Genomic DNA, 53950 nt, shown 5'->3' on the forward strand with positions numbered 1-53950 from the left:
GACGATGGATCTGGCGACAAACACGTTGCTTCACTTACAGAAAAATCGCAAATTCAAGAAGAGTCGTAATGCCTTCATTCATTCCGATCAAGGTACGCATTACACTCATCCGGATTTTCAGAAGAAAGTGAAACGGATGGGGCTTGGACAATCCATGTCAAGACGAGGAAATTGTTGGGATAACGCACCGCAGGAGTCGTTTTTTGGTCATTTTAAGGATGAAACTTCCTTAAAGAGCTATGCCACGTTAGACGAAGTCAAACGTGAAGTTAAAGCCTATATGACCTACTATAATCACTATAGATACCAGTGGAACCTAAAAAGGATGACCCCTGTACAATACAGAGATCATCTTCTTGAAGCCATATAGTTTTTTTTAGAAATGTCCTTTACATAGGGTACAGTTTACTTAGAGGGTTTGCCTTTTTTGTATATGGTCCACAAGTTTATAATTAAGCGAAAAGTGATTGGCTTGAGCAACCCGATTACAATATGACCTTCCCAATCGCTGGTATACCGGATTTTTCAATTGGATTAACACCCATTATTAAGACAGCTGGTCTTGTTTTGTAGGATGCCTATCAAACATATGCTAAACTGGTCATAGTAAACTAAAGAAGCGAGTACTTCTTCATTAACAACACTCATCGATCGTGTGAAATTAACACATAGATTTTAAACGATAAAAAGGAAGAGATTTTATGGGAAGAAAACAATCTTTCACTGAGACAGAGCTACTGGACACAACAAAAAAATTAATACTTGAGCATGGCTACGACGGTTTTCATCTCAAGCTGCTCTCACAGCATCTGTCCGGAGCCCGGAGCACGATATATCAATATTACTCTAATAAAGAAGAGATTGTTGCTGCTTGTATGAAGCGCTCCATATCAACCGTATTAGAGAATTCATTAGCCATTGATGAGACAGATCCAATGGATGCTCTCGAACAATTGCTCCTCATTTACGCAGAAGAATCTACGCTCCATCAACTTTTGGGAGATGCCAGTAAAATTAATACGACTAATTCTTCCGCAGCAGCGAGAGATATTGAATTTATTGAGAAAGCACATATGACTCTTAAAATTCAATTATCACGCTTGTTTGAACGTGCTCAGCAGGGCCAAGCCCTGCGACAAGATATTCCTCTACCTGTACTTATTGGTGTTTTCTTCAACTTAATTAATACGCCTAATATGCTAAATATCCCTACGCCTGATTGGGGTAAGTTGTTGTTTCAAATGTGGGTTGGGGGGGCCAAGAGCTAGATTTATTCTTGGATTAAATTTGACACATGTGTCATTTATATCGTTTAATTATATAAACCACGTGGTTACACCTCTAATTTGACACATGTGTCAATAAAAAAACGAAAGAAGGAGTTGAACAGATCATGTTTTTAGCTATGAAGGAATTAATGCATAGTAAAATGAAATTTTTAATGATTATTATTATTTTCGTACTAATGGCTTGGTTAGTCTTTATTTTATCCGGTCTGGGGAATGGTTTATCTACGCTAGCTGCTTCAACATTCAAGACCATGAAGGCTGATTATGTCATCTTTGAAGAAGGGTCACAGTCTTCCATGAGCAAGTCTCTGCTGTCAGATCAATTGGTTGCTGAGGCAGAAAAGCTGCCAAATGTGGATGCTGCTGCACCCATGGGAAGTACGATGGCAACGGCACTGAAAGAGAATAACACCAAGAATGAAGATAAGGTAGATATAGCGATTATAGGAATTGACCCAGGAAGCTTTTTGGAACCAGCTATTGTAGAAGGTGAAAGCCTGTCTTCCGAGAACCCTACGGGTGTCGTGGTGAATTCAACCATGAAAGATGAGGGCTATCAACTTGGGGACACGTTTCAACTGGATGGAACGACGGAATCATTGACAATTATCGGATATGTGGAGAATCAGACCTATAACCACGTCGCATCCGTATTTACTCCAATGGATGAATGGCGGAAGATTACCTTCGCGGCTCCAGGTTCGGATAAAGGAGTTACAGGACCCGTGAATGCGATCATGTTACAAGGCAAGGATATCGAGCCAAATGTAATTAATAACATGCTATCAGGTACGGATACGGTTACCCGAGCGGCAGCCGTTCAAGGTATGCCAGGGTACAAAGAAGAGAACGGTACAATTCTAATGATGCTTGCATTTTTGCTTGCGATCTCCGCATTTGTGCTTGGGGTATTCTTTTATGTCATCACGATGCAAAAGACCAATCAGTTCGGCATTATGAAAGCGATCGGTGCCAGTAACCGATTCTTGGGGAAAACCATTATCTCGCAAGTGTTTGTACTTTCACTGACTAGCATTGTTATTGGAATCTTGCTGACCTATGGAACAGCAGCGATCATGCCAAAAGGTATGCCATTCAAGCTGGAAACCAGTCTTGTTGTCACGTATTCTGTTATCCTGCTCATTATCGCTATGTTAAGTTCGATGGTTTCTGTTCGTAAAATTACAAAGATTGATCCGCTCAAGGCGCTCGGGAGGGTTGAATAATGGTTAAGGGATTGCACATGAATGAAGTCACCATGTATTATGCCGAAGGAAACAATCAAATCACTGCACTCGATCATGTATCCATATCAGTAGAGCCGGGAGAGTTTGTTGCTGTAGTTGGACCTTCCGGTTCTGGTAAAAGTACGTTCTTATCTATTGCTGGAGCAATGCTTAAAGCCTCTGAAGGCGAGGTTCAACTAAATGGGAATAACATCTCTGCACTTACTGAGAAAGAACTGTCTAATATTAGGTTGCAGGAAATTGGGTTCATTATGCAATCTTCGAATTTGGTTCCCTATTTAAATGTTCTTGATCAATTGCTCGTGGTAAAAAGAATGTCTGGCAAGGTTGGAAAGCAGGATAAGGAATTTGCCTCTAAGCTGTTAGAGGAACTGGGTCTGGGTTTGAAGTTGAACAGTTTCCCAGAAGAGCTATCAGGTGGGGAGAAGCAACGGACAGCAATAGCTCGTGCTTTAATGAATAATCCCAACATCATTTTGGCGGATGAACCGACAGCAAGTTTAGATACCAAACGAGCACATGAAGTGGTCAGTCTAATTGCACACGAGGTGAAATCACGCCAAAAAGCAGCCATTATGGTTACCCATGATGAGCGCATGCTTGAATATTGCGATAAAGTATATCGGATGAGTGATGGAGGATTATCCCTGGCAGAATCATGAATATACTGACACATCAACATACCCGTCATGTCCTTATCTATTCATGTTATGTAAGGCTTCTGTCCAGAAAATAACCACTTAAGTAGCGCTTTAGACCTGTCCATCACTACCCTCGTACATCTCATCTAGGTGCTCAAGTCACTCGGGTCTCGCCCGCAAGCATCATCTTACGTTCGCTCTGTGGAGGTCTGTTCTGGCGATAGGCACTTGGTGACATACCGCTCTGTTTGTTGAAGATGCGATTGAACTGGGAGAAGCTTGCGAAACCGCACTGTGCAGCAATATCCGTAATTTTCTCCCTCGAATTCAGCAGCAATTGCTGGGCATTCCGAATACGAGTCATCTGCACATACTCCGTGAAGGTGAAGCCGGTGACTTTGTTGAATTGGCGAGACAAGTGATGGGCACTTACATAGAATTGCTTAGAAACCTCATCCAGAGATAAATCCTGTTGATAATGGCTATGAATATACGATGCAACGGCATACATACGCCGGGACATCGATGATCCTGTCTCTTCACGAACGTACCCGTTCTCTGCCGAGTAACGATGAATTGCACACAGAAACTCAACAAATCTATGATGAATCACAACCTTTTGAAGTGCAGAAGGCTGCTGCGATATAGCAAAAATATCATTGATCGGCGCGAGGACTTCCTTGCGTCTTTCTTCTGTAAATCGGAATATCGGGACCGGTTTATTAAAAATCGAAAACAGCTCTGTGTAACCGCTATCAAGACCAGGTGTATTACGTGGCATGGCAAAGGTGATCATCAATCGTTTCGGCGGAACACCCTTCGGATATTGCGTTTTATGCAGCAATGAAGGCCGCAACAGAACGATATCCAGAGGCTGGATCTCATATAAACTGCCTTCAATGATGTGCGCAGCTGTTCGATCCAGAAGAATACAGATTTCATAGAAATCATGGAAATGCTGAAATTCCATATTCAGTTCATGGGAGCGCTCGTCATAATCCAGATGATAAAAAAGTGAATCTCCAGGCTGGTTCACATGGATCGCATATCCTTGCTCGTATGCCAAAACCGATGGTGTCATGGACATGCCCCCTATCCTGATTCTAATGATTTTATTTTAGCATGAAATGCAATAAAAAGACGTTATTTTCAGCATACAATACATAGTTTCGCCCATTTCTCTTTTGTTATGATAGAGTTAATATGTTAGCGCTTGCAGTATCATCACTCCAACAACGACTACAGCCTGTACTTACTACAAACCAAGGTGGGAAACCAACATGAAAATGAATTCCTTGTATACTCGAATCCATACCATTGTGAAACACTTGGAACGTGCACGACTAACCTCAAAGACATATATCCCTGAGCTTTATCATAAAGAAAGTGGTTACCACTCCTGGGAACTGGTGCATGAGGACCCTTCCTCCTGGGATGTATTCCGTAAGGGTGATGGCTGGGGTGGCAAAGATGTACACAGCTGCTTCAAAACCCGCATTCACATCCCGGATCAGATGGAAGGAAAAAAGGTCGTGTGTGCCATCGTCACCGGTGCTGACGACATCTGGAATTATGACAATCCGCAATTCTTAGCATTCCTCAATGGGGAATTGATCTGCGGTCTGGATGTTAATCATACGGAAATCGACTTGACCTCATCCGCAGTGAAGGGCGAAGAGTTTGAGTTGGCATTATATGCGTATTGCAGTACGTCTGCCGCGGATGTTTTTCTAAATGTATATATCGCCGAGCATCATCAGCAAGTCTCCGATTTGTATTATGATCTCAAGGCTGCGCTGGATGCTGCGGATCTGCTGCGTGAGGATGATCTGGAGCGGCTGAAGTTGGTCGAACATCTGAATAAAGCCGTGAATCTGCTGGATTTGCGCCAGGAAAACAGCTCAGAATTCCATGCGTCGGTACTGGAAGCACGCCGATATCTGCAAGATCATGTCTATGGTGATATCCGCCCTGCCGGTGATCACATCCCTACCGTGCACTGTATCGGACACACGCATATCGATGTGGCATGGCTGTGGACGTTGGATCAGACTCGCGAGAAGGTCATTCGCAGCTTCGCGAGTGTATTGTATCTAATGGACAAGTTTCCAGAATATACGTTCATGTCTTCTCAGCCCCAGCTGTATGCGTACCTGAAAGCAGACTATCCGTCCCTATATGAGAAAATCAAGGAAAAGGTGGCCGAAGGCCGCTGGGAAGCGGAAGGTTCGATGTGGCTGGAAGCCGATTGTAACCTGATTTCGGGTGAATCCATGATCCGTCAGATTATCTACGGCAAACGTTTCTTCAAGGAAGAATTCGGCGTGGAGAACCGTGTGCTCTGGTTGCCGGATGTATTTGGTTATAGTGCAGCGATGCCGCAGATTATGCGCAAGAGCGGCATTGATTATTTTATGACAACCAAAATTGCCTGGAATGATACAAACCAGATTCCAAACGACACGATGTACTGGAGAGGAATCGACGGATCAGAGGTCCTGACCCATTTCATCACAGCAACAGATTATGACAAACATCCCGATTTCAGGCAACGTCGCTTCGAAACGACCTATAATGGACGATTTAATGCTTCGCAAGTAAAAGGCACGTGGCAGCGATACCAGAACAAAAACATCAATGCAGATGTCCTGCAATGTTTTGGATTCGGAGATGGCGGCGGCGGACCAACCGAAGAGATGCTGGAGCATGGCAGACGACTTGATGTCGGATTGCCGGGTGTACCCGCGGTGAAACGTACCTTTGTACGCGAGTTTTTCGAGAAGCTGGAGCAAAATCTGGCGGATGTTCCTTCCGTTCCCCGCTGGTCGGGTGAGCTGTATCTGGAGTATCACCGGGGCACCTACACGTCCATGGCGCGCAACAAACGGTACAACCGTCATAGCGAATTTGCGCTGGCCGATACCGAATTGTATGCCATGATTCATCGTCATGCGAATGCACAGGCGGCCTATCCAACCGATGCACTGGAGCATGCATGGAAGCTGACGATGCTGAACCAGTTCCATGATATTCTCCCGGGCAGCTCCATTGAGCAGGTATATGTGGATTCCAAAGAGCAATATGAAGAAGTGCTACGTGTCACGGATGAGCTGAAAGACAGTGCACTGAACGGCATCGCAAGCCGAATTACATCTGATGGGGAAGCCATTGCGGTATTTAACACCACCGGATTTGTACGGACGGATGTGGTTGAGCTGCCTGCTTTTGCAAGAAAAGTAACCGTCTACGATGGAGATCACCCTGTACCAAGCCAGCGGACTCCCGAAGGCGGACTTGTGTTCCTTGCAGAGAACGTGCCTGCATCCGGGTATAAATCTTTCCGAATCACACTAGATCTAACAGACGAGCTTGTCGCGGGAGTTTCGGTTGCACAGTGGGAAGCAGATCGGCGCCATATCCACACACCTTGGTACGATATTCACATGAATGAAAGTGCCGAGTTCACATCCGTATGGGACAAGCTGGAAGGCCGTGAGCTGCTCCAGTCTGGCAAGCGTGGTAACGTGCTGCAAGTGTTCGAGGATCGACCTGCGGAATACGAGGCATGGAACATTGACGATTATTATGAACAGCATATGTGGGAAATTAATGACCTGCAGTCGCTGGAGTGGGTTGAAAGCGGGCCCGTACGTTCCGTGCTTCAAGTGAAGCGACAGTTCCTGGACTCGGTCATTAAGCAGACGATCATCTTCTACGCGCATACACGCCGGATTGATTTCCGTACGTTTGTGGACTGGAAGCAGGAGCATTTGCTGCTGAAAGCCGCCTTCCCGCTCGATATCTGGAGTGAGAAAGCAGTCTACGAAATCCAGTACGGCAACGTTGAGCGTGCTACCCACCGTAATACGAGCTGGGATCAAGCCCGGTTTGAAGTATGCGGGCAGAAGTGGGCAGATCTGGCGGAGAACGGGTACGGTGCTGCTCTGCTGAACGACTGCAAATATGGATATGACATTCATAACTCGGTGATGCGACTGTCGCTGATCAAGAGCGCAACGTACCCGAATGAAAATGCCGACAAAGAGCAGCACGTATTCACCTACGCGCTCTATCCGCATCAGGGCGACTTCCGTGAGGGACGTGTCATCCAAGCCGCTTATGATCTCAATCGTCCGCTGGTTGCCCGTGAAGTAAGTCCTCAAACCGGTACCTTGCCGGGAACATGGTCACTTGCATCGGTCGATCAGGATAATGTCGTGCTGGAGGTTATCAAAAAAGCCGAGAACAACGATGATATGATCATCCGAGTCTACGAAGCACATGGCCGCCGCAGCCGTGCTTCCCTGCAATTGCCTGAGGGAGCAGGTGCTACGGCGTACGCATGTGATTTGCTCGAGAACAACGAAGCGGAATGCGCCGTGGAAAATGGTCGAATTACTTTTGATATCAAACCGTATGAGATTCTAACTTTCCGTATCCCTGCGGGACAGTAAACAGAATTACGCAACAAGAAAAACTGCAATATTGCTTACTATGCTTCAACAATGAAGGGCTGCCTCCTGTCATATCTGACATGAGAGCAGCCCTTTATTTGTCATTCTTTAAAATTCTTCGTACTCGCTTGGATCCTGATCCCACAAACGTCCATCCGGACGATTAAATGCAGAGATGAGCTGCATCTCTTCTGTGCTCAACTCAAAATCGAATATATCGATATTTTCCTGCTGATGCTGCAAGGAGCCGGCTTTCGGAATGGGAATGGAACCCAGCTGAACATGCCAGCGCAGAATGATCTGGGTTGGCGTTTTGCCATGCGTTTCCGCGATCCGAAGAATATTCTCATCCTTCAGAATATCCTGTACGGCATCATTGCCACGTCCAATCGGACTCCAGGATTCGTTCACGATGCCATGCTTCGTATCCTGTTCCCGCTGATCGGCTTGGTCGAAGAATGGATGCAGCTCAATCTGATTCAGACTCGGCGCTATCCCCGTTTCCTTAATCAGCCGTTCATTGTGCTCAGGCAGGAAGTTGCTGACTCCAATGGATCGGATATATCCACGTTTTTTGGCTTCGATCAGCGCTTGCCATGCCTCGACATACATGTCCTTCTTCGGATTGGGCCAGTGAATCAGATACAGGTCGTAATAATCCAGATCCGCTCTGTACAGGGATTCCTGGATCGCCACAAGTGCTTTATCATGAGCGTGATAACGCCCCGGCAACTTCGAGGAAATGAGTAGATCTTCTCTGGCGATGGAGCTTTGTTTGATTGCTCTGCCCACCGTTGCCTCATTCTCATAGTTATACGCCGTATCAATTAATCGATAACCCGCATCCATTGCGGACGCGATCGATTTAACGCCTTCTTCACCTTTTAAACTATAGGTACCAAATCCAATTGCAGGCACTTTCAGGCCATCGTTCAATGTATATTCCGGAATGTGATGATTCATCTGAAGACTCTCCTTTGCAAAAGGTATACGAACAATATGGTAAAAATAATGCCCCTCTCCGTTTATCTACCCCTCCATACGCGCTTGAATCAATTGGAAATCAACACTCCGTTTTAGTCGGGTGACAGCTTTCTCGTCTTGCTCTCAGGAAAGGCAGTCTCCTTTTCATTCAAACGAAGAGATGGGCGTGGCCGATAACGGTTGATTGCCTATAAAGTTCTTAATGGCCATAGCAGCCTGCTTATACCCGCCAGCATCGCGTAACGTTTTCCCAATAACCCCTGCCTGTTCCCTGTAGGAGGCATTGCCGAGCACTTCTAATACTGCGTTTCTAAGCACATCGGGTGTAAGGTTATTTTTGTCCACGATGACACCTGCTCCCAACTCCTCTACCCGACCTGCTACACGCGGCTGATCCGATGTTAACGGGAGCATGATTAATGGTACATTGTAATACAAAGCTTCGCTGGTACTGTTCATGCCTGCATGTGTCAGAAAAGCATCTACACACTGCAACACTTCCAGTTGAGGGACATAGGGTCTTATGATGAAATTGTCAGGAATGAGATCAGCAATAGGCTCTATATCGGTATCCTTCCCAGAAGATAATATAAACTGCACAGGCAAATTACGAAAGGCCGTAAAGCAAAGCTTATAAAACTCGAGATCTTTATTTAAAATGGTTCCCATCGAAATATAAACGACCTGCTTATAAAGAGCATGCAGAGATTCATTTGCAAAAGCTGGCGCATCCTTACGAGGAATAATGGACGGGCCAGTGAACACAAAGCTGTCGTCCAGCTTGTCCCCCAGGGGTTGAAAATAACGACTTGTATACACAATCTTCAGTTGTCCTGAATGCCCTGAAAGTTCCGCCAGGGAAGGTACAGCCACATCGAACTGGGAAGCTATTTGCTGGGACATTTCCACGATGCTGTTATATAGCTCCTTGACCTCCTCCGTATCATCCTTCAGTTGATTGTCTGATCCAAGAGGCTCCACAAAAACAAAGGTGCTGGTTGAACATACCGTTGGTATACCTAGCTTCTCACCCAGAATTTGTCCTCCCCAGCCTATGATGGAATCAAAAATGATATAATCGTAGGTTTCATGTTCGATCAGATTCAGAACATCTGGTATAAAGCGTTGAATCACTTTATTCAATATCATATATAAAAATTGGTAAGGATGCTTGAGTTCAAATGGCTTCATACCAGGGTTGTTGAGCAGGGTTGCCTCGTTGAAGGAGTAGGCCTTAAATTGTGCGCCTAACGCTTCAATCTTCGTCCGGTATTTTTCGGTACAACAGTAGACCACTTCATCACCGTTCTCTATCAGTTCCTTGATTAATCCAAGCGACGGATTGATATGGCCTTCTGCAGGGATCATCACAACTAATACACGTGCCACGGCACTCACCTCCATTAAATTTTCCAATGAACTCAAGTGGGAGACATGGTAACCCATTCTTCCAGACCATTGGCTTGAATAAATAAAACTCTACTACCTCATTGAGGCGGTAGAGTTCCTATTCATGAGACGGAAGCATTAAAGTCTACGATACCTAACGTTGTTTTACTCTCACGAGCTGGTCACGGCACCCAGACATCCCTTTTATAAAAGGTTACGCTGTAAGCATCGGTATCGCTGTATCGTCCATCTTTGCTTACCACTTTAAAATATACATTATTGTAGTCGACAAGAACGGTATCCGCTCCTGACGTATTCGTAGAAGAAGCAACCAAATTTCCAGCGCTGTCATAGGCGTACAAATCGTAATCATAGCCGGAAGGAGAACCAAGCACGACCGATTTGCCATGCCCTCTGAATGTAAAGTAGTCTACATCTGTCGGGGAAGATAGATAAGACCAAGCACTTCCACCCCAGTATGCCGGACCGTAGGGAGTGGCCACCGTTTGCGTTGGGATTTTATACGCGCTGCTCAAAGTGTCATTCGACTCGTAATTATCCGCCAAGGCCGTACCCACAATCGATCCTGATAAAAGCGTCATCATAATAACAGAATACAATGTTTTCTTCATTTCATTCTCCCTCCATTTCTTTTGAAAAGTTAGCACGCCAAAGAGACTCCATGCTTTTCCCTCGTTCATAGACACGCCTGATCAGAAAAAGCTCCAAATCACTCCTTTCAAAATATGGAATTAATTATAATATAATGAAAAAAATATGTATTGTCCACTTATATTTACAGCATCTCTGTTTTTCTAACTGCATTTGAACACGATTCCAGAACTGTGACGTGTTCTCACCCATGGCCGAATTGGAGGTGCATCCAAACGTAAAAAAGACCACCAATATGGTGGCCGTCACATCTATTTTGATAAATCTTCTTAATACTCTCGCGCATATTGCTTATCCTCTTTCAGCTGCACAATGTCATGTCCGGTTGGATTCTGGAAGGCCCGTAGTCCAAATGTTGACGCCACCGCGAAGATATGGTCAAAGATATCCGCCTGAACGTTCTCATATACACCCCAGTTGATATCATTGCTGAATGCATAGATTTCCAGAGGCAGCCCGCGATCTTCCGGTGCTAATTGTCGCACAATCATCGTCATATCTTTATTGATTTTTGGATGATTCCTCAAATATTGATGGATATATTCCCGGAATACACCGACGTTTGTCAGTTGTCTGCCATTCACGTTGCTTTCGGTATTCACCTGGTGCTCCATGTTGTAAGCCTGAATTTCTTTCAATTTCGCCGTGACATAATCAGTCAGGTAGTGGATTTTCTCAAATTCAGCCACCATCTCTTCCGTACAAAAACGGATACTGCTGATATCAATATAGATACTCCGCTTAATCCTTCTGCCACCGGACACCTGCATCCCTCTCCAGTTACGGAACGAATCCGAAATGAGGGCGTAGCTTGGAATCATCGTAATCGTTTTATCAAAATTCATAACCTTTACCGTATTCAAAGTAATGTCGATGACGTCACCGTCCGCATTATACTTTGGCATCTCGATCCAGTCACCAACACGCACCATATCGTTCGACGATAGCTGTACACCAGCCACGAGGCCCAAGATCGAGTCTTTGAATACCAGCATTAATACTGCCGATAACGCCCCCAGTCCACTGAGGATAATGAGCGGGTTCTGTCCGATCAGGCTGGAGATGACGATAATGCCCCCGATAATGAACAGGACAATCTTGGCTACCTGAATGTAACTCTTGATTGGGCGAATCTTCGACACCTCATAGGTACGATAGATATCATCGAACACATTCAGCAGAGCATTCAGAACCGTAATCATGATGACAATCATGTAGGTCATTGCTGATTTTTCAATTATGGCCTGATAGGGCGAGAAAATATAAGCAGAATAATAGATTATAATGGCTGGTACAAGATGCGACAGTTTCTGAAATAAATTTTTTTGAACCACAATATGGCCCCACTTGAAACGGTTGTTACTTACGATACGATGAACCGTCTTCAGTACCACTCGCTTAGCAATCACATTTGCCAATATCGAGATCACTGCTATAAAAATAATCATAATGATGTTTGAAAGATAACCAATGGAGGGTCCACTCATGCCGAGTTCTTCTAGTTGATTTCTGATAAAGTCCATTGTTTCCTCCTGACATAATCTAGTTTAGCCTATTATTATAAAGTAGTTTGAGAGGGCAAGCAAAGTTTGATCTCCCGCTCCGTTCTTCCTATGCATTATATATATTAAAAAAGGACCCTGTCATTCAAAGAATGATGGGCCCACTTGATTATGTCGTCTTTGCATCATGCTCACTAGAAATGTCTAACAGCTCACTCACCGTCACCATACGGTACCCTTCCGTGACCAGTTCCTCCACCAGCACACGAACCGCCTCCACCGTCTGGGAACGATCCCCGTACCCGTCATGAAATATGAGCACGCTACCAGGTTTCACCGCAGACCGGGTGTGCTCCAGAATGTGCTCAACACCGGGATTGTCCCAATCCCTCGCATCACCGTTCACCGCACCAATCGTGCGATATCCACGCTCCGCTGCCAGAGACAATATATCATCGTTTACGCCAAAATACGGCGGTCGGAAGCTGCGGGCAGGTTGCCCCGTAACTTCTTGAACAAGATTTTCTGCGCGTTGTAGCTCCTCCCCGGCTTCCTCCAGCGTCAACTTGGTCAGATCCGGATGCGTGTACGTATGGTTAGCGATCTCATGCCCTTCCCGGTGCACCTCCGCCGCAATCTCCGGGTGGTTCTCCATCTCTTGGCCAATCATGAAAAACGTCGCCCGCCCACCCGCACGGCGGAATATCTCAAGCACTTGAGGTGTATACACCGGATGTGGCCCATCATCAAACGTGAACGCCACAACTTTTTCCCGAACAGACTCCTGCACTACCATCGCGGTATTGACCATAAATAATGACCCCTCTCTGCAACTGCCTGGCTACTTACCCCCTTATTATTCCATGTCCACAGGCTCCGGTCTAGTCCAGAGATCACTCCTTGCGAAGTCCCGAATCAAGCCGATATCCACCAGAAAGAGAGTACAGTGAGTGAGCAGCAAGCCCCTTCTTACGCTCCCCAGTCCAGCCTCCAGCTAACCTTTGATCGCACCTGCGATCATACTCTTCTGCACCTGTTTGTTCAGCAACAGATAGATGACCACCGTTGGCACCGTCGTAATCATCAGTCCAGCACCAATGATACCCCATTGCGTAATGTACGTTCCCACCATCGACATCATGCCCACCGTCAACGTCTGGTAAGCCGTGTTATTGATAAACGTAACTGCAAACATCAGCTCATTCCAGCAGGACAGAAATGTGAAGATCGCTACAGTTGATATGGCCGGACGCACAAGTGGCAGGATAATGGAGAAAAACGTCCGGTATACGCCGCAGCCGTCGATAACCGCCGACTCTTCCATCTCTCTTGGGATACCTTTGAAAAAGCTACCCAGAATGAATACCGCCATCGGAATGCCAAATGCCACATAAGGAATGATCAGAGACCAGTAGCTGTTGAGCAGGCTCAGATTCTTCAAAATAATAAACAATGGCAGCAACGCCGCATGAATCGGCACCATCATGCCCAGCAAAATAATCGTCATCGTCAACCCGCTAAGCTTCCAATTCATTCTCGTGATTGCGTATCCCGTCATGGAGGACAGGATCAGTACCAAGACAATGGAGGCCGCAGTAACCAGCACACTATTCATAAAATAGGTCAGCACATGGCCGTCGGACATTGCTTTGGTGTAGTTGCTCCACAGAAATGCTTTGGGCAACCCGGCTACATCACCGCTGAAAATCTCACTGTTATCCTTCAGGGAAAACAGTGCCAGCCAGATGAGCGGGTAGATCTGCACAATCGCGACGAGGATCAGAAACGCTTGCAGGAACACTTTCCCGATCGGTCCGGAGATGGACCTCGGCTTGGGCTTTTTTTTCAACATGACTTCTACGGTACTCATGCCTTTTGCCTCCCTCTACTCCGTTTTGAACAATGAATTAATGAGGATCGTACAGACCAGACACTCCACAATGATAAAGACCGAGATTGCACTGCCATATCCGTACCGGAACGTATCAAAAATGGTAGCGTACATCAGCGTGCTCGGCACTTCAGTGGTGTAGAACGGCCCGCCTCCAGTCAGCACATAGATCAAGTCAAACACCTTGAATGCGCCGATGACCGAAAAAACAAGGCTTACCTTCAGTATTGGCTTCATCAGCGGGATCATGATGGACCACGCCGTGCGAATACGGGAAGCACCATCCATTCGGGCAGCTTCGAGTACGTCCTGAGACACGGACTTCGCTCCTGCATACATCAGCAGCATGTGATACCCTACGTACTGCCACAAGGTCGGAATAAACGATGCCGCCAGCGCGGTGTCCTTCTGCCCCAGCCAGTCCTGTGCCAGGCTGGATAAGCCGATACTTTGCAGCAGCACATTCAGCAGGCCGTAATCGGCATTGTAGATTTTTGACCACAACTGGGCAATAACCACCGTTGAGATCAACACCGGGATAAAATACACGGTCCGGTAGAAACCTTCCCCCTTGACATTGGACGCCAGAATTAGTGCGAGCACCAGCGAGATCGGCAGTTGAATGAACACCGAAGCACCCGCGAATAACAGGGAGTTCTTGATCGAATTCAGCACACGGGTATCCTTAAACATCTCTACATAGTTGTCCAGACCAATAAATGTACCCCTGCCTACGCCGTTCCAGTCCAGCAGACTGTAATAACTGGAGACAAAGATTGGAATGAGCACAATGCCACAGAACAGAATCAGGGTGGGCAGTACAAAGACAGCTATCGTGCCTTTATTGGAAAATACAGAGTTCATTGTTGTTCTCCTCTCAAAGGCGTGACCGGATATTCCGGACCACGCCTTGTTTGGGTTCATCTTCATTGTTAACAGGCTTCAGCTTGGCAAGCTCACGAGCGTACACATGTAAGGATTACGGTTGCGCACATATTAACCTGCGCGACCTACAGGCTCAGCTCTGTTGGTTTGAGCTGTGCCATCTGTTTGCAGAACTCCTCCGGTGTTACATCGCCGGCAAGCAGCTGGGCAATCAGGTTTTTGTGCGCTTCGGCAGACTCCGCTGGCAGAATGTTATCCCACCACGCAATGAATGAGGTCGCCGTTTTCATAATATCTGCCGCAGACAGATCAAGGGAGGACAGGCTGGACGTGTCGAGTGCATCTGTTTTCCAGCTTGGCAGACCCGCTCCAGCCAGGAAACCTTGTGTACCAAGTTGCTCGCTCAAATACATGAGGAATTCCACGGCTTCCTTCGAATGTTTGGTATTCTGGTTGATGTAGAAACCATCGACGGCTCCGCCGAAGATTTCGGTACTTGTGCCTTTGCCATCTTCAAATACCGGGAATGGAATCACTTTCACTTTGCCTTTGACTGCGGAGGACGGGTCCTCAATTCCTGCATTTACCCAGTTGGCCTGGAACATCATTGCCCCGTTGCCTGCATTAAATGCCCCAAGCATCTCGTCATAGCTCATGCTGAACATACTGCTGTTGAACGCCCCTGCTTGCGCAAGCTGCTGCATTTTGGTCGCGGCGGCTACAAAGTCGGGCGAATCCCATTTCGACGGATCTTTAAAGGCTTCCATCACCGCAGCATTGCCTGCCTGACGCATCGCAATAACGTCGTACCAGTACATGCCCGGCCAGCGGTCCTTTTCCCCAATCACAGCCGGGGTGATCCCCGCCGCTTTCAGCTTGGAGACTGCATCCAGCAGTTCGTTATAGGTGGTCGGAATCTTGGCACCCGCCTGCTCGAACAGTTCCGTATTCACGTAAAGGTTGGCGATATGTGTGTACACGGGCAATGTGTAGATTTTGCCGTCCATATTGATCGCCTCAGCCATACCCGGACCCATTCGTTCTTTGATATCGTCCGTCAGGTAACTTGAGATTTCCAGTACATTGCCGGATTTAATATATGGCTGCATAAAGCTGCCACCACCCATGCCGTAGAACAGGTCTGGCGCTTCACCAGCTGCAATCGATGTTTTGACTTTGGTTTTGTACTGTTCTCCTGTCGTGCCCGTACGTTCAACCTGGATGTCCGGATGCTCGCTGTTCCATTTCTCAACAATCTCGGGCAGCAGTTTGGCCGAAGGATCGGTATTGCCGACCGATTGATCCCATAGCGTCAGCTTAATCTTGCCATCGCTCTCCCCCTGTGTACCACCGGACGAACCGGATGAACATGCCGCCAGACTGCTTACAATTCCCAGAGTCAGAATTAGACTTGCTGATTTTTTTAATAGCGCTTTCATCTCTATGGACCTCCCTATGTGTTTTAGTTGGTTCTAGCCCATATTTTAGGCGAACCGTGCGTTGTTCTCCATTTAGAAAACAGGCATCGATTTGTAATATTCGAGCATATGTGAAATCGGAAGTGAGGGTGCGCTCACACCTTCTCTACACTCCCGAGTTTACATCTCGTTTTTCAGGTTTTTACATTCCGATATTCGTTCATGGACCGACCGATATGTTTTTTAAACAAGACGCTGAAATAATGTGGGTCCGGGATGCCTACCTGTTGCCCGATCTCATACCCCTTTAAATCGGTCTGCTTCAGCAACGTTTCGGCCTTTCTCATACGAAGCTGCGTCATATATTCCACAAACGTCTGCCCGGTCTCTTTTTTCATCAGCCGCCCCAGATGGCCCGAACTTACGTAAAAAGCAGCCGCGGTGCTGGAAAGCCCCACTTCCGCATTGCCCATGTTCTCTTCAAGATAAGCCATCACCCGGTCGATCAGATTGCCTTCTTTGGCCTGTCGCTTAGCTTGTATGGCATCCGATACCGTGCGGACATGCTGCTCCAGCATGCTTTTTAGTTCAGGCAGATGACCTGCTGTAAAAATGGCCGCAACGGCCTCTTTGTTCAATGCGTGTTCTCCCTCAAGTTGCTGCTCTATGGCAGCACGCTGGCACTCCGTAACCACATCCATGGCAGCCATCCGAAACTGTGAAACGTCCGAGAACGGCACAGACAGCATACGCTCCAGCAACAATACGGCTTCTTCCCCCGCACCAACACTGACGTAAAATTGCAGTTGTTGGAGCAGCTGAGCATCCGAGTGGTACCGCCTTTTTCCGCCTTCGATGACCAGATCCTCGAAGCAAATAACCTGATTTTTCCCCACAAACGCCTGATAATCGAGTGCACGACAAGCTTCCCGGTATCCCACACAGGCCCTTCCCCATCCTGATTGCCATTGCCCAATCCCTACGGTCACATCAACTTCACACCCTTCGAGCTTAAGTGTATGTTGAAGTTCTTCCTGAAGCTGCTGTACCTGAACGGCAAATTCCGTATCCGCACCAAGCGAGAGTACAACTATCCGGTTATGTGGGTCCATGACGATAATGGTTTGCGAATCCTGCGGATAAAATGCCTGCACCTGCTTCATGCCTACCATTCGCAGCAGAATATGTATTTCCTCGGCAGTATGTGGATGACCTTCTGTCTGATGCTGGCTTAATTGGGACTGACCGTGTTGTTGTTGAGGCCCTCGTTGTGCTTGGTGTGTTTGGTGATATGATTCGGACAGATGTGGATATACCTCTGGTGCAGCTATCTTAGCTTGCGGTACAGCAACCTCCACCTCCATTACTGCGATGCGTGATCCTGGTTCACCAGACGAGATAGGAATACCGAAGAAACGCGCCTTCTCTTGTAGTTCATCCTCAGGTATCACGTTACTTAACCATTGATTTACAAACCTCTCCCTGAGATAAGGCAAGCTCTGCTTCATCTCCTCCCGCAGCTTCATCAGCTCGTACTCACGCCCCATCTCCTGCTCGATTGCCACTCGTAGCTTCGTCGTAACCTGTAATAATTCAGAAGCACGGATGGGTTTCAAAATAAAATCGGATATGCCCAGCTTCACACTCTGACGAGCATATTCAAATTCATCATGTCCCGTCACTACCACGATTTTTATGTTTGGGTAACGCTCCATGAGGATGCCGCTCAGTTCAATGCCGTCCATCTTGGGCATGTATATGTCCGTGAACACAATGTCTGGACGCAACAGCTCAACCTGATTCAAAGCCTCTTCAGCATCGGAGGCCTCACCAATGATGCTCATGCCTTGCTGCTCCCAATCGATACGCATGCGCAGCAGATTTCGGATGAGGTACTCATCATCCACAATCAATACCTTTAATGGTTCCACAGTGAATTCCATGATTCATCGGCTCCCTTCGGGATCGTTATGATAATGGTGGTTCCTTTTCCAACCTCGCTCTGCAGCTTCAGTCCATCTTCTCTGTCATAAAAAATCCGAAGCCGCTCCATCGTCCCCCATAAGCCAAAGCTTGGATTGTATTTAGCGTTATAGGTAGGATTAGAAGTATCAGAAGAGTTAGAAGAGTTAGATGGGTTAGATGGGTTAGATGGGTTAGATGAGTTCGAGCGATTAGACCTGTTCATTTCTGTGCGTTGAACCTGTTGTACTTCTTCCTCGGACATGCCGACTCCGTCGTCAGTGATCGTTAGAAGTACTCCCTCTTTGGATCGACGAGCTTGAATACGTATCGTGCCTGGGCTGCCTTTGGGACGAATACCATGATAAAGAGAATTTTCCACCAGCGGCTGGAGTACAAGCTTGGGAATCATCACTCGTTCACAGTCTGAATCGATATCGTACTGCACCTCAAATACACCGGGATATCGCACCTGCTGGATCGTCAGATAATTGCGTACAATCTCAACCTCCTCGTGCAGCGTAATCAGTTCGCGCCCTTTGCTGACACTCAGCCGATAGTAACTTCCAAGCGCTTCTAACAGCTCACATACCTTATCGTTCATGCCGGACATCGCCAGGGAGGTAATGGAATCAAGTGTGTTATATAGAAAATGCGGCTTGATCTGCGCCTGAAGTGTATTCAGTTCTGCTCGGCGGATCGTCTGCTGCTCCTGAATGATGCGTTTCAGCATCTGGTCAATCTGCTCAATCATCTGGTTGTATCCTCCATATAGCTGTGCGAACTCGTAACTGTTCAGCTCAACCGTCACTTTGCGGAAGTTGCCACTTGGCGCTTTTTGCATGGAACGAAGCAGCTTATGAATCGGCTTAATGACGCTGCGCGAGATGATGAATGAACTGACGAAAAAGACCGTTCCGTTCACTGCCAGTAGAATCAACGCAAGCAGCACCATGGATTTATTACGGGTATCCGTATCCCGGTATGGGCTCATGCTGATGAATTTCCACTGATCATCACCAGCCGAACGATAGGTCACAGCATATTCCTGACCACCCGATTGCAAGGTGATGAAGCCGGAAGATTGCTCTTGAAATGTTTGTTTTAACTTGGCCTGATTGGCCTCTAATATCTCGTGCATCCCTTCCTGTCCAGAAGCGGCAGACATGGATGAGTCGGATACAGTAGGCACGGCCTTCTTTCCATCGGTTACGTTCGTTGCGATCACCCGCTGATGCTCATCCAGGATGGCCACCTGAAATGAATCCGGTGCAGACAGGTTGGCATAGGCTTGAGCAATGGATTTTCCCTTGATGTTCATGACCAGAAATCCAAGTGGAGACGTATCATCCAAATCTCGAATGAGGCGAATAAACGAGACCACCTCTTGCCGATCATTCTCCCCCGTTGCCGAGACTCCGCTGTCGTTGTTGCCACCATTCAGCCTGAGCAGATATCTTCCGTTATGTTTCAGTGCCTGTTCGTACCAAGGCGCTTCCTTCACATTCGCTTCCATAAACGTGGGCCATTCCTGTGTACCAACCGAGAATCGGTGCCCCGAATTATCGTAAATATATACTGAATCGATAATTGGAACCGCTTGCATAAGATTAGTCAAATACGCGCTGACCTTGGACTGTGTTTGTAAATTGGAGTACACATTGCCCTGCCGCAGCAGGTTCTGCAAGTTGGGATCGGAGAAAATCATTTTCGAATAATTGTTCACGTTCTCGATCATCAGATTAACGTTGGTCTCAATAGATGTAATTGTCTGCAATGATGCTTCATTGATCTTTCGCTGCGTATCATTTTCCGAGATACGACTCAGTACCAACGCACTGAACGCCACCGTTAGCAGAATAATGATAAAGTAGGCAAATGGGATTTTAAAAGCGAGTGTCTTGGGCTTGCGTTGAATATACTCTTTGAAACGGGGAGTCCAATTCTTCTTCATTGCACTGGTGTTTGCTTTTGTATTTGCGTTTACTTCTGCATCGGTCTCAACATCTGATTGAGCTGTTGCTTTCACTTCTATTTTTCATCTCCTTCTGTTGTTGCTCCTGCATCTGTTGTTGTATCTTTTGCTCTGTGTTTCACTGTGACCCTCCCTTGGTTCCGATGTGTGATGGGTTTATCCGATGTGATCGGATGACCTATTGTGATATCCACCACTCTCTCGGATTTTATACAATTGTATATTATAGAACTGTGCATGGAGGAGGCTCAACTCTTTTTATCGCATACGGATGGCTTGACTGAGTGAAGTAGAATGAGGCTTTGGAAAGACGATTGCTGTGAACGCTGTGGGTGAGGCCCCGTAATTGGAGCCGCAAGGAGTACTGCCTTATAAAATGTTGGAGGTACAGATAATAAGTTGTGGTTTGTGCCAGATGGAGAGTGATGTGGGAGAGGCGGAGGATCTGAATACACAAAAGACGATGATAAACGTCTACCTTGATATGGCATACTTTTGAGCAAGATTACGATATCTACGGGCATCATTCTTACTACTGGCAGTGTGTTGATCGAGTGGATAAGGTTGGGAAGTCCAATTATCGTTTTCTCATATGATGAATTTAAGTGGGGCAAATGTTGGGGGCAAACTGCCCTCGGGCAGGACAAGTACAGAGTTCGTTATGATATGAATCAGCGAATCGTGATCAAAGCGAGAATACGGTAACGCCTTTTTTGGAGGCATACTTCAGCGTGTAGCTTCCTTCTGTGCCATATGGCATTGTAGCGATTTGGATGCGGGTGTAATCCAACCGACTCTCTCTCAGCACTTTTTTAACTAGCGCTATGCTCCGATCCTCGTCCGTGACCACACAGAAAATGTTCATTACATATCCCTTCGGATCAGCCACACGGCTGCCCAGGTCACATCCATCCACCTCTCCCAACTCCGCCTGGGTCAGAACGGTTTCCAGATATTCCATCACCTTTTCCTTCAACCAATGATCTCGTTTGCTACCCTGCGCGCTCTTCAGCGGATATTGCACCACAAGCCAGTATTTTTCACTCATTTAGGCTTCACCAACCAATCTTTATAGAATAGGCATTACGTTATGTGTGAGCACTTGAACGATAAGAATGCATGTGTCAGCCTTTATTTCTCCAGTTCCAAATGGGTTAGATAATTGACCTTACTGCTTTTTGGAATTGTACTGCCCTTCCATTTGCAGGATGAGGAACATGGTGATGTTTAATGAAATGGGAGCTTAACGTGTCTGCTGACTTCCTGCCAATAGCCACGATCTGAGCATCAGGATTCAGTTGCATAAGCTGTCTGGCAAACGGCAAACCATCCTCCAACTCTGCCAAAGTCGGCGTTCGATTCGTCATCCTGTTTTCAGAAGATTGATAAGGATGAAAGGGATAGATGTTCCAAAATATAAAGTCCGTTGGTTTCCACCTTGAACTGGATAACACTTCGCCCCATATGATGGATGCTGTCGGTTCTGCGAATCCATACAGTGCCTGACTCCGGTTAGGTTTGGCGATATTGGGCAGGCTAGTTCGGACACCCGGCTCACCTGCAAAAATCATCTGGTGATTCACCAGCGAGTGATTCCCGGTAACCATTCGCTCGGACGTCAAGGGTACGCCGGAGAACCTCGCCCCTTGATATCCCACAGCTTCAGCAATAAAAATGTACCGAGCCTTGGACATTCGTGGCCCCAAATACCTGACCAAATGTTCAGAACGAATCTTCACCGCTTCGGGGCCGATATCATAGCCTTTCACATAATCTTTCCAAGGATTAATCACATTTACTGGCGAGACGTATGCTTGTACCCCTGCAACAAACTCGCGGATCTGTTGCTGCGTTTCGCTCATGCTTTTTTGCCTCCTTTGGGAGATTACAGAGTATATCGGGCTTACATCAGCTTATTTTACAAATATTATAGCATAAACAGAAAAACCACCAACCAGACCGCTGGTTGATGGCTTTTGACTCTAATGGAGGCGAGGGGAGTCGAACCCCTGTCTGAAGATAACGGCACATAAACTTCTACGGGTGTAGTCACAGTTTTGATGTCACCCGAGTATCAGTAACCCACAAGAACAAGATTAGACCATGCAGGTATGGATTCAGCGCAGTAGATCAAATCACCCTGTATGATTTCAGCAACAATTAAAGGCTCGTATGTATTATCAATGAGGATAACCCGATCTGCGATGGCTAGAGCCGGTTTAAGGTTCTTCAATGACTCACCATATCGATAACGAATGTCTTCTTCTGCAATCCAATGTCCACCTTGTTCAACACGAGAGGCTACACGATCTATATGCATTTGAACATCCTCAAGACCGATATAGTATACGACAATTTCGTATCTATTTTGTTTTGCTATTTCCATATGTTTTAAAACAAATGATCCGGACAATGTCGTTTCAATAGCGAAGTTCATACCACTTTTAATGAGAGATCGGATTTTTTTCACAGCTTCCCTGCCAGCAGACAGGTCAGCACTGCGCGGATTCTCTGGCTTCAACTCTCTTGCAATTTGATCCGGATCAACCAGTTCACCAAGCCACTCTCTCATTTGCATACTGAGTGTACTTTTCCCTGCTCCATTGGTTCCAGCAAACACAGTCATAACTGGTCTGATTTCACTCATGATACTCAAACTCCTGGCGTTTCCCAGTAGCATCAAATATAATTTCAAATTTATTTCCTTCAGCATCCTCACGAACGCGTTTGTTGTTCTTTATATAATAAATAGAGGCACCTGATTCTTTAGCTTGTTTCCGTGCATGTTGAATTGCCTTTTTCAAAATTTCTTGGAGCTGTTCTCGATTTTCAAACATCTTGAGTCCCCCAATCTAAATTTCTGTTTATTATATCATAAACTAAAAAACCACCAACCAGAACACTGGTTGATGGCTTTTGACTCTAATGGAGGCGAGGGGAGTCGAACCCCTGTCCGAAGATAACGGCACATAAGCTTCTACGGGTGTAGTCACAGTTTTGATGTCACCCGAGTATCGCCCCGTAACCGGCTATTACGTTGGGTCAGCCTGATTGTCTTCTTCAGCACACCCCAGGCGGAGATGTGACAGCGTATCCCACTACTTGTTAGCCCCTATCCCTGTCACATGGGCGATGCAGGGTAGAAGCACGCACACAGTTTCTTAGGCTGCGAAAGCGTAGTTTGTTTGTTGTTTGCCGTTTAATAGGCTTTAGCGTTGATAAAGCGGACGCGTCCCCACTACCCGCTACCCATGCTCGAACTATCCCCGTCGAATCCATAAACGCCCCCTCAATGAAGAAGGGCTCCAGGATTAATCCGTGAATACGGAGCAAAGGTGCTGCACATCTTTTTCCTCCAAGGTAAAAAGATGCTTCTTTCAAACTCGGCATTCCTGTCTGCTACATGAGTAATCATAACACAGGACACATCACCGAAATAGTACAGATTGCTGGAAGACATTCCAGCATGCTGAGCACGTGTACAAAGTTATCCAATACAACAGGCTCAATCGTCTACATATTATACCGCGTCACCAATCGGAAGTAAAGTTTACCCAGATTGGATCACGAACAACGGCACCTTAGTATCTTACCCACGTTTCAGGCAAACTACGCAAAGGCTAAAAATTTAGATTCATCAACGTGCCAAGCTCCATGCTCCTACCGAATTCCCTTCAACACATATCAAAGGAAATCACCACATAATACACTTCAGCAACTCACATCACATTACCTTTCTCATTACAAATAAAAAAGCCTCAATCTTGCCCATTGCAGGACAAACCTTGAGACTCCTTAACTCATACATCAATCTTCCTAACTTCATCACAAAAAATATCTTCTACACTGAAAAGTAAAGCCTTTAGCCCAGCGCTCCGCTTAACGCGCAACCTTCTGCTTCTCGCGCAGTACCCGTTGGATATCACGTTGAGCATCCCGCTTCGCGGCAGTTTCACGTTTGTCGTATTGCTTCTTACCTTTACCCAGTCCAAGCAAAAGCTTTGCATAACCGTTGCGGATATAGATTTTCAGCGGCACAATGCTGTACCCATCCTGTTTCGACAGTCCGAGCAGCTTGTGAATCTGCACTTTATGCATCAGCAACTTGCGCGTACGCGTTGGATCGAGCGGATTATTTCGGTTCCCTTGTTCAAAAGGACTAATATGCATATTGTGAATATGAATCTCACCGTTTCGAATCGTGGCAAATGCATCACCAATATTCGCACGGCCGTTACGAAGAGATTTGATCTCCGTTCCGGTAAGCACCATGCCCGCTTCATACGTATCTTCAATGAAGTAGTCATGGGAAGCCTTTTTATTCTGTGCGAGCACTTTACTCTGTCCATCATTCTTGCCCATGTCCTCACTCCTTCTCCGTAAAATAAGCCGGTACCATGCTCTATAGCAGCGCACCTAATGTTGCACCAAGGTACCACGTGCCAGACCTTAATTGTAGCAAGTACGGCTGTTAAAATCAAGAAAGAGGCGACCTCTGCCGCCCCTCCTCATTACACCACTTTCAGACTGTGCGAAACAACACACCGGCTGAAGTGACTATTTTCTCCAACGCTTAACCTGGAGGAACGAATTGTAATCCATTTCTCCAAGTTACGTTAGCTTTATTTTTTCTTTTTCCGTACAAAAGCTGCCGTACCGTTACCAGCTGCACCTTTGCTCTTCTTCCGCTTGCGTCGTGGTGCTCCACCTTCCTGAGCGCCACCAGGAGTTGCATTTTCTCCAATAAATACGCCGCTCGGCGAAGTGTTTTTGCGTCCACTTCCGCCTTTGCCACCTTTACCGCCGCCCTTGCCGGACTTAAAGCTTCCTTCGCCACGACCGCTGCCGCTGTTCAGGCCACTTCCTTGTCCACCGGTTGAACTACTATCCGATCCACCCGATGTAGAGCTATATCCGCCTTTACCTGAGCCAAAACCAAAGCTCAACGCGCCTTTGCCCCGGCCAGTTGATCCACCAGCATCACCCGCACGACGCTCACCTTTAGGTTTGCCGCCGCCTTTACCTGCGTAGCCACCGGATGAGCCTGCGCCCGCGCCTGCACTCGCTGCTCCACCGCGACCGCCACGTCCACCTTTGCTGCTTTCTTCCGTTGATCTGCCACCACGGCTGGCGCCAGCAGCGGATGATCCGCCTTTGCCGCCACGCGAACCGCTGAAACCACCCGGTCCACCCTTGGCACCGCCGCGTCCGCCGCCGCTACTAGGACGTCCACCTTTACCGCCACGTCCACCACCGAAGCCGCCAGGACGTTCAGCGCGAGGTTTCATATCCACCATTTCAAAATCAATCGTGTACTCTTCCATGCTTACACGTGCCACACGGATCTTCACTTCATCACCGATGCGGAAGACTTTCGAGGTACGTTCACCAATCAGAGCCATATGTTGATCGTCAAAATGGTAATAGTCGTCCGTGAGCGCGCTCAGGCGAATCAGACCTTCAACCGTGTTCTCCAGTTCAATGAACATACCAAAGCTGGTTACACTGCTGATCATACCTTCGAACTCTTCGCCTACTTTATCGAGCATGTACTCGGCTTTTTTCATTTTCTCCGTATCCCGCTCAGCTTCTACCGCCACACGTTCACGTTCCGAAGACTGCTGCGCAATATCGGACATACGTGCTGCCAAATATTCCTGACGGTTCTCCGGCAAAGCACCATTATTTTCAATGACTTCGCGAATCACCCGGTGAATGACAAGATCGGGATAACGACGAATTGGAGAAGTGAAGTGACTATAGAATTCTGCCGCGAGGCCAAAGTGACCTGACATTTCAGAATCATACTTCGCCTGTTTCATGGAACGGAGCATCATCGTACTAATCACGGTTTGTTCTTTCGTTTCTTTGATATCCTCAAGCAACGATTGAAGCGCCCGTGGATGAATCGCATTGCCACGTCCTTTGACCTGGTGTCCAAAATTCGCCGCAAAGGCGAGGAAATTTTGCAGTTTTTCCTGATCCGGATCTTCGTGCACACGATAAATGAACGGAACCTTCAACCAGTGGAAATGCTCTGCCACTGTTTCGTTCGCTGCCAACATGAATTCCTCAATGATTTGCTCGGCAATCGAACGCTCCCGTTTCACGATATCTATCGGTTTACATTCTGCGTCCACAATGATTTTGGATTCTTCAAAATCAAAGTCAACCGCACCACGGCGCATACGCATAGCACGCAGCTTCAAAGCGATCTCTTTCATCAGATGGAAATCATCTACCAGATCCTTATAACGCTCGAGCAATTCCGGCTCTTCACCTTCAAGGATTTTACGGACATTAGAATACGTCATCCGCTCTTTGGTTTTGATTACACTTGTGAAAATGTCATGTTTTACAACCTTCATCTGGTCGTTAAACTCCATCTCACAAGACAGTGTCAGACGATCTACCTGTGGGTTCAAACTACAGATCCCGTTGGACAAACGCTGTGGCAACATCGGAATAACCCGATCCACCAGATACACACTGCATCCACGGTTGTAAGCTTCCTGATCAAGCTTGGAATTCTCCTGCACATAATAGCCAACGTCAGCAATATGAACACCCAGACGATAGTTACCGTTAGGCAGCTTCTCTACGTTAACAGCATCATCCAGATCCTTGGCATCTTCGCCATCAATCGTGACAATGTTAAGTCCGCGCAGATCACGGCGACCCTGTTGTACAATCTCTTCATCCGTGATGGAGTCGGGTGCTTTCTCCGCCTCTTCTACCACCTCATCAGGGAAAGCTTCAGGCAACTGATGCTTGCGAATGACGGACAAAATATCAATACCCGGCTCATCCTTATGACCGAGAATCTCGATCACTTCACCCTCGGCTGCCGCACGACCCTCCGGATAGCTGACGATCTTTGCTACGACCTTCTGTCCATCAACCGCCCCAGCAAAGTTGGTACGCGGGATGAAAATATCGCGATTAATCCGTTTGTCATCCGGAATGACAAATCCGTACACTTCATGGCTTTGGAACACACCAACGACTTGTGTTACAGCACGAGTAACAATGCGAACGATCTCACCTTCAAGGCGACCGCCAGAAGGTCCTTGAGACGTGACTTTAACCAATACCGTATCACCATTCATCGCACTCTTCATATCATTGGCATGAATGTACACATCCGGGTGCTCCCGATCCTCAGGAATGAGGAAAGCGAACCCTTTGGCGTGAGCCTGTAAACGTCCACGTACCAAGTCCATGCGCTCTGGCATACCATAGCGATTGTTACGGGTCAGCAAAACTTTACCGGATTCCTCCAGCGTATTAAGCATAATCAAAAAGGCTTTGAAATCAGCTGCATCTTCGATCGCGAAGTGCTGTTCCAACTCCTGATAAGTCATGGGTTTATAAGCGGTCTCCCGCATGAAGTCGAGCAATTGTTGTTCTGTTATCATTAATATATTCACCTCGGGAAACATAAAAGTGTAATCAAGTCTCATCTCTTTATGTATCGGAATTCTTACCATTTTCATGATACATATTGCCGTTGTCGTGTAGAGTGTAGTAGTGCAACCATACTATCTCATACCCTAGTATACACGAATTCAATCCGGACCATCCGTACCTCGCAAAAAAACCACAGTGGCCTGACGCTCCGTTATAATCACGCTTTCACATATCTCTACAGACATTTTATGCGGCACATATACAGTACGCATCTGGAAAAGGACTAGACCCGAAAAATTTTCTGTACACATGACATTCATTATAAGGAGTGAATTCGCGTAACGAATAAGCGAGGGACATACCATGCATGATAGGGGTGTTTCACGCTAAGGAAGGAATTCTGAACAGAAGTTGAGAAGAAGACCGAAATCATGGAGTCTATTAGTCATTGGAAAAGTTTGGACGCGTAAGAATTTATTAAAAAACCCCCGTTTCTCCACGAAACGAAGGTTTATCAATTAAGCCATTAGCTTAAAAGCTATTCATTGCCGTGCTGATCCAAGTCTTACTTGGAAACCACCGTAACAATAATAGACAAAATCATAAATCCTGCACCCAGTACCACCGTTGCACGTTGCAGGAAGAGATCCAATCCGCGCGCTTTCGTTTTACCGAAAAGATGTTCCGCACCACCGGAGATGGCACCCGCCAAACCAGCGCTTTTCCCGTGCTGCAGCAATACTACAGTGATTAGACCGATCGAGAAAACAACGAGCAGCAATTTCAAAGCAATATCCATTCTTTCCACCTCCTACCCATGTGGGCATACATCTCACCATAAAAACAGTTACTTTAATTGTAACATAGCTATGGTTGTACTACAAGTAGTACAGTTTATACAATGCCCTAAATTTCACCATCTGCTCGCTCCTTACGTTATGCCATTACATCGTTGCAATAAAAAAGACAAGCCGGTTACCCGGCTTGCCTGTAAAAGCTGGATATCCAGCTTATTTTTTAAGGTTGTAGAATCCTTTAAGACCATTGTATTGAGCCAGTTCACCCAGTTGATCCTCAATGCGGAGCAATTGGTTGTACTTCGCGATACGGTCTGTACGGGAAGGAGCACCCGTTTTGATTTGACCAGCGTTAGTTGCAACAGCGATATCAGCGATTGTGCTGTCTTCGGACTCACCGGAACGGTGGGAGATTACAGCTGTGTATCCTGCGCGTTTAGCCATTTCGATTGCATCAAATGTTTCAGTCAATGTACCGATTTGGTTAACTTTGATCAAGATGGAGTTACCGATACCTTCGTCGATACCTCTGCCCAGACGCTCAGTGTTTGTTACGAACAGGTCATCACCAACGAGTTGTACTTTGTCGCCCAATTTCTCAGTGAGCAATTTCCAACCATCCCAGTCATCTTCGGACATACCGTCTTCGATTGTGATGATTGGGTATTTCTCAACCCATGAAGCCAGAAGGTCAACATACTCAGCGGAAGTGTAAGATTTACCTTCGCCAGCAAGTGTGTACTTACCATCTTTGTAGAACTCAGTGGAAGCAACGTCCATACCCAGGAATACGTCAACGCCTGGTTTGTAACCAGCTTTTTCAATTGCTTCGATGATTGTAGTGATTGCTTCTTCGTTTGAACCAAGGTTTGGTGCGAAACCACCTTCGTCACCTACAGCTGTGTTCAAGCCTTTTGAGCTCAATACAGATTTCAGGTTGTGGAAGATCTCTGCGCCTACGCGAAGAGCTTCTTTGAAGCTTGGTGCTCCAACTGGAAGAACCATGAACTCTTGAACGTCGATGTTGTTGTCAGCATGCTCACCACCGTTGATGATGTTCATCATTGGAACTGGCAATGCTTTAGCGTTGAATCCGCCCAGGTAAACGTACAATGGCAGGTCCAGAGCGTCAGCAGCTGCGCGAGCTACTGCCATGGATACAGCCAGGATTGCGTTAGCACCCAGTTTACCTTTGTTTGGCGTACCATCCAAAGTAATCATCAATTTGTCGATACCCAGTTGATCCAATGCATCCATACCGATAACTTCTGGAGCGATTGTTTCGTTTACGTTTTTAACAGCTTGCAGAACGCCTTTACCGAGGTAACGGGATTTGTCGCCATCGCGAAGCTCAACGGCTTCGTGGGCACCAGTGGATGCACCGGATGGAACGATTGCGCGTCCGATTGCGCCGGACTCCAGGTATACTTCAACTTCTACTGTAGGGTTACCGCGGGAGTCGAGGACTTCGCGAGCGTACACGTCAGAAATAATAGTCATTTGTTATAATCTCCTTTAAATTTAAATTTATTATAAATTAGGACCACTTGTGTTTTCCCTTTTCCACTACGTTAGCAGAATTGTCCTCTGATCGCTGTTATCCCCTGATTCCTTTGAACTTATTTTCATAAGTTGGAATCATGTGATAAAGGCGAACGCTAACGCTTCTTCAGCCAATTTCTGCTTCCTTCGTTCAGGGGTAAACTCCAAACTTCCCAATTTCATATATGTTGTTGCGTAACTTATTTACGGGTAGAGATAACGGATGTACCTGTCATCTCAGCCGGTTTAGGCAATTGCATAAGGTCAAGGATCGTAGGCGCGATATCTGCCAGGATTCCACCTTCACGCAAGGTTACATTTGCATCCGTAACGATGAATGGAACCGGGTTCGTTGTATGAGCTGTGAACGGACGTCCTTGCTCATCGAACACCATATCCGCGTTACCATGATCCGCAGTGATCAGTACAACGCCGCCTTTGGCAAGTACTGCATCTACAACACGGCCCATGCACTCATCTGTTACTTCAACCGCTTTGATGGTAGGCTCCAGCATACCGGAGTGTCCAACCATGTCAGGGTTAGCAAAGTTCAGAATGATGGCGTCATGTTTGTCTGCTTCGATCTCACGAACACATGCGTCAGCCACTTCATACGCGCTCATCTCTGGTTGCAGATCATACGTTGCAACTTTTGGTGAGTTGATCAGTACGCGAGTTTCGCCCGGAAGCTCCACATCACGACCGCCGCTGAAGAAGAAGGTAACGTGCGGGTATTTCTCAGTTTCTGCAATACGCAGTTGTTTTTTATTGTTCTGTACCAGAACTTCACCCAGGGTGTTGTCGAGGTTCTTCGGCGAATAAGCCACATAACCTTCAACCGTCTCGCTGAACAAAGTCAAGCATACAAAATGCAAGCCCACAGGGAACTTCGGACCACGATCGAAACCGCGGAAATCCTGGTTGGTGAATACTTGCGACAACTGGATCGCACGGTCAGGACGGAAGTTGAGGAAGATAACGGAATCGCCGCTTTCTACCAAACCTACCGGCTCACCATCCGCTTTGACGATAACCGTTGGTTCAACGAATTCATCAAATACGGACTTCTCATACGATTCTTCAACCGCTTTGAGTGGGTCAGTGTATTTTGGTCCATCTCCATAAACGATGGCGCGGTATGATTTCTCAACCCGTTCCCAACGTTTGTCACGGTCCATCGCGTAATAGCGACCTTGAACCGTTGCGATTTTCCCTACACCAACTTCTTCAATCTTGGCGATCAGCTTCTGCATGAAGTCTTTACCACTGTCTGGCATAACATCACGGCCATCCATGAAGGCATGAATATATACATCGTTCATTTCTTCTTTTTTGGCCAGATCCAGCATAGCAAACAGGTGGTCGATGTGACTATGTACGCCGCCATCGGACAACAAACCGTAGAGATGAAGCTTTTTGCCGCTTTGTTTCGCTTCGCGAACAGCTTTGACAAGTGTTTCATTGTCGTAGAACTCGCCGTCACGAATGGATTTGGATATACGGGTCAAATCCTGGTATACGATCCGGCCGGCACCAATGTTCAGGTGACCTACCTCGGAATTCCCCATTTGCCCTTCTGGCAAACCTACAGCTTCACCGCAAGCAGTCAGAGTTGTATGTGGGAATTGGCTCATGAAACGGTCGTAGTTCGGTTTCTTGGCTTGCGCTACCGCGTTGCCTTCCACCGTGTTACGCAGACCAAAGCCATCCATGATGATCAGTGCTACAGGTTTTGGAGCTGTCATCTTACTTCGCCCCCTCAACAAGCGCGATGAACGAAGCCGGCTGCAAGCTGGCACCGCCAACAAGTGCGCCGTCGATGTCGCTTTGTCCGAGGTATTCTGTTACGTTTTCCGGTTTAACACTGCCGCCGTATTGAATACGAACTGCATTCGCAACCGTCTCGTTGTACAGATCCTTCACCAGCGTACGGATGTAAGCAATAACTTCATTCGCATCTTGGGAAGTGGATGATTTGCCTGTACCAATCGCCCAGATTGGCTCATAAGCGATAACAACTTGTGCCGCTTGCTCTGCAGACAGACCTGCAAAAGCAGCTACTGTTTGCACTTTGCATACGTCTTTTGTTTGGTTCGCTTCACGCTCTTCAAGCGTCTCACCAAGGCAAAAGATTGGAGTCAATCCGTGACGGAATGCTGCATGCAACTTTTTATTAACAGTCTCATCGGTTTCCGCAAAATATTGACGGCGCTCCGAGTGACCAATAATGACATAATCCACACCCAGGTCTTTCAGCATCACACCGCTGATTTCACCTGTGAATGCACCGTTATCTTCAAAGTGAAGATTTTGTGCACCAATTTTGATGTTTGTGCCTTTAACGGCTTCTACCAGGGATGGCAGATTTGTAAACGGTGCGCAGATTACAGTCTCCACGCCTTCAACTTCCGCTTTTCCTTTAACTTCCTGAATGAAGTCATTGGATTCGGAAACCGTTTTGAACATTTTCCAGTTACCTGCGATAATCGGTGTTCTCATGGGTTTCAACTCCTTCATGCTATAGACTACTAAAACTTACTTGTCGTTCAATGCCACTACGCCTGGAAGTACTTTACCTTCCATGAACTCGAGCGATGCACCGCCACCTGTAGAGATGTGGTTCATTTTGTCAGCCAATTTGAACTTCTCAGCTGCTGCTGCGGAGTCCCCGCCACCAATTACAGTGTAAGCTTCTGTCTCAGCGCAAGCTTCCGCTACTGCACGAGTACCGTGGGAGAATGGCTCGATTTCAAATACGCCCATTGGTCCGTTCCACACAACCAATTTGGAGTTTTTGATTACGTCAGCATAGATCTCACGTGTTTTAGGACCAATGTCGATACCTTCCCAATCTGCTGGGATACCATCGATGTCAACGATTTGTGTGTTTGCTTTCGCACTGAAATCGTCGGATACTACGATATCTACCGGCAGGTAGAAGTTTTTACCCAGTTTTTTCGCTTTTTCGATAAAACCGAGAGCAACATCAAGTTTGGAATCATCCAGCAAGGATTGTCCAATTTCATGTCCTTGTGCTTTGAAGAACGTGTAAGTCAGACCGCCACCGATGATTACGTTGTCTGCAATGTTCAGCAGGTTGTCGATTACATCGATTTTGTCCTTAACTTTGGATCCACCAATGATAGCTGTGAAAGGACGCTCAGGGTTGGAGATTGCTTTACCCAACACTTCAAGTTCTTTCTCCATCAACAAACCGGACACTGCTGGAAGCAAGTGAGCGATTCCTTCAGTCGAAGCGTGTGCTCTGTGAGCCGCGCCAAACGCATCGTTAACGAAAACGTCAGCCAGTTCAGCAAATTGTTTTGCCAGTTCCGGATCGTTTTTCTCTTCGCCTGCGTGGAAACGAACGTTTTCAAGCAACAATACGTCGCCGTTGTTCAGTTCAGCGATTTGAGCTTTAACAGCGTCACCAACAGAACCGTCAGCTTTAACAACTTTTTTACCAAGCAATTCAGACAAACGCTCAGCTGCTGGAGTCAAACGCAAAGATTCAACCACTTCGCCGTTAGGACGACCCATGTGGCTTGCCAAAATGACTTTAGCGCCTTTTTCAATCAAGAAGTTGATTGTAGGAAGCGTTGCACGAATACGTTTGTCATCTGTAATTTTACCATCTTCGAGCGGCACATTGAAATCTACACGGACAAAAGCCCGTTTTCCTGTCAATTCGATATCGCGTACACTTTTTTTGTTCATCTGTATTTCCTCCGCACCCATGTATTTGGTGGACCAATCAAGAGCTAAAATCCCTCGTCAATCCTGGTGTTTTTGAGAAATTTGCAAAATGTAGATATATAAAGAGCGGAAACAATATAGCATCTGTTTCCGCTCTATGTTATTGCAGATATTACTTGATCATTTTTGCAAAGTGCTCCAAAGTGCGAACCAATTGTGCAGTGTAGGACATTTCATTGTCATACCAAGCTACAGTTTTAACCAATTGTTGGTCGCCAACAGTCAGAACTTTAGTTTGAGTTGCATCAAACAGGGAACCGAAAGTGATTCCTTGGATATCGGAAGATACGATTTCGTCTTCTGTGTATCCGAAAGTTTCTGGATCGGAAGCTTCTTGCATAGCTGCGTTAACTTCTTCAGCAGTTACTTTTTTGTTCAGAACAGTTACGAGTTCAGTCAGGGAACCAGTAGCTACTGGTACACGTTGAGCTGCACCATCAAGGATGCCTTGCAGTTCTGGGATTACCAGACCGATTGCTTTAGCAGCACCAGTTGTGTTAGGGATGATGTTTTCAGCTGCTGCACGAGCACGACGGAAGTCACCTTTAGGGTGTGGAGCATCCAATGTGTTTTGATCGCCAGTGTAAGCGTGAATTGTAGTCATCAAACCTTGAACGATTCCGAATTTGTCTTGCAATGTTTTTGCCATAGGTGCCAGGCAGTTTGTTGTGCAAGATGCGCCGGAGATTACAGTTTCAGTACCGTCGAGGATTTCATGGTTTACGTTGTAAACGATGGTTTTCATGTCGCCAGTAGCTGGTGCGGAGATAACAACTTTCTTAGCTCCACCTTTCAAGTGTTTCTCAGCTGCTTCTTTAGTTGTGAAGAAACCAGTACATTCCAGAACGATATCTACGCCCAGGTCGCCCCAAGGAAGTTCTTCCGGGTTACGGTTAGCCAATACTTTAACTTCTTTGCCGTTCACTTTGAAGAAGCCATCGTGTACTTCAACATCGCCATCGAAGCGACCTTGAGTTGTATCATATTTGAGCAAATGAGCGAGCATTTTAGCGTCAGTCAAGTCGTTGATTGCTACTACCTCGATGCCTGCTACATTTTGAATACGGCGGAATGCCAAGCGTCCAATACGTCCAAAACCGTTAATACCTACTTTAATCATGAGTAAGTTCCTCCCAAGTTTTGATTAATTTTTTTATGAAACTTATATATTCAAGACAGACGGTGAAGTCCGTCAAGACAACAATAGTTGTGATGCAAAGTAAAACCTTATTCCATTTCAGCAACGATGACTTCGGCAGCAGCCTCATCAATAATCAGAATATCTTCCTGTCCAAATCGCAACACGGAATGTATAGCAGCAGCTTTGCTTTTGCCACCTGCAATTCCAATCACAACATCGGTTCGTTCAATATCCTGAAGTCGCATACCCAGTGTAAGCATGGTATGTACCACCTTACCCTGATCATTAAAGTAATAACCGAAAGATTCAGATACGGCTCCTTGCTCCTGAAGTTCATCTATAATCTCCGTCGCAAGTTTACGTCTTGTAGCCATCTCCACGGCATCACCAATTCCATGAATAACAATCCGCGATTTCCGAATCAGCTGCAGAATCTCCTGAACACTGGGGTCCTGGATTAATGATTCATAGGCATGATCACTAAGCAAATCCGGTACATGCAGGAGTTTGTATTGCGCTCCAACCCGTTTTGCCATTGTGGATGCAATCGTATTCGCCTGAATTTCAAGGCTTTCTCCAAGTCCACCGCGTGCCGGTACGAACCAGACACCTTTGAGCGATGTTGGCGGAGTCAGTTGCTCTGCGACTTCAGCCGTTGTTGATCCGCCAGTAACGGCGACAACGTCGTTGTCACTCATGATATTGCCGAGAGCCTTCGCTCCGGCTCTGCCCAGTTCCCTTTTGGCAAATGGAGAAACGTCCGAATCACCAGGAACCACAACTACCTTTTGCAGACCGTAGGCTTGCTTGATGCGCTCTTCCAGCTCGGATAATCCGAACAACTCTTTGGCTACGGGCTCTAACTGCTGCAGCAAATCATACCCTGCCTCGCTGATCTTCATTCCTGCACTGTCAATTTCAATAAGTCCCTGAGCCTTTAACAGATCGGTCTCAGCCCTCAGAACCCGCTCGGTCATCTGCATGGAATTAGCTAACGTTCTCCGTCCGATCACATCCGATAACATGATCTGTTGCAGAATCGTATACCTCTTTTTCAAGATATCCATGAGATCAGGCAGAAGCTGCTTTTGTACTTCTAAAATCGTTCGCATGCTTTCCACTCCCGCAAGTTCTCGTTCTAAGCTCTCTTTCGTGGCCCTAAAACGTCCCGGGTTAACTTTTTAAGTCCCACGTCTATTCTACCTAAAACTGACGTGACATGCAAGTGTTTCAACGTGTTATTTCGACACGCATTCAGCGTTTGTACGTGCCTATTTTCACAATCCTAGACTTCCATGATCAAGGACTAGCTCACGCATACCATATATAGAAGAAACAAATGAATTCAATCTACATATCGCTCAGAATCACATTTCATACGGCATGTCCAAAACCTCTAATAGCATTTACTTAAATGCACTCTTTATCCACTCTTCTTCATCATGATCATTTTTAGGTTAATCCAAACCAATACCACAACGAACTGCTTGCAATTAAATATTTCATGAGCTATAATCATTATTGCTGTCACATAATGTGCGCCCGTGGTCCAATGGATATGACGTAGGCCTCCGAAGCCTGAGATCCAAGTTCGATTCTTGGCGGGCGCGCCATTTTTATTTAACAGCTCATAACCCATTTAACCAATGAAACCGGAAAGGTTTCTTTTTTTTGCAAGTTAGTTTGACTTTCTTTGACTTTTTGTTTGGAATTGTTTATTATGTGGGTAATACGGTAACAGTTTAAGTATAAACACCAATAACATTTACATTCCGAGGAGGTTTTTCACGTGAGTTTTATTCCAATGGTCGTTGAACAGAGCAACCGGGGTGAGCGCGCCTACGACATCTACTCCAGATTGCTGAAGGATCGTATTATTTTCCTTGGTAGCGATGTTAATGACGTAGTGGCTAATGCCATTATGGCACAGATGTTGTTCCTGGCTGCGGAAGATCCGGAGAAAGACATTCACTTATACATCAACAGCCCAGGCGGATCGATTACAGCCGGTATGGCGATTTACGATACAATGCAATTCATCAAACCGGATGTATCTACCATCTGTGTAGGTATGGCGGCTTCCATGGGTGCATTCTTGTTGAATGCCGGTGCAAAAGGTAAACGTTTTGCATTACCAAACAGTGAAATTATGATTCACCAACCACTTGGTGGTGCACAAGGTCAGGCTTCTGACATCGAAATCCGTGCTCGTCGCATTTTGAAAATGCGTGATACGTTGAACCGCATCATCTCTGAGCGTTCAGGTCAACCGCTGGAGCGGATTGAGAAAGATACAGATCGTGACTACTTCATGAGTGCTGCTGAAGCCGCCGATTACGGTATCATTGATAAAGTTATCGAAAACGTAGGATCACAAGGCATCTAAGTGTGACGTAGACCACGGTCTATGCGTTAACATCATCAACACCCGCGTAATCAGCAACACTTCGTGTGTTGTCTATACGAGAAGAAGCCCTCATCATGATCATGATGAGGGCTTCTTTTTTTCATTTTATAAGGAATAAGGAAGATAACTTAAGAGTGCATAATAATGATTTCTTTATTTGGTTTTAGATACATTACTGAAAGGTTCTGTGCCTTTAGGGAGAAGCTCTTTATACGTAAATGGCATTTCAGGGAATCCCTCTGCGTACGCCGTATATTCATACAACTGGAAGAACACGACTACACCCGTTGGTGTCACATAGAAATCTTGATCTTTATTCAATCCTTTGTAACCGTCGAGGTATCCACCGCGGGCTTTCAGTTGTTCACCCACTTTTTTACTCAACGTCTCGCGCATGGTTTTATTATTTTGCAGCACATCATCTAACGTAAGCTCCTTGCCTGTGTCCAGTGCAAAGGTGTGGCCCGTACGGTATGTCATACCATGAGCGCCAGCATAATCCTCGTATCGTTGTGTAATGAGTCCCAGCACGCCTTTTTCGTTGTACGTTACTACATAGGAGCTCTCAAATGCATATGGACGGTTGGCTGTTGCACCGCCGAATTCAGATGTCTGTTTCTTGAAGTCAGTTACATAAGCATCCACTTCATCTTTCAGCACTTTGTTAATCGCCGCTTCAGCTTCTTTGCTGGCAAGTCCACTCACCTGCGGATATTGAACATCTACTTCGGCATTTTTCACAGTGACATTAACTGTTGCCGCTTTAATTTTTACGTTATTTTGTTTCACCTTGCTGAGTGTCAACGTTTTGGTTTTGCCATCCCAGTTCCCCTGTACACCCAGATAATCTCTCATTGCTGAGAATGGAATATACAATCTGCCGTTGATCAGCTTTGCGTCCACTTGAGGATAATAGTTGTTAATTCGAACACTCGGTTCGCCATCCGATAGGCTGATCGTCATCGTGTTATTGGCTGCTGTCAAAGCGTACTCTTTGGTTTTGGCATCATATTTCAGCGTTCCACCTGCCACATCTTTAACTGCCGTAAGAGATACCCAAGTTGAGCCACCTTGAAGAAGTCCTTTTTGAGTCAGTGTTTTCCCACCCGATTTCAGAGTTACCTCAGCTGGGGTTGTCACTTTAGAGGATACCGATGCTGCCTGAACCGAGCTGTCCTGCCACACCGAACCGCTACCTACAATAATTCCTGCCGCAAGCAATGCACTTGTCCATTTTTTCCATGATGTCATATATAAAACTCCTCTCTGAATTCACAATTAGGGATCATTGCGTATGTAATCCTGACCTGATCGCATATCTCATACGCTCACCTCTCTATTATAATTAACCCGATTTCGGAAAGGTTTACAGCTCGAGTTACAATGTTGATGAATATCAGGCGGAAAATATATGGGGATATGACCTTTTTGTCACGAACAACTATACAAAAAAGATACCAATATACAGCATTTCATGTTGCTTCAAAAAGGTACCCTCCTATCTAACTTCATCAAAGTTTGCCTTTCCAACAAAAAAAGACTCTGTCCACAGGACAAAGTCTTTGTCATTATTCCGTTGTACCCTTCAAATAACACTTGAAAAGGTTACTTGAGCTTACAATCCTAGTTGCCTCTTGTTTATTTCATTTCATACGTGATATTCAGGATTGTGCTTACTTTAACCTGGCCTGTTTCAATCTCAGTGCCACCTGCTGTATCTTGTGCTTTGGACATTAATGCCTCACTTGCATAGAACACAGGCACATTGGCATCACCTTGGCTTACGGAAAGAACAGCACCCAGTTGACGTTTAACTGCTTTTGCAATGGCGCCAGCTTTCACATCTGCATTGGCAACAGCCTTCTCAATCACTTGGGACTCATAACTTTCCGGGTTTTCTACAGTAAAGCGCACATTTTCAATATTGTTGGCACCCGCACCCGAAGCAGCATCGAGCAACTCGCCGATCTTGTCCATCTCACGATATGTGACAGTCAGCGTATGATGCGCTGTATATCCTTTAATTTGTTGTCCGTCTTTTTCGCTATACGTATAGTTGGGTTGTACAGAGAACTGACTCGTTTGAATGTCGTCTGCACTGATCTTCCACGTATTCTTCAGCAAGTTGGATACCTTTTGAACTTTGGCAGCATTCGCTTTTTGAGCAGATGCAGCTGTCTCTGCAGTACTGTTCACACCAATGGACAGATACGCGATATCAGGCTTCACTTGAATCTCACCTTTACCCACAACATTAATCACATTCTGTTGTACTCCCTGAACCTCTGCAGCGTAAGCATAGTTACCTGGTGCAACCCATGCCGTTCCTCCAACAAGCAACGTACTTGCCACCAGCACCGCACCAAACGGTTTCATCCATTGTTTACCCATTACGATAGCCTCCTTATGTGTTAACATCTCAAACTTTAAACGATTTGATACCTTAACAGACGGGACAAATTCCATAATGTTGCACTTGACGATAGCATAAACGTGAAAAACGCAAAAAAGCCCCTTTCGGGACTTCTTCATTGGATTGATCATATCTTATTGGTTTTCGAGCTCTTCCTTGCTTACCAGACTAACTAAAGCGTTTACAGCCTGTTCGGCATCCGCGCCTTCTGCACTAATCTGGATTTCCGTACCTGTGCTAATCGCAAGGCTCATGATCCCCATGATACTTTTTGCATTAACTTTTTTGTCGTCCTTCTCGACGAACACTTCAGACGAGTACTTATTCGCTTCTTGAACGAACAGTGCCGCAGGTCTGGCATGGAGACCCGTTTTCAAACGGACAACTACCGGGTGCTTTGTCATGGAAACTTACCCCCTATTATGAAATCTGGACATTAAATACACAATTATATTTATACAACATTATACCATTAACCCGTGCAGGACACTAGAAGAAAAAACTCAGGGTGCTTTGATGGACATTATCTTGCCCTATTTCATCTTTTGCACAGCGCATCCAATATCCTAAATAAGTCCTCTAGACCCTTAACGGTTGACTTTCCCGACCTTTCTGTTCAGCAGAAACAGCCGACCTTGTTACTTTACCCTACTCCGTCTTAACCATAACGTTCTGTGCGTACTTTCTCAGCCAGCTCATCAATTTTACGAAGCCGATGGTTCACTCCTGACTTGCTAACTGTACCTTTAAGGAGTTCGCCCACTTCCTTCAAATTGATATCTGGATGAGCCAGTCGAACCTCCGCCACTTCGCGAAGCTTCTCAGGCAGCGACTCCAGACCAACTTCCTTTTGCAATAACCGAATATTATCGATTTGTCTTACCGCCGCTCCAATGGTTTTGTTCAGGTTGGCGGTCTCACAATTGACAATTCGGTTAACGGAGTTACGCATGTCTCGCATAATTCGTACATCTTCAAACTTGAACAAGGCCTGATGAGCACCAATGATGCTGAGCAGCTCAATGATTTTCTCGCCTTCCTTAATGTATAGGATGAATCCTTTTTTCCGTTCTATACACCGGGCATTCAGATGAAATTCATTGGCCAGGTCAACGAGTGCCTGACAGTGCTCTTCATACATGGACGCAATCTCCAGATGGTACGAGGAGCCTTCCGGATTATTAACCGATCCACCGGCCAGAAATGCACCGCGAAGATAGGCCCGTTTACAACAGTTCTGCTGAAACAACTCCGTATTAATTCCTGGCGTAAACAGAAAACCTTCCGATACAATATGAAGACTGTTGAGAATCTCCTGTACCATGGTTGGAATACGAACAATATATACATTGTTCTTTTTCAGCCGCATTTTTTTGCGGACCAGTAATTCCGTATGCACTTGAAAATGCTTTTTAAGCAGAGAGTATGCCCGTCTTGCAATGGCGGCATTCTCCGTCGAAATATCCAAGATCACTTTTTTATTCGATAACTGCACTGCACCAAGCATACGGATGAGGGCTGAAAGTTCCGCCTTTTCGCAGCACGGTTCGCTCTCGATCATGGTTAACTCTTTTTTGGTCTGTGCTGCAAACGACATGGGACTTCACCTCTTCCGTAACATCCAATTTTGTACCAGTTGGTAGATGTGATGACTCAACTTGTCGGCATCATGACGCAGATAGGTTTTGAACAGAACAAGGGTATCTGCAACCACCTGATAGCCGGCACTTTCGAGTACATTCATATCCAGTACAACCGGTTTTGCTCCTTTTTCCGCATACTTATTCTGCACTTGCAGCGGAATATCACCATTATTTACGATAACATAGTCGAAGAGCTGATGACCTATATGCTCGTGTACCGCCTTAAGGTGGTCACTTACCGTATAGTTATCTGTTTCTCCCGGCTGTGTCATAACATTACAGATAAACATCTTCACCGCATCAGCCTCTACCACAGCCTCAGCCAGCTTAGGTACGAGCAGATTGGGAAGGATGCTTGTATAGAGGCTGCCCGGCCCGATTAGAATGGCGTCAGCTTGACGAATGGCCTCTACTGCCTCTGGCAACGGCTCCACGTGATCCGGTTCAAGGAAAACACGTTTGATGCGTCCACCCGCCTCAGGGATTTTGGACTCACCTGTAATAATTGTCCCATCTTCCATCTCCGCATGCAACACAACGGCCTGACCGGCTGCTGGCAACACCTCACCTCGAACGGCAAACACGCGGCTAAGCTCCCGCACTGCGGTCACAAAGTCGCCCGAAATATCCGTCATTGCAGCCAAAATCAAATTCCCCAAGCTGTGGCCTGCAAGCCCCGCGCCTGTGTTGAAACGATACTTTAACATATCTGAAAGCAATGGTTCTACATCAGCCAGTGCCGTAAGCACGTTGCGAATGTCGCCCGGAGGCGGCATCTGTAGCTCATTGCGCAGGATGCCTGAACTTCCACCGTCATCTGCAACTGTGACGATGGCCGTGATATCCAGCGGCTTTTCTTTCAAACCGCGCAACATCACGGATAATCCGGTTCCGCCGCCCATTACAACTATTCTCGGACGTTCTCTTCGTGGTCCGGCCTCTTTCATCCCTTCACCCTCTTCAATGACGGTCCCGGTCAGCGTCGCGATGGCTCACGGTGACAGCTTCTGTCTCGCTGCTTCCCAACATCTTGCCCAAATATTCCGATATTGCTACCGAACGATGCTTGCCTCCGGTACAGCCGATTCCAATAATAACCTGGCTTTTGCCTTCCTTCCGGTATTGCGGAATCAGGAAATGCAGCATATCCAGCAGTTTCGTCAGAAAGGCCTGTGTCTCTGGCCATTTCATGACATATTCATAGACATCACTATTCTGCCCCGTATTCGGACGCAAATGATCAATATAATGCGGATTCGGTAAAAAACGTACATCAAACACGAGATCAGCATCAATCGGAATGCCATATTTGAATCCAAACGACGTAATATTCACCGACAGCATTTGGCTTTCCAGATGAGAAAAGCGGGATATGATGCGTTCTTTCAGTTGAGCAGGCTTCATTGTGCTTGTATTCAGTACCTGAGTCGCAGAGTTTTTGAGTTCCTCCAACATCTTGCGTTCCAGTCGGATGCCGTCCAGCGGCATGCCCTCAGGAGCCAGTGGATGTCTGCGCCTACTTTCTTTGTAACGCTGAACAAGTACAGAATCTGTAGCATCCAGGAATAAAATCTCGCAATGAATGGTAAAATGATCTTTAATATAGTTCAAAGACTCGGACAGAGCCGTAAAGAATTCACGCCCGCGCAGATCGATAACCAATGCAACCTTACCAATCTTGCCGTTTGACTGTTCAATTAGTTCCGCAAATTTCGGAATCAATACCGGCGGCAGATTATCCACACAGAAGAAACCCAGATCCTCCAGGCTTTGTACTGCAATGGTTTTACCTGCTCCGGACATACCCGTAATGATAATGAGCGTGGCGCCTGTGCCTGGTGAGCCTTCACCTTCAAGCATAAATGTCCCCTCCTTATCATATTGCTGTCTTCATATATTGTTACGAGGTCACTAGGAACGCAAGAGAAGACCTGCCGCACCTACAATACCTGCATTATTACCAAGTGTAGCTTCCAGAATCTGAACCCCTTCTTGGAGTGGTTCCGGTGTCAACTTAGCAAATACGGTACGGATTTCATCGAACAAGAAATTACCTGCTTTGGATACGCCACCACCAATGATGAACATCTCCGGGTTAATGACAGCCGCTACAGTAGCCATGGACTTGCCCAGGTAGAAGGCCGCACGATTCACAATGCGCTGTGCCACTTCATCGCCTGCCTTGGCAGCATCAAATACTTCTTTGGCTGCAATCTTGTCGACGAGAGCCAGTGACGTATGATCACCACGTTCTACTGCATCCTTTGCCATACGGATAATACCCGTTGCAGACGATACTGTTTCTACACATCCCATTTTACCACAACCGCACTTGATGGCCTCCAGATCAGGTACAACACTGATATGACCCAGTTCTCCCGCCATACCGGAGAAACCCTGATAGATGTTGCCATTCAAGATCAAGCCTCCGCCAACACCCGTACCGAGTGTATAACATACGCAGTTGTCTACGCCTTTGCCAGCACCTGCCCATACTTCACCCAGTGCAGCCACGTTTGCATCGTTATCTATTTTGATTGGCTTGCCCAGACGTTCCTCCAGAATCGAACGAATGGCCACATTCCGAAATCCGATGTTAGGGGCATGAACGATAATTCCCTCGCGTACATTCGTGAAACCGGCCACTCCAGCACCTACACCCTCAAGCTGTTCCCAGCTGTACGGTGATTCGGCTACGATATGTCGGACATACTTCTCGATGTTGGCGATGACCGTGTCTACGCCCTTATCCACTTCAGTCGGTCCTTCATACGTATGCATTAGCTGACCTTGTTCATCGCATATACCGACCTTGATTGCTGTTCCGCCGAGATCGACCCCAACGTAGATTTTCTCAGACATGCTGCAAGCCACCTTTATCTATCTAAAATAGTTTAAGTCCTACGTACCAACTATAATTGAAGGATACGCCTGGGTCAAGACGATAAGAGCTTGTATACATCATGCTTCACCAGGGTTGTGAACCACATCACATAGCATTTTTGAATACGTATACATCCTCATTACCTTCATTTATAAACGCACGCTTTATTCCTTCCTCCATAACAGAGGAAGCCTCAACTCATGATATTGCATCTTCACTCGTTCCATTCATAAAAGATCAACATCGTCCCCTCATAGTGGTGACTCGTCTTATGCACCCGCCACCTGTCATTCTCATGCAGAAAGTTATCTAATGACGGTATTGCCAACAAAAAAGTGCCTTCTACATATAGAAGGCACCCTTACTTTTATGAAAATTCTGAAGTTGTAGAATTGGGGTTAAACTCAGTTGATTTTTCTGCGTTATAACTTCGTTTCCACACGTACCGGCTCTTCTGTCTTCTCCATCTTGTTCACATCCAGAATATCGAGCAGGAAGACAAAGATCGGAATACCAATGATCAGTCCCCAGATCCCCAGGAAGTGTTGCGACAGAATTAGTACGATAAAGGTGTAGAACATTGGCAATTTGGTCTTGTGTGCCATCAGTTTTGGATTCAGGAAGTACGTCTCCAAAGCATGAATAACAATAATCATGATAATTACAATAATGCTTAATTTCAGTCCACCCATCTGATACCCGATCAGACAGAGCGGTACAAGTGAGATGATAACTCCCGCAACGGGAACCAGACTGAGCATGAACACCAGAATAGTCAGAGCGAACAGATACGGGAAGCCCAGAATCCATAAGCCAAGTATCGTCAGCACCGTATTAAACACCGCAATAAGAAGCTGTGCCTCAATGACTTTACCAAAAGAAGACACGAATTTGTCTCCCAGATAAGCCACTTCATTGTAGAACCATCCAATTTTACTTGTTTTGAACTTGGACGTGAACTTGGATATCTCCTGCTTCTGCAACAAGAAGAACAGACTCAGAATGATGACGAGCAGAATAAACTCCAGCCATTTGCTCAAAGCGAAAATATATTTCAATGCATCATTGGTGTAATTTTTAATATCGAAGGATTGAAGATAACCCGCAATTTTGGATGCAAAATTATCACCGTCTGCACTATCCAGAAATTTCATAATCTCGTTGGTCAACTGAACGACCTGATCCACGATCCGTGGTGAATATCTGGATATGCCAAGCACAATGACTGCGATCACGATCATATAGAGCAGAATGACCACAACTTTATAATTGATCGGAAACAATCGATTCAGACCACCTGTAATGAAATGCTGTAACCTGTTCATGACATATGTCACCAGGAACAACAGCAGAATCATGTGCAGCATACTCCCCATACTGAACAAAATTAAACAGAACAAGAGCAAGATCAAAAACCGTCTCACTGTCGCATTCTGTAACCAATCTTTTATCATTTCCCCCAAAATCTTCACCTCACAGCTAATATGCCCTATATGTATACGAACTCATGCCCACTGTAGTTTCAAAAAAAGAGAAGCCTTCCGGCTTCTCTCATTCATGAGACTTCCCGTTGTCTCTTATTCCTAACATATGCCTAACCTCAAGCATGTAATGCTTATTTATCCAACGTTTCGCTCCAATCATGAACAATGCTTCCTTCAAGGAACTTCTCACAATCCATCGCGGCCATACATCCTGATCCTGCAGCTGTAATAGCTTGACGATACTTCGTATCTTGAACATCACCACAGGCGAATACACCCGGAATATTGGTCTCCGTTGTTCCCGGTTTAACGACAACATAGCCATGTTCGTCCAGAGTGATCGCATTCCCAAGGAATCCTGTATTCGGTGTGTGACCAATGGCAACGAATACACCATCTGCTTCGAGCAACTCTTCCTGCCCCGTTTCGTTGTTGCGCACCTTCAGTCCTTTGACACCCAAAGCTTCTGGTACGACCTCGAGTGGAGTACGGTTCAGCGCCCACTTCACCTTTTCATTGCTGCGAGCCCGATCCTGCATAATCTTGGATGCACGCAATTCATCCCGGCGGTGAACCAATGTCACGTCTGTTGCAAAACGAGTCAGGAAACTCGCCTCCTCCATCGCGGAGTCTCCGCCGCCCACGACCACGATTTTTTTGCCTCGGAAGAAGAAGCCGTCACATGTCGCGCATGTACTTACACCACGTCCCACATTTTCCTGCTCACCCGGAATACCGAGATAACGAGCGGAAGCACCTGTGGAGATAATGATCGATTCAGCTTCCAGTTCACCAATTCCTCCAACTTTTACCTTGAAGGGTGGTTTGCTGAAATCAACCTCTTCTACCCAACCGTTTTTGAATTCTGCTCCAAAACGTTCAGCTTGCTTACGCATGTTGTCCATCAGTTCCGGACCCATGATACCTTGCGGGAAACCGGGGAAATTCTCAACTTCCGTTGTCGTCGTCAATTGACCACCCGGCTGAAGACCTTCGATAACCAGTGGTTTCAGATTAGCACGAGCCAGATATATCGCTGCTGTCAGACCCGCAGGTCCCGTTCCGATCACAATCGTTCTGTATTTAGACATATAGATACAGCCTCCTTAATTAAGGTGAGAATGTGTTGTACTAGCGATGAACTTGCCAAGATGATATCCTACAGGCGTTTACGAGGCCCATTCGTTAAGTTTACCCGTTTTCCCGGTTGTTGTATCCTTCACCTGATGATGTCTTTCTGAAAACGAGTTAAAGCGAACTTTTTCTATACAAGTGGTGGCTTGCTGTTACAAACCGAATGAATCTGTTTAGCATACTTGCTAACCGTTGATGCCGATATCCCATACCGCTCAGCAATGCTTTGATAGGTAACGGGCCGTCTGTGATTCTTCGCTGCCAAATATTCCAGTCCTGCAGCCCAACCCTCAATCTGCTTCGTACCTGGAACCTCCGGATGTACCCGGGATACATAATCCGTCCAGAGCCGTTCCATCTCTTGCTGCAACTCAGCCTTGGCTTCAGACATCTGTAACGCACGATCAACAACAGCCTGCCAATGGGAGGTTGATCCATTGTCCGATTGCTCTGAAGTGGATTGAACCTTCCCAATAGACTTCAAGGCTACAGGAGAAAAGGGACGAACCACCTGAGAATTCCGATCCTCTTGTTCAGCCGATTTCAATCCGTTCAGTACAGCTTGTGCTGCCTCAAGCAGATCCTGTTCTTCTCCTGGCTCTTCAATAAAGGATTGCAGAGCCTGTTGCACCTCATAGTCACCGATCATCCCAAGCGCATGAATTACCTGTAGCTTGGTTGCCCGATCACCATGACGCAATGCCCAGAAGAAAGATGAGCGAATCAGTGGATCATTTTTCATTTCTTCAGGTATGCCACTACCATAGTTCTCCCACTGTCTGAACTGCTCATCAAATGGCAGATGATAGTGATAACTCAGCTTCTCTGGCTCTTGCTCGCCTTGTCTTACAGCCTTAAGACCTGACAGATAATACCGGGATACTTCGGAACCCGGATCAAGCTTGGACACATGATGCCATAAACGCTCAGCAGCATCGTACCGTTCTGTATTATAAGCCGCCACGGCTGCATAGTGAGCAAGTGCCGGATCAGCAGCTGTCTCTTCGTCCTTGAGCAAACGCCGGAAGTGAACATAAGCCGTATCGTGTTGGCCCAGAATTCCCATTGTTGTCGCCAGTTTGTAGACTTGTTCGTGCTGAAATGGCACGATGACCCGCAATTTTTTGATCAGAAGCAGCACTTGATCAGCCCGGTTCTCATTTTGATGGAAAATGGCCAGATTACAGAGTGCATGCAGATTACCTGGTTCCTGTTCAAGCACTTCGGCAATGGTCTCTTTTGCTTTGGGAAACAGGCCCATATAATAGTAGGCGAGTGCCAGATTGTTACGGGCAGCCAAGTAATCAGGATAATCAGAAGACATGCCTTCGAGCAATTCAGCAGCCTGTGCAAATTTCCCTTCTTCCAGCAGTTCCCGTGCCTGATCGTGCTCCACTACACCTTTGCGTGATTTGATTCGATTCAGTTTGGTCGGACGATCCAGCTCATAGTACAGAAGCTCCATCATCTCTTCGGCTTCCGTCATGAACTGACCTTGGGTGTCCTCCTCCAGATAGGTAACAAGTGCTTGCTCGGCTTCCTCAAACCGATCCATATTTGCATAATTGTTCGCCATATAAAAATAGCATTCCGTCATTGACGGATCTACCACTTCCAGCACGTTAGCCAGAATGGCATTGGAGGCTTCGTAATCCCCCTTCTCCGATAATATACCCGCCATATTGCAATGATTTACCGGATTTTCCGGTTCGTATTCAACAGCTTTGCGAAAATATTTTAATGCCTTGTCGACATGATTTCGGTCCAGCGAGCGGACAGCTCTTTCAAAGAAGAAAGAAGCATCCAAGTGAATCGGTATAATATTGGCAAGGTGTCCCTCAGCCCGCACTAGCTTGCCCTTCATCTTCCAAGGCACCTCCTCTTTGCATTTCATTCATACTCTTCAGTATACCACATCTTAAGGCCCACTTCTCAATATGTAGTTTCATGTCGTTTATGAAAAAAATGCAAATAAAGACGACATTCCATCATACACGGATGAAATGCCATCTTTATTTTTTGTAAACAGATAATACTCAGGTAACTACATCAATTGAAACTGCATTAGATCAACTAAAACGATAGACTTTGTTAACATCCGAAGAATAGAGTATCAATCGCTTTAATTTTTCAACGCCATCGAAGGTGAAAGTGAAATATGAAGGGTCTTATAAAAAGGCGTCATGAAATTGACCAGCACAACCTTGCATTTGTCCGGCAGTTTTGCCTCACGTACCGTTGCCGCCAGATGACCCAGTTCGCCCCCGGTGATCTCCAGCCAGTCTTCTCCGCAGGTATAGCGTAATGTACCGCCTTTCCACAAATAATGACCCTCACTCGTTTCAATCGAGTCTTCACAGATCAGCTCACCTTCGCTTCCGAATACAAAGGATAACTGCATCATGATGTCCGCCGGTTCCTGTCCAGATAGATGCATGCTCCATCCGTTTTCAGTTGGCAGTAATTCTGCTCCTACACGGAAGGTCTGCTCATGAGTAAGCTGACGACTCTGATGAGGTAACAAGTACCATGGACTGATGGCTGATGCAGCCGATTCTGGCAGCAGGTTTGCAGGGATTGGGCCGTAGTAACCTTTTTTCTGCTCACCAGTTAGTCGATACCCTTCGGACAACCTCGTCATTTGCTGCATAGGTACATACCCTGGATTAAAGTAAGAAGCCAGTTGCACAGCCAGCAGGCGCACCTTGCCATGACGAAGTGCGAAGAAAGAAGGAACTTCTGTCATCACAGTCACACTAGTAGCGCCATCCCGAATTCGAGCTACCGGAGCACCAAAATCCGTATGCATCCGACTGTGAGAGATACGTCCGTGATGTCCTATTAAATCCATCTGCTCCAGATATTCTCCCCGGAGAAAATGTTCATTCAGCATGACCTCATACTGTTCCGGTAATGCATCAGGTGCCTCAATTGTCTGCTGAAGCTCAGGCTCAAGCATCAACCGAATGAGCGTATTCACTGAGCAAACTCCCGGATCTGTTAATGTATCTCCCGCCCAGGCTGCCATGCCAGCAAAGAGTGGATCACCGTCCAACCGCGCCAGAATGGCATACGGCAGATAGTAAGGTGACAGATCATGAACACTGCCCAGATCCTGTCGACCTGAATAGTCCGTAACAATCTCACCTGTAGGATGCACAAGGTACACCATCATGCGAAGATTGAGCCTCACCGGTTCAAGCAGTTCAGGACGATTGAGCAGACGCGCTGCATGAATTAACATGATGTCGCTAACAGCGCTGTATATCCCATTGCTCCGCTCCGTCCACTCTCCATCGGGTGTAATATCCATGCCTTCATCCATCCACTGCTCTGCGCGCTGCACAGCTTCCTCCAGATCAAATAGTTCATGCAGGAAACCAAGCGCCGCGCATAGCACCCAGCGATGATTTGGCGTATGACAGCCTCCCGTTAGCATGGTTGGGATTGTCCGTTCCAGAAACAGCCTCATATTGTCCAATACAGGTTGCAGCGGCTCCCATTCCTGTTGCAGAAGAAGCTGATACAACTGCGAATACCCTACAACGACAAATGCAGTATCCGGAGGGGAATGGTAATTGGTCCAGCCAGGTGATATTGAGCCGTCTTCATGCTGGAAGCGAAGTACATATTCCGTAGCTAACAGCAGTCGATTTAACAATGCCTCATCCCGGTAATAGACGGAGTCCGGATTGGAGATCGCAGCTCCCCAGTAACACATATCCGTGGGCGTTCCTGTCGTATGGTTGACCCAGGCAACACCTGTGAAGGGATCAATTGTCCCTCCATAGTAACGGCTTTCCGGATCAAGCATTTGCCGGGTTATGCCTCTTTCTACCGCTCTGTCATTACTGTCCACCAGTTGTTTGTACATGTGCAGTCCCTCCATACCAATGCATTCTCCCGATGTGCAAAGTATGTTGCTTCAGCTCTTCGATTCAGACCGGGAGCTGCTTCCCATACCGCCCGTAACGTGAGTTCATTTTTTCTCGTCTGTATTTATCATATTTTTACAAAAGTCGCTAGAATTCCGTTCTTGTTTCACCAAACTTCATGTGATTTTCATCACCGAGAAAACCGCCGTTCAACACACGTTTTTAACACGCAGAATGTTCCTAACTTCACGGCTCCTATTCTGCTACTCTGCCAATCCAAGCTTCTTCATAAGCAAGTCATGACTCTCGTGGATCTCTTCTGGCTTACAGGCAGACTTTAACTCGTATACCTTCACCTGTGCCCGGCGAATCATAGGCAGATAGGCATCATAGAAATTCATGTCCTTACTGTGTACATAAGGGCACCAGTGGTCAGAGAGACCCAGTGTCTCATGAATATGAACACCAACGATATCATCCATCAGGCCCTGCATTTCCCCTACACTGTCATAGAGGCCCAGTCGATCCATCATGATGGCATGACCGGTATCGTACCAGATACCAACTGGAGCCCCTTTAAGGGCCGTGATGATGGTCTTCGCTTCGGCCAGGGTAGGAATCTGTTGTGGTCTGGATCTTGTCTCGATTCCGAAACGAACATCCAGACCTTTGGCTGCAGCTCGATTACAGACCTCATCCAGGCTAACAATAATCTTTTGTACATAATCAGAGCTGAGTGCCTCCCGCCGTTCCATCAGTTCTGCCCATTTGCTTTGATACTTCGGGGAATCCGGACCTTCCTCGTGATAGAGCTTTCCAAGATCTTTGCTGATATCCTCAGGAAAAGGTACTTCCCCAGGGTGTACGACTACAGCTTTAGCACCATAACGATGGGCACATTCTGCCGACTCAACAAGTAACTCTATTGCGCGCTGACGTTTAACCTCATCCTTGAATCCAAGCAGGACTGAATCCGTACCATAATCGGGATCAGGGTCATGTGGAAACGTATTATGGACACTGGAGATACCGATGTCTCCGCGTTCAATCATGGGCTCAATCGTCGTGAGCATTTCCTTCGTTACGTTATAGTTGAGTTCGACCTGGCGAAAGCCAAGTTCGGCAATCTCCCGAATCATGGCTTCCCCGACATCATGTTTTCGGATATTCCAGCATGTGGAGAACGAATATATACCCTTATCTATGTGCTGCATCTGTTTTCCTTCTCCTTCCCTCTGGCGAAATGGCTATAACTCTTGCACCAGCCTTAACTCAACCTTTTACCGCGCCAAGCATCGCACCACTGACAAAATACTTTTGCAGCCACGGATAGACGAGTAGAATCGGTACAGTTGCGAATACCACTGTTGCTGCCTTGAGACTTTCCGGAGTCAGTGGTGTGCGGTTAGCACCTTCCATTAATGTAAGCTCACTCACCATATTGTTTTGAACCATTTGGAAGAGCTTCAGTTGTAGTGGATACAACTTTGGATCATTAATATACAAAAGTGAATCTTGGAATCCATTCCAGCGACCAACCGCATAGAATAGCGCTAATGTGGCAAGTACAGGCATGGATAATGGCAGTATGATTTTGAATAGCGTGTGTACATGCGAGCTGCCGTCAATTTCTGCTGATTCTTCCAGACTTTCAGGAATGCCTCTGAAAAATGAGATCAGGATAATGAGGTTAAATGGACTAACCAGTCCTGGCAAGATCAGTGCCCAGACTGAATTGAGCATGTTTAGATCACGAATGAGCAAATACTCGGGGATCATCCCGCCACTGAAAAACATCGTAATGATGATGACATACATAAAGAGCTTGCGCCCTTTTAATTTTTTCTTGGTTAGCGGGTATGCAGCAGCAAGTGTGAATAACATACACAACACTGTAGTAGCCACTGTCAACACAGACGTAAAGCCCAATGAGTAGAGCATAGATTGATCAGAGAATACTTGAATATACGCATCCCAGTTAAATTCTTTAGGAAAAATGGTCACTTCTCCCGAAGTAATAGCCCGGTTAGAACTTAGAGATATCGCAATGGTGTGTAAAAATGGAGCCAGACAGAATATAACAAACAAACTGATAAAGGAGATATTAACGATATCAAAAATCCGATTTGAGGTGCGTTCACTCATATGCGCACAGCTCCTTTACTGATGGTCTATACATACAAGCCGATTGGCGTATCTTTCATGCTTTGATAACTTATAAGATGCCTTCGCCGGTTGCCTTTTTTGAAATATAGTTAGAGCCAAGTACAAAGATTAGCCCTACAACAGCCTGGAATAGTCCTACGACAGTTGCAAGCGTGTATTGTCCTGATTCAAGGCCGACCCTGTATACAAAGGTACTAAGTACATCAGAATATTCACGTACCGCTGTGTTACCGATAATATAAGGTCGATCAAAGCCAATGCTGACCATATGTCCGAGATTAAGAATGAGCAAGGTCACGATGGTTGGTTTGATACTTGGCAGCGTTATGTGCCAGATTCTCTTCAGCCGCGATGCTCCATCGATCTCAGCTGCTTCAAACAATTCCTTGTTGACGCCGGTTAATGCGGCCAGATATAGAATGGTTCCCCACCCTGCACTTTGCCAGACACCTGTGAATAGGTACGTCACAAGCCATGGATTTTTCTCTGTCAAAAATGGTATCGAATTAAAGCCCATACTCTCCAGTACACCGTTAACCATACCGGATTGATTACCGAACAATTGGTATACAATTCCCCCGATGATAACCCAGGAGATAAAGTGAGGAATGTACAGAATCGTTTGCGATATTTTTTTGAACCATTTGAATCGAACTTCATAGAGCATGATGGCCAATAAAATTGGAGCAGGGAACGAAACAAGCAGGTCGAGGAAATTTAGCATAAAGGTGTTTCGCAATGTGGTGTAGAAGTCCCTCATTCCAAATACTTCACGGAAAGCATCGAAACCGATCCACTCACTCCCGTTGATGCCCTGAAACAAGTTGAAATCCTTAAAAGCGATCTGAACCCCGTACATTGGGCCGTAACGAAAGATCAAGAAGTAGATCAGAGGCAGTGAGATGAGCGCATATAATTGCCAATACCTTTTCAAGTATGTGATGGTCAAGTCGGTTTCCTCCTATCAACAGAGAAACGGCTGTGGCGCC

The 53950-nt window shown here is 46.3% G+C and carries 44 protein-coding genes, 1 tRNA gene and 1 other RNA gene; 7 read left to right on the forward strand and 39 right to left on the reverse strand.

Features of this window, described 5'->3' with window-relative positions:
• The 4 genes from ACE04G_RS06980 to ACE04G_RS06995 form a co-directional block, all read left to right on the forward strand.
• The coding region (locus tag ACE04G_RS06980; protein WP_486094295.1) for an IS3 family transposase at positions 1–370 on the forward strand (370 nt) is incomplete at its 5' end.
• Positions 371–701: 331 nt separating this feature from the next.
• On the forward strand, positions 702–1268 hold the full coding sequence (locus ACE04G_RS06985) for a TetR/AcrR family transcriptional regulator (RefSeq protein WP_449003838.1): 567 nt from the start codon (positions 702–704) through the stop codon (positions 1266–1268).
• Positions 1269–1393: 125 nt separating this feature from the next.
• Positions 1394–2515 (forward strand): ABC transporter permease, encoded by a 1122-nt coding sequence (locus tag ACE04G_RS06990; RefSeq protein WP_449003839.1) that lies wholly within the window; start codon positions 1394–1396, stop codon positions 2513–2515.
• The gene (locus ACE04G_RS06995; RefSeq protein WP_449003840.1) at positions 2515–3198 is read left to right on the forward strand and encodes an ABC transporter ATP-binding protein; all 684 of its coding nucleotides are present in this window, start codon (positions 2515–2517) and stop codon (positions 3196–3198) included. Before ACE04G_RS06990 ends, ACE04G_RS06995 begins: the two co-directional genes overlap by 1 nt.
• A gap of 133 nt (positions 3199–3331) precedes the next feature.
• Here the strand turns inward: ACE04G_RS06995 and ACE04G_RS07000 are convergent, their stop codons facing one another.
• Positions 3332–4258 carry an AraC family transcriptional regulator gene (locus ACE04G_RS07000; RefSeq protein WP_449003841.1) on the reverse strand — a complete coding sequence of 309 codons (927 nt, stop codon included), beginning with the start codon at positions 4256–4258 and terminating at the stop codon, positions 3332–3334.
• 199 nt (positions 4259–4457) lie between these two features.
• Here ACE04G_RS07000 and ACE04G_RS07005 point away from each other — a divergent pair, with 199 nt between their 5' ends.
• Complete coding sequence (locus tag ACE04G_RS07005) at positions 4458–7631, forward strand: alpha-mannosidase (protein ID WP_449003842.1); 3174 nt, start codon at positions 4458–4460, stop codon at positions 7629–7631.
• A 108-nt stretch (positions 7632–7739) separates the two neighbouring features.
• Here ACE04G_RS07005 and ACE04G_RS07010 read toward each other — a convergent pair whose 3' ends face one another.
• The 24 genes from ACE04G_RS07010 to ACE04G_RS07125 all read right to left on the reverse strand — a co-directional run bounded on the left by ACE04G_RS07010 (position 7740) and on the right by ACE04G_RS07125 (position 36067).
• Positions 7740–8594 carry an aldo/keto reductase gene (locus ACE04G_RS07010; protein WP_449003843.1) on the reverse strand — a complete coding sequence of 285 codons (855 nt, stop codon included), beginning with the start codon at positions 8592–8594 and terminating at the stop codon, positions 7740–7742.
• A 165-nt stretch (positions 8595–8759) separates the two neighbouring features.
• A complete protein-coding gene (locus ACE04G_RS07015; RefSeq protein ID WP_449003844.1) occupies positions 8760–10004 on the reverse strand; it encodes a macrolide family glycosyltransferase in 1245 nt (414 codons plus the stop codon).
• A gap of 182 nt (positions 10005–10186) precedes the next feature.
• Positions 10187–10636 (reverse strand): hypothetical protein, encoded by a 450-nt coding sequence (locus tag ACE04G_RS07020; protein ID WP_221822321.1) that lies wholly within the window; start codon positions 10634–10636, stop codon positions 10187–10189.
• Positions 10637–10945: 309 nt separating this feature from the next.
• Positions 10946–12199 carry a mechanosensitive ion channel family protein gene (locus ACE04G_RS07025; protein WP_221822323.1) on the reverse strand — a complete coding sequence of 418 codons (1254 nt, stop codon included), beginning with the start codon at positions 12197–12199 and terminating at the stop codon, positions 10946–10948.
• Between the two features lie 148 nt (positions 12200–12347).
• Complete coding sequence (locus ACE04G_RS07030; protein WP_221822325.1) at positions 12348–12989, reverse strand: polysaccharide deacetylase family protein; 642 nt, start codon at positions 12987–12989, stop codon at positions 12348–12350.
• Positions 12990–13172: 183 nt separating this feature from the next.
• Positions 13173–14048 (reverse strand): carbohydrate ABC transporter permease, encoded by an 876-nt coding sequence (locus tag ACE04G_RS07035; RefSeq protein WP_221822327.1) that lies wholly within the window; start codon positions 14046–14048, stop codon positions 13173–13175.
• Between the two features lie 15 nt (positions 14049–14063).
• Positions 14064–14933, reverse strand: coding sequence for a carbohydrate ABC transporter permease (locus tag ACE04G_RS07040; protein ID WP_076210184.1), 870 nt, complete (start codon positions 14931–14933; stop codon positions 14064–14066).
• Between the two features lie 146 nt (positions 14934–15079).
• Positions 15080–16393: an extracellular solute-binding protein gene (locus ACE04G_RS07045; protein ID WP_221822329.1), complete on the reverse strand. Its 1314-nt coding sequence runs from the start codon at positions 16391–16393 to the stop codon at positions 15080–15082.
• A 173-nt stretch (positions 16394–16566) separates the two neighbouring features.
• On the reverse strand, positions 16567–18315 hold the full coding sequence (locus tag ACE04G_RS07050) for a response regulator (RefSeq protein WP_221822332.1): 1749 nt from the start codon (positions 18313–18315) through the stop codon (positions 16567–16569).
• Complete coding sequence (locus ACE04G_RS07055) at positions 18291–20363, reverse strand: cache domain-containing sensor histidine kinase (protein WP_221822333.1); 2073 nt, start codon at positions 20361–20363, stop codon at positions 18291–18293. Before ACE04G_RS07055 ends, ACE04G_RS07050 begins: the two co-directional genes overlap by 25 nt.
• Before the next feature lie 631 nt (positions 20364–20994).
• On the reverse strand, positions 20995–21357 hold the full coding sequence (locus ACE04G_RS07060) for a hypothetical protein (protein ID WP_449003845.1): 363 nt from the start codon (positions 21355–21357) through the stop codon (positions 20995–20997).
• A gap of 106 nt (positions 21358–21463) precedes the next feature.
• Positions 21464–22171: a uracil-DNA glycosylase gene (locus ACE04G_RS07065; protein WP_221822338.1), complete on the reverse strand. Its 708-nt coding sequence runs from the start codon at positions 22169–22171 to the stop codon at positions 21464–21466.
• Positions 22172–22383: 212 nt separating this feature from the next.
• The gene (locus tag ACE04G_RS07070; RefSeq protein WP_339181138.1) at positions 22384–22956 is read right to left on the reverse strand and encodes an ATPase; all 573 of its coding nucleotides are present in this window, start codon (positions 22954–22956) and stop codon (positions 22384–22386) included.
• Positions 22949–23146, reverse strand: coding sequence for a hypothetical protein (locus tag ACE04G_RS07075; RefSeq protein WP_339181135.1), 198 nt, complete (start codon positions 23144–23146; stop codon positions 22949–22951). Before ACE04G_RS07075 ends, ACE04G_RS07070 begins: the two co-directional genes overlap by 8 nt.
• A gap of 86 nt (positions 23147–23232) precedes the next feature.
• Positions 23233–23598: a transfer-messenger RNA gene (gene ssrA / locus ACE04G_RS07080) on the reverse strand.
• Positions 23599–24188: 590 nt separating this feature from the next.
• Positions 24189–24671 carry an SsrA-binding protein SmpB gene (gene smpB, locus ACE04G_RS07085; RefSeq protein ID WP_036674736.1) on the reverse strand — a complete coding sequence of 161 codons (483 nt, stop codon included), beginning with the start codon at positions 24669–24671 and terminating at the stop codon, positions 24189–24191.
• Positions 24672–24931: 260 nt separating this feature from the next.
• The gene (gene rnr / locus ACE04G_RS07090; RefSeq protein WP_221822438.1) at positions 24932–27727 is read right to left on the reverse strand and encodes a ribonuclease R; all 2796 of its coding nucleotides are present in this window, start codon (positions 27725–27727) and stop codon (positions 24932–24934) included.
• Between the two features lie 557 nt (positions 27728–28284).
• Positions 28285–28518: a preprotein translocase subunit SecG gene (secG, locus tag ACE04G_RS07095; RefSeq protein ID WP_062837740.1), complete on the reverse strand. Its 234-nt coding sequence runs from the start codon at positions 28516–28518 to the stop codon at positions 28285–28287.
• 211 nt (positions 28519–28729) lie between these two features.
• On the reverse strand, positions 28730–30016 hold the full coding sequence (gene eno, locus ACE04G_RS07100; RefSeq protein WP_062837741.1) for a phosphopyruvate hydratase: 1287 nt from the start codon (positions 30014–30016) through the stop codon (positions 28730–28732).
• Positions 30017–30258: 242 nt separating this feature from the next.
• On the reverse strand, positions 30259–31803 hold the full coding sequence (gpmI, locus tag ACE04G_RS07105; RefSeq protein ID WP_221822440.1) for a 2,3-bisphosphoglycerate-independent phosphoglycerate mutase: 1545 nt from the start codon (positions 31801–31803) through the stop codon (positions 30259–30261).
• 1 nt (position 31804) lies between these two features.
• Positions 31805–32557, reverse strand: a complete 753-nt coding sequence (gene tpiA / locus ACE04G_RS07110) for a triose-phosphate isomerase (RefSeq protein ID WP_036616221.1) — start codon at positions 32555–32557, stop codon at positions 31805–31807.
• 36 nt (positions 32558–32593) lie between these two features.
• Positions 32594–33775 carry a phosphoglycerate kinase gene (locus ACE04G_RS07115; RefSeq protein ID WP_221822442.1) on the reverse strand — a complete coding sequence of 394 codons (1182 nt, stop codon included), beginning with the start codon at positions 33773–33775 and terminating at the stop codon, positions 32594–32596.
• A 151-nt stretch (positions 33776–33926) separates the two neighbouring features.
• A complete protein-coding gene (gap, locus tag ACE04G_RS07120; RefSeq protein WP_017691243.1) occupies positions 33927–34934 on the reverse strand; it encodes a type I glyceraldehyde-3-phosphate dehydrogenase in 1008 nt (335 codons plus the stop codon).
• A gap of 107 nt (positions 34935–35041) precedes the next feature.
• Positions 35042–36067, reverse strand: coding sequence for a sugar-binding transcriptional regulator (locus ACE04G_RS07125; RefSeq protein ID WP_221822444.1), 1026 nt, complete (start codon positions 36065–36067; stop codon positions 35042–35044).
• A 426-nt stretch (positions 36068–36493) separates the two neighbouring features.
• Here ACE04G_RS07125 and ACE04G_RS07130 point away from each other — a divergent pair.
• Positions 36494–36568: transfer RNA gene (locus ACE04G_RS07130), tRNA-Arg, on the forward strand.
• A gap of 176 nt (positions 36569–36744) precedes the next feature.
• A complete protein-coding gene (gene clpP / locus ACE04G_RS07135; RefSeq protein ID WP_017691245.1) occupies positions 36745–37341 on the forward strand; it encodes an ATP-dependent Clp endopeptidase proteolytic subunit ClpP in 597 nt (198 codons plus the stop codon).
• 174 nt (positions 37342–37515) lie between these two features.
• Here the strand turns inward: clpP and ACE04G_RS07140 are convergent, their stop codons facing one another.
• The 14 genes from ACE04G_RS07140 to ACE04G_RS07205 all read right to left on the reverse strand — a co-directional run bounded on the left by ACE04G_RS07140 (position 37516) and on the right by ACE04G_RS07205 (position 53910).
• Complete coding sequence (locus tag ACE04G_RS07140) at positions 37516–38613, reverse strand: stalk domain-containing protein (protein ID WP_221822452.1); 1098 nt, start codon at positions 38611–38613, stop codon at positions 37516–37518.
• Between the two features lie 387 nt (positions 38614–39000).
• The gene (locus ACE04G_RS07145; RefSeq protein ID WP_074092967.1) at positions 39001–39753 is read right to left on the reverse strand and encodes an SIMPL domain-containing protein; all 753 of its coding nucleotides are present in this window, start codon (positions 39751–39753) and stop codon (positions 39001–39003) included.
• Positions 39754–39909: 156 nt separating this feature from the next.
• Complete coding sequence (locus tag ACE04G_RS07150) at positions 39910–40179, reverse strand: HPr family phosphocarrier protein (protein WP_017691248.1); 270 nt, start codon at positions 40177–40179, stop codon at positions 39910–39912.
• A 254-nt stretch (positions 40180–40433) separates the two neighbouring features.
• Positions 40434–41372: a DNA-binding protein WhiA gene (whiA, locus tag ACE04G_RS07155; protein ID WP_091038642.1), complete on the reverse strand. Its 939-nt coding sequence runs from the start codon at positions 41370–41372 to the stop codon at positions 40434–40436.
• Between the two features lie 6 nt (positions 41373–41378).
• Positions 41379–42365 carry a gluconeogenesis factor YvcK family protein gene (locus ACE04G_RS07160; RefSeq protein ID WP_017691250.1) on the reverse strand — a complete coding sequence of 329 codons (987 nt, stop codon included), beginning with the start codon at positions 42363–42365 and terminating at the stop codon, positions 41379–41381.
• A gap of 13 nt (positions 42366–42378) precedes the next feature.
• On the reverse strand, positions 42379–43278 hold the full coding sequence (rapZ, locus tag ACE04G_RS07165; protein WP_017691251.1) for an RNase adapter RapZ: 900 nt from the start codon (positions 43276–43278) through the stop codon (positions 42379–42381).
• A 51-nt stretch (positions 43279–43329) separates the two neighbouring features.
• The gene (locus tag ACE04G_RS07170) at positions 43330–44280 is read right to left on the reverse strand and encodes an ROK family glucokinase (RefSeq protein ID WP_062837749.1); all 951 of its coding nucleotides are present in this window, start codon (positions 44278–44280) and stop codon (positions 43330–43332) included.
• 444 nt (positions 44281–44724) lie between these two features.
• Positions 44725–45756, reverse strand: coding sequence for an AI-2E family transporter (locus ACE04G_RS07175; RefSeq protein ID WP_036616412.1), 1032 nt, complete (start codon positions 45754–45756; stop codon positions 44725–44727).
• A gap of 161 nt (positions 45757–45917) precedes the next feature.
• Positions 45918–46877: a thioredoxin-disulfide reductase gene (trxB, locus tag ACE04G_RS07180; RefSeq protein ID WP_091012024.1), complete on the reverse strand. Its 960-nt coding sequence runs from the start codon at positions 46875–46877 to the stop codon at positions 45918–45920.
• 173 nt (positions 46878–47050) lie between these two features.
• A complete protein-coding gene (locus tag ACE04G_RS07185) occupies positions 47051–48784 on the reverse strand; it encodes a tetratricopeptide repeat protein (RefSeq protein WP_221822454.1) in 1734 nt (577 codons plus the stop codon).
• Positions 48785–49042: 258 nt separating this feature from the next.
• A complete protein-coding gene (locus ACE04G_RS07190; protein ID WP_339306422.1) occupies positions 49043–50794 on the reverse strand; it encodes a hypothetical protein in 1752 nt (583 codons plus the stop codon).
• A gap of 264 nt (positions 50795–51058) precedes the next feature.
• Positions 51059–52009 carry a sugar phosphate isomerase/epimerase family protein gene (locus tag ACE04G_RS07195; protein WP_221822458.1) on the reverse strand — a complete coding sequence of 317 codons (951 nt, stop codon included), beginning with the start codon at positions 52007–52009 and terminating at the stop codon, positions 51059–51061.
• 58 nt (positions 52010–52067) lie between these two features.
• Positions 52068–52940, reverse strand: coding sequence for a carbohydrate ABC transporter permease (locus ACE04G_RS07200; protein ID WP_076216878.1), 873 nt, complete (start codon positions 52938–52940; stop codon positions 52068–52070).
• A 70-nt stretch (positions 52941–53010) separates the two neighbouring features.
• Positions 53011–53910 (reverse strand): ABC transporter permease, encoded by a 900-nt coding sequence (locus tag ACE04G_RS07205; RefSeq protein WP_221822461.1) that lies wholly within the window; start codon positions 53908–53910, stop codon positions 53011–53013.
• Positions 53911–53950: the final 40 nt, after the last annotated feature.

Source organism: Paenibacillus sp. AGC31 (genome assembly GCF_057334655.1).

Excerpts from the sequence above, each read along its gene's own strand:
- ACE04G_RS06985 (WP_449003838.1), top strand. The coding sequence starts at position 702 with ATGGGAAGAAAACAATCTTTCACTGAGACAGAGCTACTGGACACAACA.
- ACE04G_RS06990 (WP_449003839.1), top strand. The coding sequence starts at position 1,394 with ATGTTTTTAGCTATGAAGGAATTAATGCATAGTAAAATGAAATTTTTA.
- ACE04G_RS06995 (WP_449003840.1), top strand. The coding sequence starts at position 2,515 with ATGGTTAAGGGATTGCACATGAATGAAGTCACCATGTATTATGCCGAA.
- ACE04G_RS07000 (WP_449003841.1), bottom strand. The coding sequence starts at position 4,258 with ATGACACCATCGGTTTTGGCATACGAGCAAGGATATGCGATCCATGTG.
- ACE04G_RS07005 (WP_449003842.1), top strand. The coding sequence starts at position 4,458 with ATGAAAATGAATTCCTTGTATACTCGAATCCATACCATTGTGAAACAC.
- ACE04G_RS07010 (WP_449003843.1), bottom strand. The coding sequence starts at position 8,594 with ATGAATCATCACATTCCGGAATATACATTGAACGATGGCCTGAAAGTG.
- ACE04G_RS07020 (WP_221822321.1), bottom strand. The coding sequence starts at position 10,636 with ATGAAGAAAACATTGTATTCTGTTATTATGATGACGCTTTTATCAGGA.
- ACE04G_RS07025 (WP_221822323.1), bottom strand. The coding sequence starts at position 12,199 with ATGGACTTTATCAGAAATCAACTAGAAGAACTCGGCATGAGTGGACCC.
- ACE04G_RS07030 (WP_221822325.1), bottom strand. The coding sequence starts at position 12,989 with ATGGTCAATACCGCGATGGTAGTGCAGGAGTCTGTTCGGGAAAAAGTT.
- ACE04G_RS07035 (WP_221822327.1), bottom strand. The coding sequence starts at position 14,048 with ATGAGTACCGTAGAAGTCATGTTGAAAAAAAAGCCCAAGCCGAGGTCC.
- ACE04G_RS07040 (WP_076210184.1), bottom strand. The coding sequence starts at position 14,933 with ATGAACTCTGTATTTTCCAATAAAGGCACGATAGCTGTCTTTGTACTG.
- ACE04G_RS07045 (WP_221822329.1), bottom strand. The coding sequence starts at position 16,393 with ATGAAAGCGCTATTAAAAAAATCAGCAAGTCTAATTCTGACTCTGGGA.
- ACE04G_RS07050 (WP_221822332.1), bottom strand. The coding sequence starts at position 18,315 with ATGGAATTCACTGTGGAACCATTAAAGGTATTGATTGTGGATGATGAG.
- ACE04G_RS07060 (WP_449003845.1), bottom strand. The coding sequence starts at position 21,357 with ATGAGTGAAAAATACTGGCTTGTGGTGCAATATCCGCTGAAGAGCGCG.
- ACE04G_RS07065 (WP_221822338.1), bottom strand. The coding sequence starts at position 22,171 with ATGAGCGAAACGCAGCAACAGATCCGCGAGTTTGTTGCAGGGGTACAA.
- ACE04G_RS07070 (WP_339181138.1), bottom strand. The coding sequence starts at position 22,956 with ATGAGTGAAATCAGACCAGTTATGACTGTGTTTGCTGGAACCAATGGA.
- ACE04G_RS07075 (WP_339181135.1), bottom strand. The coding sequence starts at position 23,146 with ATGTTTGAAAATCGAGAACAGCTCCAAGAAATTTTGAAAAAGGCAATT.
- smpB (WP_036674736.1), bottom strand. The coding sequence starts at position 24,671 with ATGGGCAAGAATGATGGACAGAGTAAAGTGCTCGCACAGAATAAAAAG.
- rnr (WP_221822438.1), bottom strand. The coding sequence starts at position 27,727 with ATGATAACAGAACAACAATTGCTCGACTTCATGCGGGAGACCGCTTAT.
- secG (WP_062837740.1), bottom strand. The coding sequence starts at position 28,518 with ATGGATATTGCTTTGAAATTGCTGCTCGTTGTTTTCTCGATCGGTCTA.
- eno (WP_062837741.1), bottom strand. The coding sequence starts at position 30,016 with ATGACTATTATTTCTGACGTGTACGCTCGCGAAGTCCTCGACTCCCGC.
- gpmI (WP_221822440.1), bottom strand. The coding sequence starts at position 31,803 with ATGACAGCTCCAAAACCTGTAGCACTGATCATCATGGATGGCTTTGGT.
- tpiA (WP_036616221.1), bottom strand. The coding sequence starts at position 32,557 with ATGAGAACACCGATTATCGCAGGTAACTGGAAAATGTTCAAAACGGTT.
- ACE04G_RS07115 (WP_221822442.1), bottom strand. The coding sequence starts at position 33,775 with ATGAACAAAAAAAGTGTACGCGATATCGAATTGACAGGAAAACGGGCT.
- gap (WP_017691243.1), bottom strand. The coding sequence starts at position 34,934 with ATGATTAAAGTAGGTATTAACGGTTTTGGACGTATTGGACGCTTGGCA.
- ACE04G_RS07125 (WP_221822444.1), bottom strand. The coding sequence starts at position 36,067 with ATGCGAACGATTTTAGAAGTACAAAAGCAGCTTCTGCCTGATCTCATG.
- ACE04G_RS07140 (WP_221822452.1), bottom strand. The coding sequence starts at position 38,613 with ATGACATCATGGAAAAAATGGACAAGTGCATTGCTTGCGGCAGGAATT.
- ACE04G_RS07145 (WP_074092967.1), bottom strand. The coding sequence starts at position 39,753 with ATGGGTAAACAATGGATGAAACCGTTTGGTGCGGTGCTGGTGGCAAGT.
- ACE04G_RS07150 (WP_017691248.1), bottom strand. The coding sequence starts at position 40,179 with ATGACAAAGCACCCGGTAGTTGTCCGTTTGAAAACGGGTCTCCATGCC.
- whiA (WP_091038642.1), bottom strand. The coding sequence starts at position 41,372 with ATGTCGTTTGCAGCACAGACCAAAAAAGAGTTAACCATGATCGAGAGC.
- ACE04G_RS07160 (WP_017691250.1), bottom strand. The coding sequence starts at position 42,365 with ATGAAAGAGGCCGGACCACGAAGAGAACGTCCGAGAATAGTTGTAATG.
- rapZ (WP_017691251.1), bottom strand. The coding sequence starts at position 43,278 with ATGCTTGAAGGTGAAGGCTCACCAGGCACAGGCGCCACGCTCATTATC.
- ACE04G_RS07170 (WP_062837749.1), bottom strand. The coding sequence starts at position 44,280 with ATGTCTGAGAAAATCTACGTTGGGGTCGATCTCGGCGGAACAGCAATC.
- ACE04G_RS07175 (WP_036616412.1), bottom strand. The coding sequence starts at position 45,756 with ATGATAAAAGATTGGTTACAGAATGCGACAGTGAGACGGTTTTTGATC.
- trxB (WP_091012024.1), bottom strand. The coding sequence starts at position 46,877 with ATGTCTAAATACAGAACGATTGTGATCGGAACGGGACCTGCGGGTCTG.
- ACE04G_RS07185 (WP_221822454.1), bottom strand. The coding sequence starts at position 48,784 with ATGAAGGGCAAGCTAGTGCGGGCTGAGGGACACCTTGCCAATATTATA.
- ACE04G_RS07190 (WP_339306422.1), bottom strand. The coding sequence starts at position 50,794 with ATGTACAAACAACTGGTGGACAGTAATGACAGAGCGGTAGAAAGAGGC.
- ACE04G_RS07195 (WP_221822458.1), bottom strand. The coding sequence starts at position 52,009 with ATGCAGCACATAGATAAGGGTATATATTCGTTCTCCACATGCTGGAAT.
- ACE04G_RS07200 (WP_076216878.1), bottom strand. The coding sequence starts at position 52,940 with ATGAGTGAACGCACCTCAAATCGGATTTTTGATATCGTTAATATCTCC.